The organism is Lederbergia wuyishanensis (genome assembly GCF_022900255.1).
Lineage (GTDB): Bacteria > Bacillota > Bacilli > Bacillales > Bacillaceae_C > Lederbergia > Lederbergia wuyishanensis.
This window is the reverse complement of the sequence record NZ_JALIRM010000003.1, coordinates 57,672-115,342: the sequence shown is the minus strand read 5'-3', so window position 1 is coordinate 115,342 and position 57,671 is coordinate 57,672. Positions and strand designations below refer to the sequence as shown.

The following is a 57,671-nucleotide window of genomic DNA, read 5'->3' as shown; positions in this document are numbered from 1 at the left end:
ATTTTGTAAAAATAAATACGGTTCTTTTAAAATCCCAATTTGAATCAAATAGTGATTAAACAACCCTTTTCGGTCACCAGCAAATAGATATAGCCACACGACAGACATAGCAACCGCACTTGTGATGGACGGTGTATAAAAGCAAAGTGTGTAAAAAAAGCGATATTTTTGAGGGATTTGACTAATTAGCCAAGCTAGTAAAAACGCTAAAACATAACCAAGCGGTCCTGTAACAAAGGCAAATTTAAGCGTAATCCCTACAGCTTTTAAGAAAATATCATCATCGACAAATAATAGCTTGTAATTGGAAAGCCCAACGAACCTTGGCGCTTCCACAATGTTGTAATAGGAGAAACTTAAAATAATCGATGTGATGATTGGAATGATCGTAAACATCGTAAATACGATAAGAAACGGAGCTAATAATAAATAGGAAATACGGTTTCTTTTCATATCCAACCAAAGTTTTTTCCATTTCCCCATAGGAAGGGGAGGACCCGATGTCGTAGCAATCGGAGCCTCATTTTTTACAGTTGTTGTTGATTCCATAGCCATTCCTGTGCGCCCCCTTATTCATCAAGGCGATCGGTGTCAGATGTTTCCAAACCGAATTCCTCACGTTTTTTCCGGAGTTCCTTGTTGATTTCTCGCACTCCTTCTTCGACCGCTTCACGGGTCACCTTTCCATTTAAGACAATTTCATTCCACATATTTGCAATATGACGGGTTGTATAGTAGCCGCCGATCACGACTTCCCGCTCCCTAAACCATTCCCATTGTTCTAATATGGCCTCTAAATCTTTTTGTTCCCAAGGAAGTCTATTCAATGCTTCAACATTCGCAGTGTTCCAACGAGCTTCAACGCCAAGGAGAGCTTCTAGTTCCGAACCGAACCTTTCCTGTGCATCAGCGCCTGTCCACCATTTTAAAAACTGCCAGGCTTCCTCTTTCATTTTTGAATCTTTAAAAATGATCCCTGTCTGACCAAGTCCACCAGTTGAACGATTGATCCTTCCATCTTCCTGTTTAAGACCAGGCATAGGCTTCATACCCCACCACCCAGTTAATTCAGGTGCAGCGGTAGATAACAATATATACGTTGAATAGTCTGCAACTCCGATAGGCATTTCACCTGAACGGAAACGGTTATAGAAATCTGCTTGCTTTTCAATCTTGTAATTCGTGAAAAGCTCCGTCCACATTTCCATCGCTTTTAATGCTTCTGGAGAATCAAGCTTCGAGACCATCCCTTTTTCATCATATAGATCTCCGCCATGCTGGAATAAAAACGGCGCAAATTCATTGATGGCAAGCTTCGTATCATTCGGAGCATGCGGATAGAAAAAGTCCATTCCGTTTTGTTGCAAGGTCGGAATTAGCTGCATAACCTCTTCCCAGGTATCTGGTATTTCATCTTCTGTAATCCCAAGCTCTTCCATAATATCTTTCCGGTAAAAGAGCATATAGAAGTTTTGGTTTTCAGGAAGGGCATAATCACCATCATTGTATTTATATGGAATGAGGGCACCTGGTCTGAAACGACTCGCAACTTCTTCATAGTCAGGATAATCATTTAAATTTACCAGCGCATTACGAACAGCGAAGTCAATAGGCGTTTCTCCTTCAACACCAAGCGCAACATCCGGTGCAAGACCTGCAGTGTTCGCTAGAAGCAATACTTGCATTTGTCCAGCCGGAACGACGTTAACATTAACCTTAATTCCAGTCTCAGTCGTGAAATCCTCATCAATCATTTGTTTAATGATCTGCACCCAATCGCGCCCGCGTGCAATCCATACGTCAAGAGTTTCTTCATCTTCATAAAGATTACCGATCCCACTATAATCTTTCGTAAAGGAATAGCCTAAATCTCTAACACTTGTTCCTGCTCGTACGTACCATGGAGCAGCTGGTTTCAGCCACTTTTGATCAGGAGACTGAACTAAAATATAATCGAGCAGCAAACTCTGCTGGCTCATGCTATTTACCCATGTACCAAGAGAAGCTTGAAGATTGTTTATTGACTCTAATCTTGCCGGGATAGTATCTGTATTTTCAGCCATACTGATCAACGTATCGCGAACTTCTAATAGAGTACTAATATCTGAGCTTCCTTTTTGAACACCTAAGTCGTATAACGACTCAACGACATCGTTTACATTCGTTGCTAATAAGTGTAATCGCGGCACTAGGTTCGTAATATTGTTTTCTAAATTCCAATCAGCATTTGGGTCCGGACTTGTACCTGTAACACGAATAACCTCTCGATATAGAAGTGACAGTTTATTCGTTGTCACCCTGACGGCTTCCATCATTTCTCCAAGACTACCAACCTGCACTTCCATCCGAATCGTATGTTTACCTTTTTCTAAATAATATAAAAATTCTTCATCTTTATTGCCTAATTTCATTATTTGGAACTCTTGCTTGTAAGGAAAAAGAACTCCATTCATTTCCTGAAACGGCACCTTGTCATCAATGGTGATTTTTCTTTGAGTTGGAATTCCATTTAAATACCATTGGCCATATCGCATCCCAATATTGTACAAACCACTTTCAGGCACTTCGAACTCCCATTCAGCCCACTGTTCCCCATTTCTCCATCCATCACCACCGAATGTATTTAAAGCAATCGCTTTTGGATTAAAAGGTTCAGTAATTGGCTCCCGATCTTCAATCCGTTTCAAAGTAGGGTCAGATCGAAGTATTGCATGCTCCGCCTGGATTTTAACTTGTACACCTTTTGTTTCTTTGTATCCCTTCTCTTTATATGTCTGCACCACTTCATCATATGTAGGATAATGAATTGGCGAAAAGATGCGGATCTCACCAATGGCAGCCGGTTCACGTACAGCTTCTATTCGAAGGGTATGCTCACCCTTCGTTAAATAAAAACGAAGAGGTTCTGTAATCTTCGCTTCAGAATCTCGAATCTCCTTATATTGCCAACCATGCACTTCTTCACGGCTAGGATTAAATTCGTTTCCTTGATTATCAAACCATGTCTCATCTTTTTCTTTCCACATTCTTTGGAATGTAAGTTTTTTAGCTTGGAAAAACGGATACTTTCCATCAATTTGCATACTCCTGACAACCGCTGCTCTTTTACCAGGAAGTGCATAATAACTCATGCCCATTTGGTAATAGCCATCTTCAGGAACGGTAAAGGTATACTCTGCCCAAGCGTTTTGGTCTATAAGTGCAACAGCCTTGTCAAATGGTTCTCCTAGGCCCGTTTTGATTTCAACATTATCTTGACTAATTGCGGAATAATCACTTGAAGCAATCGCTACTTCAAAACCATTGGAGTCAGACGCTCCTGTTTGATTATGATTATCATAATATTCAAAAAAGGACGGTTCTAACTTACTTTGTATATCTTCATCGGCTAAAATAGATCTTTCCTCTACATCATCATATTCTGGAATCATTGCCATCGCAGCGTCATTATAACCCCGGGATTGATTCCATATAAAAATCGATGCAATAAGTACAACAACAACTGTTATGCTAACTGCATATTTTCGAAGCAATCGTTTCACGGAAGCCTCCCCCAGTTTCGTTTAATCGGAAAAACGAAAGTGCCTTGCATATCGATATACATCCCTTTAGAATGTGGGTCTATCGACGTCGCCACATGACTTGCGGCTTATAGTCGACGTTTCTTCTTCGACCTTTGACTTGCAATAAAGAAAACACGACAAGGAATTAAGTCGATGTTGATTACGCAAGTGAAAAGTTCAAGAAGTTTGCTAGTCGACAACTGCTTGAGCTAGACACTAATAAGAAATCTCTTTACTTTTAAAAATTGAAACTTAGTTTAGTATTCAATTAATACTTTCTGATAAAGTCTTTTTAAACCAAGGGCTGTCCCTACTCATCTATTAAACTCGTGAGGACAGCCCAAAATTATTAGTTACCGAGATCCGCCTTCAATTTTTCAACTTCAGGACCAAGCTCCTTCTCAGCAGCTTCTTCAATTTGTTGGAGAGTAGTTTTAGAATCGATATTTTCATCAAGTGCTTTCGCTACTCTTTCAATGTAAATCGGCCATGCTTGGCCATCTAAAGGTGTAAGTCTGCGCACTGGAATTTGTTCAGCGATCGTATCATATAAAGCATAATCTTGTTGTCCGCCTAGGTACTCATTCGTATGCTCTTGATACCAAGGTAAAGCAGTGATATGTTTCCAACCTGGCTCTACAGAATGTTCAACAAATACTTTCCATGATTCTTCCGCAGTGTTCATCCATTCAACAAAAGCCCATGCTGCCTCTTTATTTTCACTTTGGGAAGGAATAACAAACGTAGATCCACCAAGACCAACATTTAAACCAAGCGGCATAGTTGTAGCTCTCCATTTTCCTGATTGTTCAGGGAAAATATTTTTCAATTCACGCGCTCCCCAGCTTCCTACAGGGAAAGATGCTACCTTTCCTTGGTTGACTAACTGTTTACCTTCATCACTAAATAGAACTGACATTTGCGGCGCCCAGCCAAGCTGATTTCCTTCTTTTACAAAATCAAGCAGTTCAGCCATTTTTGCATCATTTCGAAGCCAATTATAATCACTGTCATAGTATCCAATTGCATCACCATACTGAACGGCTGGTGAATCGCGCCACTCAAACATATAAATCCCATTCGCTGCAAATGTTCTTGCTGCTGCTAGTACGTTGTTTGGATCTTTTAAGAATTCACCAAGTTCTTCTGGTTCACTAGGCAGTCCCATTTGCTCATACAAATCTTGACGATAGTAGAATACACCTGGAGTTACATCCCAAGGCATACCAAGAAGTTTGACTCCATCAACGGACTTCCAACGCTCCCAGTTGTATTCTGATGTCAATTCCTTGTACCGTCCTGCATCATATGGAGGTTGCAGCAAATCTTCAAGCAAGTCTCCTACTACATAACGGGCGAATTGTCCTTGCTCAACTTGTGCTACGTCTGGTGCTCCACTTCCAGCTGCTAATGTTGTTTGCAGCTTGTCATGCATATCACCAAAATCCAATCCTACTACTTCTACCTTTACATTTGGATATTCTTTATTGAATCCTTTTACAATCTCTACATAGATATCTGGAGTAAATGTCCAGAATGTTACATTTCCTTCCAAGGTAGAATCGTAAACTAGTTTCATATCCTCTTCTTCTTCTACAACCTCTTCTGTGCCTTCATTTTTTCCATTGTTGTTTGTATTGTCATCTGAAGGATTATTCGCTAAATTTGATCCGCTTTTACAACCTGCTAAAACAAGCATCAACGTTAGTAGAAAAATAAATACGCTTACACTTTTTCTCAATACTTTCTCCCCCTTAATAGAAAATTTAAAAATATAAATCTACTATACTCACCCTTTTCCATCTCCCCCTTTCAATGTCCAAATGGTTTATATAATAATATTCTGGAAACGCCGATACATACGTACATGTTTTAATAGATCGGCCAGTAAAAGTGGCGATTGTGAAACTTTTCGTTTGTTAAAACGCTTACTTTAGGAGTAAATAGAAAAATTTAGTAAGTATGCCTATATTTTACGCTCCCATGTTCGTACATGTCAACCGAATTTTCGATAAATTTTGTTCCATTTTTTGTATAACCTATAATTTGTACGGACAATAAACTGTTTTTATCGACATAAAAGGGGGCAAAAGGACTAGCCCCCTTTTAATGATTAACTTTCTACAATTGACCTATGCCATACATGATTGATTTCTCTTATTCTTTTTAGATCACATTTCGGCTCACGATGATAAGTCAGTAATCCATTGATTTCCTGCTCAACATCCGTTAATTGAGTGTAGCAGTAGCCATGTAGTATTTTAGAAGCGTAGACAGCTTCCATAACACGCTTATAATCTTCTACAAACTCCTCTTCTGTTTTCACAGAAGTATACCCCCAACCAGCATCTTCCCCAACTTTGAATCCAATACCGCCGAATTCAGTCAGTAATATTGGTTCGCCTTCATGCTTAAATCCGTCTGCATAAATGTTGCGGTGGGCTGGCTGCGATTTCAATATACTTTCTTTTGTTGCTAGCGTATCTTTATAATAATTATACTTAGCCACTTCTTCTTTATTTCCATGATTATAATTGTGGATCGCACAAATATCTGTTTTCGTTAGCTCCCATCCATCATTTGAAATAACAAGTCTTGTCGTATCAAGTGAATGAATTAAATGATACATGGCAAGGGAATGATTTTGCTGCTGCTTATCATGATTTATGAATGGGACTCCCCAACTTTCATTGATCGGTACCCAAGCAACTAGTGAAGGATGATTGTAATCACGCTCAATAATTTCAATCCATTCTTTCGTGAGTCGGCTAGCCGCAGTATCGCTAAAGTATGGAGCCGCCGCACATTCTCCCCACACGAGGAATCCGAGCTTGTCTGCCCAATACATGAAACGAGGATCTTCAACTTTTTGATGTTTTCTGCAGCCATTGAAGCCCATTTCTTTTGTGAGCTCAATGTCTTTTTTCAAATCTTCGTCAGTTGGAGCCGTTAAAAGACCGTCTGGCCAATACCCTTGATCTAGTACTAATTTTTGATAATAAGGACGATTATTTAAATACACCATTCCGTTTTCGGTATGTATTTTTCTCATACCAAAATACGATTCTATTTTATCCAGTTCAAGACCATTCTCATCTAATAATCTAATTTTTATATCAAACAACTTAGGATTTTCAGGCGTCCAGTTCCATCCATGATGATGAAAGCCTGTACGGAAAATTTGTTGCTGATACAAATGAATTAAATGTTTATTGTAGGGAGCAGTAACGAGATGGGTATTGCTCGCAATTGGCTCCTCGTCCAGTGTAATTTCAAACTCCGCTCTCGTATTTTTGTAGTCTCCTGCAACATCGAATTCAATAAGGATATCTCCGTGATCTATATCTGGAGTAAAACGCAGCTTGGAAATACGCGTTTCGTTCACAGGCTCTAGCCAAACTGTTTGCCAAATTCCCGTTGTACGCGTGTACCAGATCGCCTCGGATTTTTCTTTCCAAAATTGCTTACCCCTTGGAATTGTTTCATCTGTAGATGGGTCCTCTACACGAACAACAATTTCTTCCGTTTCATGTGTTAGACATTCTGTAATATCAAAGGAAAAAGATGTATGTCCTCCTTCATGAAAACCAACAAGCTTTCCATTCACATAAACCCATGCACGATAGTCAACCGCACCAAAATGAATGATGACCGATTTGTCCCCCCATTCTTTCGGAATCGAAAAACTTCTTCTATACCATACATGGTCACAAAAGTATGGGTCATGGATTCCACTTAGTTTCGTTTGATAAGCAAAAGGAACATTAATTTTTTGATCAAACGCATCTGCCTTTTGAATCCATTTCTCTTTCACACCTACATTGTCGCGATCAAAAGCAAAATCCCACTCACCATTTAAATTTAACCAATCTTTCCGGACCAACTGCGGTCTCGGATATTCCTGCCTATAAATCATCGATGCATGCTCCTTTAACAAATAATCTTTTTTTGATGTGGGGACAGGTTCAAAGGGGACAGTCCCCATTGAACCTGTCCCCTTTGAACCCGTCCCCACTTTTTAAATCACTTCTAAATCATCTTTTCCCGGTAGGGATGGGTGCGGGATATGGGGTTCTGTTTGGTACCAAAATGCGACGGATGAAATATCATCTTTAAGAGGTAAGTACCTGCCTTCAGATCGCCATCCGAGCGCTTGGATTGTTACTTTTAAATCTTCTTCAAAGCGGATTGGATCCATTACATGCCATCTGTACATACCAAAACGCTGTTGACTTCTATATAAACCATCTGGTTTTATCACCTGATGCATTCCTAAATAAGGTGTGGAATACGTACCATATTCACCTTTCGGCTGCTCCCAATTCCAAGCACCGCCAAAATAATCTTCCGTCCCTGTTCCACAAATCGTCGGAAATTCCTCGTCGCCATCCATATAAAACTTAATTTCCCCTTCGCCCCACCAACCAGTATTATTCACTTGCCAAGCCAAATACGTACCAACATAATGTCCATGTCCTTTTATATGGTCTACTATTGTATGGACTTCCTTATACTCTAGGGGATTGCTTCTATTCCAATGAGCATGAAAATAAGCCGTATCCTCTGGAACTTCTGTCAATGTATAGTCGACTTGATAATATAAAACGGCATCCTCATTCCCGATATTTTCAACCGTGATTTTAGCTGACTTTCTGAACGGCATTTCCCAATAGCAATTCATTCCTCCCGCTGGGTTTACAGCGACAGGTAATGAATTGAGATTGGCACGCTCACACCAACCACTACAGAAAAAATCTCCAATTGGCACTTGCACAGAAGGATGTTCCTCGCCATCCCAATACATACGAATAATCAGTGTCCGCCAATGAGTAGGAAAACAAGTGAGCCAAATATGCTGTATTGCGCCTGAGTCTAGAATATCGGCCATCGTTAAAACGGTATTTTTCGGAATAATAACCGATGGTGAGACCTTCCAGCTTTGCCCTAAATCACGAGCTGCATGGGCTCCAGTTCCTTCTGTCGCCATACCGCCCTTTCCTTTTTCGCCTGTGAAATTTTCCGCACTAATCGATCTCGTTTTAGCTTTTGATAGTCTCGATAAATTACCTAAGTTCATCCCTAACCCATTGAACATATTCATTACTCCCTTACTTTACTATGATTTTCTGCTCCGTGGACGTTGGACCATCTACTTTAAGCTTTCCATTTTCAAAATAAAGGCGGTCAATATTCATTTGACGGTTCCCGCTCGGTGCGTCTGGAATTGTATGCGTATGGTAAACAATATAGAGCGTTTCATCATCAGGTCCAATCGTGACACTATTATGTCCTGGTCCTGATATGCCTTGCGAAAGATCTTTCGTTAAGATAGGATTTTCTATAGCTTTTTCAAACGGACCAAAAGGATTAGAGGCAGTTGCATATCCAACACTATAATCATGACTTGCGAAATAATTAGATGAATACATCAAATAATAGATTCCCTCGTGTTTTAACACAAAAGGTCCCTCATTCCATTGGTATTCATCATATGGTTTTTCCCAATTCGCATCCGGTTCAGTGAGAAATTGCGGCTCCCCTAATAACTCCGTAAGCTCATCATTCATTTCTTGAACGAATATTTGACTGACATGCTTTCCATTAATGATGTTTTCAGAACAATCCTTTACGTAATACAGGAAAGGCTTTCCATCATCATCTATAAAAATATGACCATCAATATATGAGCCTTCTTGTTTAATAATCTGTGTACTAATATCCGTAAAAGGACCGAGCGGCTCAGTGCTTACTGCGATGGAAATTTGCAAATGCCCGTCCAAATTACGTGCACTGTACGTCATATAAAATTTCCCATTATGCTCAACTACTTCAGGCGCCCAAAAGTCCCCTGTTGCCCATTTTTGAGGTTGATCAAAATGAACATATGCCATCCCCTTTTCTTCCCAGTCCACTAGATTAGAAGACTGCCACACTTTATAACCAAAATTAGGCTCAGAAGTGGCATACATATAATAGGTACCGTTTGTTTTTATTACAAACGGATCGCCAATACGAGTCATTCCTCCGACCGGATTCGTATAGAAAAGTGTTCTTTCCTTTTTCTCATTTAGAAAAACCAACATCATCCCCCCTATCAAAAGCAATGAACCTACGAGAATTACAATCTTTTTCATTTTTTTATCTGGGGGACAGGTTCAATGGGGACTGTCCCCATTGAACCTGTCCCCCCCTCTCCTATTCGATAGCAGCTTTACGGGAGTTAATATTGCGGATGATTTCAGGGTCAAATTTCGGTTTTCGATCATATGTGTAAAGACCATTTACTTCCTGTTCTATGTCGTATAATTGTGTGTAGCAAAATCCAAACATATAAGGGTTATCAAGTAGGACAGAAACTAACCCTTCATATCGACTTAAAAATTCTTCCTCGGATTTTGGCCGATCACCATATCCCCAGCCCTTATCATCTTTCTGGTCCGGATTCCACCAAATCCCACCGTACTCACTAACAAAATATGGCTGACCTCCATACTGTTGTCGATCTGAGAATGTCGTAAATACTTCTCCTCCCTGCTTCATCGGCTCATATCTTGCCGCAAATGTTTCAGGATTTTGATCATAATCATGTACATCATAAATATCTGTTTGAACGTGAAAGTTTCCGCTCGTATCAATGACAGGGCGAGTCGGGTCTACTTGTTTCGTCACTGTATAAACAATTCGCAGCACTTCATTATTTTGCTTTTTGCCATCCAAATCCCATGTCTCGTTGAATGGACACCAGCCAATTAATGCAGGATGATTGAAATCTCGTTCGACAACCTCAAGCCACTCTGGTAAAAATCTCTCAAGTCCCGTTGCGGTTGTAATATCTAATCCCCAATTGGCATGCTCTCCCCAAACGAGATATCCAAGTTTATCGGCCCAATAAAGGAAGCGTGGTTCAAATACTTTTTCATGCAGTCTCGCCCCGTTAAAGCCCATCTCCATGGAAAGCTCTATATCTTTCCGAAGTGCGTCATCTGAGGGAGCCGTATATATTCCATCTGGATAAAACCCTTGATCAAGGACAAGACGCTGAAAAACGGATTTATCGTTTATTTTAAAAGCCATGCCATCTAACTTTATGCTGCGAAGACCGAAATAACTTTCAACACTATCAAGCTTCTGACTATCTTTTAAAATACTAATTTCTAAATCATAAAGGTTTGGATTCCCCGGTTCCCACAAATGAATTTCAGAAAGTTCGACGGAAAGTCTTGCTTTTTGTCCAGAAACAGCTGCTTGATTATGACCAACAACTTTCCCATCGAATGAAGAAGAAACCTCTAATACAAGCTGATCATCATAATCTCCATTTAATTCCGCTTCAATATGTACTGAACGATTATCAAGATCTGGATAATATTTCAACTTAGATACATACGTTTTAGGCACGGATTCTAACCAAACCGTCTGCCAAATTCCAGTCGTTCTCGTATAATCACACCCATGAGAATAATATAAACCACTCTGTTTCCCTCTCGGTTGTAAACCAGACCTAACATCGTCCTCAGCACAAACTGTCACAATATTTTCTCCGGCTGAAATGTAGTCAGTAATATCGAATGAAAAGGAAGAGTAACCACCGCGATGCTTTCCAACCGACTTGCCATTTACCCACACTTCCGCATCGTAATCTACGGCTCCAAAATGAATCAAAACACGATTCTCTTGCCAATCTTCAGGGACCGTAAACTCCCTCTTGTACCAAACAGCAGCCATAAAATCGGTATAGCCAATTCCAGATAACTCACTCTCCGGGCAAAATGGAACGACAATTTTTTGAGAAAAATGATGTCCAGCATCAAACCATTTTCTCTGCTTCCCACTTTTTCCGTTATCCATTTCAAATTCCCAATTTCCATTTAAATTCAACCAATCAGCTCTCACCATTTGCGGCCTTGGATATTCCTGTCTAGGAATTAAAGGACTATTCACGATTGATTCACTCCATTTCATTACTGTTTTTATAGTAATATATGATAATAAACCACAAAATATATCGCTTACATTTCAGATATTACAAGATTAGTTGTAATGTTTCAAGTATTTTTGTAATGAATTTCAAAAAAAACAGTATCAAATAAATGTAAAAAGCCACAGTAGGTCACCGTGGCAAAATACTTTTATTTTATACCAGTAAAACTAATGCCTCTTACAATTTGCTTCTCAAAAATCAGGAAAGCAATAATAACTGGAATAGATGCAACTGCATTTACCGTCATTGGCAGTACGTAGTCGACCGAATAAACTGAATTAAACTGAGGAATTCCTACAGGCAATGTAAATAACTCCTCTGACATAATTGCTAAAAATGGCCATAAAAAATTATTCCACGAACCAATAAAAGTAAAAATACCAATCGCCGCTAATGCTGGCTTTGCAAGTGGAAGAACAATATTTAAATAAATTCTGACAAGTGAACAACCATCCATTTTTGCACTTTCTATTAACTCTTGTGGAACCCCATCAAAAAAACTTTTTAAAATGATAACACCTAATGGCGACGCAATACCCGGAATGATAAGACCTGTATATGTGTCTAGCAAGTCCATATCCTTAACAATTTGATACAAAGGAATAATGGTAGCCTCTCCTGGTACCATTAAGCCAGCCAAGAAGAATACATAAATGAATGTCTTATAACGAAATTGCATTTTTGATATTGCAAAGGCAGCTAGTGTCGTTACAAATAATGTTAAAGCAGTTGTAATAAGAGCCACGATCAAGCTATTCCATAACCACCTTAATACAGGGGTATCAATCAATACGTGACTATAATTTTCAAATGTATAAGGCGGGGTAAACCAACCAATCACATTTGAAACTCCGATCCCTTCCGGCTTAACAGACACAAATAACATCCAGATGATAGGAATGATGAATAAAAAGGCTGTAATTATCGATATTCCAGATAACGTATAGTGAGAAGCTGATTTCTTTTTTTTCATCTAGATGCCCCTCCTTGAATCATATTCCCTTTCAACTGAATCAAAGAAAGAATAAGTAAAATAACGAACAAAGCGTAAGATAGGGCAGCCGCATAACCTAGATTATTTTGCCTAAAGCCAACCTCGTATATATACTGAATCAATGGACGGGTAGCAGTACCTGGTCCTCCACTTGTTATCAATAAAATTTGTGCAAATACTTTATATGAAGCAAGAATTTGTAGCAGCAACACAACTCGACCAATTGGAATTAATAACGGGAGTGTAATATGTCTTAAAAGTTGTGTGCTTTTTCCTCCATCAATTCTTGCAGCTTCATACAATTCTTCGGGAATATCTTGAAGTGCCGCAAGAAACAACACCATATTAAAACCTACTGTCCACCATAGCGTAACAACAACGATGGACAACCACGCCAAATTCGAATCCCGCAACCAAAACGGTTCACTTTCAATCCCAATTAAATGTAAGGTCGTATTAATAAAACCTTGATATGGCTGCAACATGAAAATAGCAATATAGGAAATAACAGAAACAGAAAGTATGGAAGGAAGAAAAAACGTACTTCTGTAAAAGGTTTTAAATTTGGAATTCCGATTCGCCATTAGCGCTAATATTAAAGCAAGAATAACCATGGATGGCGTTGATAAAATTACGAACAACGTTGTATTCCATAAAGACTTCCAAAAGTTCTTATCCGCAATTAATTCCTTATAATGATCTAGGGCAATAAAATCCATCTTCCGAATAATGGTCCAATCGTAAAAACTCATTTCTAAACCCTTTAAAATAGGAAAAACAGTAAACACAACATAAACAAGAAAAAACGGTAGTAGAAACGGAATCGCTTTTAAGTCGTTAATTATTTTTCCTTTCACCTTTATTCCTCCAAATGTACCAACAAGCTTGAAGAGAGTCTTCAAGCTTGTCAGTGAAGTAAAAATATTATTTACTCAGCAATTCTGCAATTTCAGTCTCCATCTTATTAAACGCATCTTCTGGAGTTTCCTTTTCTGCCCAAATCGTATCAAGATTACGAATAATGATATCTTTGATTGGCCAAACCTTGTTTGATTGTTTCGGAAATACTACTTGTTGAGCAGCCTTTTCATAGTCACTTCGATATGGTAAATTTTTAAATTCCTCCGATTCCACTACTGTCGTTTTACTTGGTATGTGTCCGGCCCGTGTCCAAATTTGACCATGGTCGGCAATAAAGTTAGCAAATTGAAGAGCTGCTTGCGCCTTTTCTGTATCCTCTTTCTTTTGGACTGGAAGGAATATTGTATGGGAATCTCCCCATGTAGCCGAAGTATTATAAAGAGTTGGTAGAGGGATAACACCAAAATCTAATCCCTCTGTTTTTTCAAAAGTTCCTGTCGCCCATACTCCAGTAATTATCGTTGCAGCATTCCCAGTTTGGAATGGTTGATAAAAATCTTCCATATTCAGGGGAATGACCTTATCCTTGTAATAAAGATCCTTCATAAAGTTTGCGGCTTCAATCGCTTTAGGTTTATCGATTTGAGGTGAAGTCAAATCGTCGGACACTACATCATAGCCTCCAAGTTGATGGTAAAGTGCCCACCAAAGCCTGAAAGGATCGTCACCAGCAGTTGGGAAAGCAAAAGTTGTTAGTTTAGAATCGTTTGCTTTTAGTGTATTCATAAAATCACTAAAACCCTTGGCACCACTTTCGATTTTCGGCATCCCATTCTCGTCTAACAAACCTGCAGCATCCAAATGTTTTTTATTATAGTAAAAGACGATCGGATGTGTATCGATTGGAACAGCATAATGCTTACCATCAAAAACGGTAGCATCCAAAATATTTTTGTTATATGAATCCCAATCGAGCTTAATAGAATCCGCCAGTGGATCTAATTCAGTAGCCAAACCTTGGTCAACGATCTCCGGCAACTTTGAAGTATGGGAAATCCCGATATCCGGCCCTTTTCCAGCAGCAACAGCCGTAACTAATTTCGTATAATACTCAGCCCATTCCAGCGTAACCGTTTCTACCTCAATGTCTGATTGGGATTTATTGAATTCATTAATCATTTCTTTCATGAAGTCTCCATCCCCACCAGAAAATAAATCCCACATAACTAACTTAATCTTCCCATTAGATTTACTGCCGGAGCTGCCACTTTGGCATCCGACTAATAAAGCCAAAATCATAAGGCTAGAGAGAAATATTGACCATACCCTTTTTTTCATGTTTGCCACCTCTCTTTTTGAATAAAAGCCTTGTACTGCTTTTAACATATCTATTACAACATTACTTGTAATATTTCAGTTTTTCTGTAATAAAAAGTGACAAAAAAAGACCAATTCCTTTTGACTAGGAATTGATCTTTCTTAACAAAATGTTTATAGAGTTCTTAAAAAGGTTTGTCTTTCATAGTCCGAAGCTTTCTCTGGAGCATAGTTACTAAAAATCACTGCAAGATAGCAAGCTAAGTAAAAAGCGAACGTTTATCACAGTCTAGAAATTATTTAATTTGAGAATAATTGATTTTCATAATAATCCCTTGCTCGTAATTTCCGAATTTCGATCCGAATAGGTTAATGCCTCCTAGATTATTGGCGTCTTGTTTTACACCCAATTTCAAGGAGATAAATGGTTTTTCTTGTAGTCTTAATTCATCGATGGTAGTAGTAGAAATTTTCACACCATCAATAAAACTGCCTTCTTTATTGATTTTCCAATATTTCAATACACCAAATTGAGTATTATGCGTTTCCCACCAACTAGGCGTTAGGAAGCCTCTTTCTCCACCTAAGTCACCTGGGCTTGTCCAAAAACCTAGTTCCGTATCATTGATCCAACATGTAATGTCAGAAGGCCAATCATCATTGTGATAAGGAGCCTCCGAACACAACTCAACGGAAAAACTAAGCTCATCAACATTTGTCCCATAAGGAATTCTGTTCGGAAAATGGTATTCAATAAACCCAGACCTAAACCAAACTAGCTGCGCTTTCTTTCGATCGGGTTCAAAAAACGAACGTGGATCATCAATAATATGAATGATGCCATCTTCACTCAAAAGACCACATGTCGGTTCAATCTCACAGTTTACATACTCACCTACCTCAAGTTCATATGTAATAATATCATCCAGTAAAGGCTTTTGCTCCTCCAAATCGATAATAATTCGATCATATCTTTTGGAACTAACCTTTTGATTTCCTCTACCCGGAACAATTTCAGTAGTAATTAAGCCAGCATTTTCTAAAATTTTGATATTAGCAGCTGCGGTGGAAAAAGGTATTTTTAATAATTCGGATATATCATTTACATTTTTAGGACCACTCGTCAGTTGGCGAATGATCTCCATTCTATTTTCATTTGCTAACGCTTTTGAAACCTCAAGGGCTTCTAGCAAAGTTAATTGTAATGTTCTCAAGTGTTATTCCTCTCATTCACTCTAATGACTATTCTATTATTATTACAATTAAACTTATTTTTTTCAATCTATCCTTATTTAGAATCTACTTCAGGAACTCCAAAATTTGGTGTCCCATCTTCGCTCCAAGCAAAAACCTTCGCACGCGCATGACGATTCGGATCCCACAGCGGGTCACCTTCAATCTCTTTATAACTGCGCGCATGATATACTAGCACATCATGTTTTCCATCCTCTGAAACTGTAAAACTATTATGTCCAGGTCCATATTGACTTGTTTCTTCATTCGTTTTAAAAACAGGCTCTTTTGCCTTAGACCAAGATGCCGGATCTAATAAATCACTATCCTCATCTGCCCACAAGAGACCCATACAATAATTATAGTCCGTTGCACTTGCAGAATAAGAGATAAAGATTTTTCCATTTCTTTTTAAAACAGCAGCACCTTCATTGACTAAAAAACCAATAACTTCCCACTCAAATTCCGGTTTTGAAATCATTACTTGAGGTGAGCTTAATGTCCATTGATTTTCCATTTTAGCAATGTACAAATTGGAATTGCCTTCAATATTTGGATCTTTCTGCGCCCACACATAGTATTGCTCGCCCCTATGTTCAAATGTAGTCGCATCCAATGAAAAAGATTCCCAATCTGTTCTTACCTGTCCTTTTTCGATCCATTCCCCTTCAAGAGGATTTGCTGATTCATTTTCAAGGACATACATTCTGTGATCAAATATTTGATCCGCTCTTGCTGCAGCAAAGTGAATATACCATTTCCCATCAACAAAATGGATTTCCGGCGCCCAAATATTTGCACTCATCGGGCCACTCTCATACTTTTTCCAAACTGTAACAGGTTCTGCCTCACTTAAACCATCAAGTGTTTTCGCTCTTCTAACTTCGATTCGGTCATAAGCTGGAACGGATCCAGTGAAATAATAAAACCCGTCCGTATGCTTATATACCCAAGGGTCTGCCCGCTGTTCTACCAGAGGTTTTTTATATTTAATCAAAGTTTCCATCGTTATCACTCCACTAATCCAAATTTAAAAGTGGTGACTGAAGTGAATGCTTTGTCTTTTTCAAGTACCCAAGAAGGGAAATTTCCGTGATGAACTGCATCAGGCAATCCTTGTGTTTCTAAGCAAATACCAAGATGCTTTCGCGGCTGCACACCATATATAGGATCATCTCCTGCCAGCTGGTTAGATGTATATATGACAACGCCAACTTCATCTGTTTCAACTATCATTTGGCGACCACTATCAGAGTCTCTTAAAACAATTTCCTCGTTCCGGTTCTCGCTCAACACAAACGGATGATCATATCCACCGCCTGCAAGCTGGTTTTGTGGATGCTCTGATTCTGCACCGCTTCTAATTAAACGGCCTTGGCGGAAATCAAACGGCGTCCCGTCAACTTCGGCAAATTCTCCTGTCGGCAATAAATTTTCTTGAAGTTCAAGGTATTGGTTACTTTTTAATGTAAGCTCATGATCAAGAATATCCCGTTTTATATCACCGCTTAAATTAAAATAAGAATGATTCGTCACATTTAAAACGGTTGTTTCATCGGATATCCCATCGTATTGAATCGTGAATTCATTATCATTATTTAAGGTGTATGTAACATTCATTTTTAAATTTCCAGGATAGCCTTCCTCGCCGTCAGGGCTCATATATGAAAATTTCACACTTACTTTATCCGTATTTTCTTTCATTTCGGCATCCCAAATCACTTTGTCAAAACCTTTTAAACCACCATGAAGATGGTTATCATTTTCGTTTTTAGCTAGAGAATATGTTTTTCCGTTAAGCGTAAATTCCGCTCCGCCAATTCTTCCGGCCACTCTTCCGACAACACATCCAAAAAAGGCAGTATTATTTAAATATCCTACTAACTGATCATAGCCTAAAACAATATTTTCAGGTTCTCCATTTCGGTCTGGAGTTATGATTTTTGTAATCGTGCATCCATAATCAAGGAATGTAACTGTTACTCCATGATCATTCTCTAAAGTAAATGCATACACTGCGGTATTTTCAAATTTTCCAAATTCTTCTTTTTTTATCTTCATTGATTCTCCACCTTTCATTCTTCTATTGTCATCATAGTCTCGATGTACGTACATGTCAATTTCAAGATTCCTTTTATATTAGGGAATTTAAAAACATACAATTTCGTTTCTAAATCGTGTATAATGGGAATAATTGTACGAATAACTATTTTAAAAACGAACAACTTGAAAGCAGGGATTTTATGGGTAAGCCCGCAAAATATATGATGGTCATTGATACGATAAAGGAATGGATCGCAAACGGCGATGTAAAACCTGGTGAAAAAATATACTCTGAAAACGAACTTGCAAAGATGTTTAATGTCTCAAGGCATACGATACGTCAAGCTGTAGGTGAACTCGTCCACGAAGGACTTTTATATAGGGAACAAGGTGCTGGAACTTTTTGCACTAGCCCATCAGAATCAACAAATGTTTCTAGTCAACCCGCAGCCATTTCCGGCAAAAATATCGGAATAATCACAACCTATATTTCAGATTACATTTTCCCAGCCATCATTAGAGGAATGGAATCATATCTCACATCAAAAGGCTATTCTCTTATTATATCCAGTACAGATAATGATATCGATAAAGAAAAACAATGTCTTGAAGCGATGCTAAGCCGAAACGTTGATGGCCTCATTATTGAACCTTCCAAAAGTAGCGGCTACAATCCGAACATTCATTATTATCTTGAACTCGAACAGAAAAACATTCCTTATTTAATGATTAACCAATACTATTCACAGTTAAATCCTCCTTTTATGATTTTGGATGATGAAAAAGGTGGTTTTATCGCAACCGAACATCTAATCGAACAAGGTCACGATAAAATTATTGGGATTTTTAAAACGGACGACATGCAAGGCGTCTATCGGATGAAAGGCTTTATCCGTGCTTTCCGTGAGCATAAAATTTCATTTTTAAATGATACAATTATTTCCTATACGACGGAAGATTTGACGAATGGTCTAGAAGATAGGGTAAGAGAAGTAATTACCGATCCAAAAAGAATACCAACTGGAATTGTTTGCTATAACGACGAGATTGCCTTACGTGTAATAAACGTATTGAGGGAAGAAGGCCTAAGTGTTCCAGACGACATTTCCATTGTAGGATACGATAATTCATCATTGGCAGAAGCATCGGAAATAAAGCTAACCTCTGTCAATCATCCCAAAACCCGAATGGGACTTGACGCAGCAAAATGGATCGTTGACGCAGTAGAAAACAATGGAAAATCTGACAAAAACCATATTACGTACGAACCTGAACTCATTGTGCGTAGTTCCACAAAAGCAGTTGGAAAAAAAGAAGCATTAGGTTCGGTAAAATAGGAGCTCCTAGATCAGGAGCTCTTTTAAATTAGGCTTTTTTCTTAAACATTGTTGGTATTTGAAACTCAGCACTTAGTTATTCATTCTGCTGAGAAAAAAGCAGCGTCCTTCATAAAAACCGCTAAACTCATTTTTTAGGGGCAAAAGACGGCTTTTGGGCCTTATATAAACAATAAACATTACGGAAACAGCATAAATTGAAAAAGATCCCTTACTTTATTAAGGGACCTCCAAAAGGTTTACTTTAATTGTTTTTCGGCTAATTCACCGAGGATAGGGAGCTTATAATATTTTCCTTGGTACGCTTGATACATTAAGACAATCCACAGTATCAGCATTACTGGGGCTAATATAAGGTTCAGTATCCAGCCTATAAATGGAATAACCGTGAGCACAATATTGAGTACAAAGAATACGATCGATAACGCAATGGATTGCATCGCATGGAAACGAATGAATCTATTTTCTTTTTCAATTAATAAAAATACGATTCCACCAACAAACCAGAATAAGTAACATAATAAGCCCGCGACATTTTCTGATAATCCTGTTGAACCAGCCTTTTCATCATGTTCAGGCTCTTCCTGCCCATTTGGTTCCTCTACAATGTCTTTAAAAATCGGTTCAATATTACTTAATGTCTTTTTCTCTTCGCTCTTATCTGACATCCGCCATCCTCCTTCCGCTCGTAATCACCAATTCACTGTTATTTTATTCACGAAAAACGAGAATAGATTATATTTTCAAAAATAAAACTTACTCGAGTTTCGCGATTGGATATTAGAAATGTCATCATTCGAAAAAAGGTGCTAATTAACATATGAAATAGATTTACTAAAAATGTTTGAGCTGGAATGGGGGTCACTTGAACGGGAATAGGAGATGATTGAAAGAGAATTGTAGTACCTCAAAAGGGAATAAGGGGCATCTGAACGGGAATTGAGAGTATTATGTGAGAAAAGTCTGTTCAAAAAAACAATTGTATTCAATAGTTAGCCTCATAGGGGAATTTTCTCATCTGACATCCATTGAAATCATTTGAACGGCAATAACTGATGCTCGAAAAAGAATAAAAGGACGGGAATTATAGGTCTTATTCGAAAATAGGAACCTACTTTACCATCTAAAATCTATAGAAAAAGCCACTCCCTATCAAAATAGAGAATGGCTTTTAACTTAATTTTTCACTAAACGATCGACAAGTGCCATTACGTCGTTTTCAAGTCCTGCTATTTTTTTTGCGCTATCTTCCATCGATTCACCTTTTACAGCAAAGTAGAATTTAGCTTTTGGTTCTGTTCCGGAAGGTCTGACGCAGAACCAAGAACCGTCCGCAAGCTTAAATTTCAATACGTTTGATTTCGGCAACTCAATCGTAGTTTTCTCACCACTAACCACATCTAAACTTTCACTTGCTTCATAGTCTTCGATAGTGGCAACGGCAATTCCGTTTACTTCTATTGGTGGATCGTTTCTGAACGTTTCTAAAATCCCTGCAATTTGCTCTGCGCCATCTTTTCCTTTTAACGTGAGTGAGCGCAGTGATTCTTTATAATATCCGTATTTTTCAAATATCTCTATTAAACCATCATATAGGGATTTTCCTTGCATTTTATAATAAGCTGCCACTTCTGCAGCAAAAACTGCCGTCTGAACTGCATCTTTATCACGGACAAAATCACCGATTAAATACCCATAGCTTTCTTCATATCCAAATAAAAAGGTATGCTCTCCTGTTTCTTCAAACTCTTTAATTTTTTCACCAATGAATTTAAAGCCGGTCAATACATCCATTGTTTCAATTCCGAAACTTTCAGCGATGGCACGCCCAATTTCTGAGGTCACGATTGTTTTTATTACAACTCCATTTTGCGGTAGAGTTCCGTTAGCGCGTTTCTGCTCAAGAATATAATGCGTCATTAATGCACCAACTTGGTTACCTGTCAACACAACGTATTCGCCGCTTTGATTTTTCACAGCAACTCCTAAACGGTCCGCGTCTGGGTCCGTTCCTAACAACACATCTGCGTTTACTTCTTTACCATAACGAATTGCTAATTCAAAGGCAGCATGCTCTTCAGGATTTGGCGATGCTACAGTTGAAAAATTAGGATCCGGAAGTTCCTGCTCTTTAACTACTGTTACATTTTCGAATCCGAATGCGCTTAGTCCATCTCGTACTGGATGATTAGCCGTCCCATGCAATGGAGTAAATACGATGGCTAAATCCTTACCAATACGCTCTACTGCTTCGTCATTTAGATGGATGGATTTCATTGCTTCGATATATGCTCGATCCACCTTTTCACCAATATATGTAAGCAACCCTTTTTGTAAAAGATCTTTTTCATCTGCAACTTCAATGTTCAATTCACTTCCAGCATTTTGCACATATCGAATAATGATATCAGCTTCAAAAGGCGGAAGTTGTCCTCCATCCTCACCATACATTTTTAATCCATTGTACTCAGGAGGATTATGACTTGCCGTAATGACGACTCCAGCATATGCGTGTAAATAACGAACCGCAAAGGAAAGAACCGGAGTTGGACGCAATTGTTCGAAAACATATGCCTTAACCCCATGTTTCCCAACTGTTTTTGCTACTTCAAGTGCGAACTCTGGGGACATATGACGTGAATCATACGCAATTACAACTCCACGCGCCATTTTTTCCTCGCCTTGTTCTACCATAAAACGTGCCAAGCCTTCAGCAGCTTTTCTAACCGTATATATATTCATCCGATTGGTACCGGGACCTATTTCCCCGCGCATACCACCCGTCCCAAACTCTAATTCCTTATAAAAACTATCCTCAAGTAGCTTCTCATTCCCCTGATTAGCTACCAGTGTTTCTTTCAAATTTGTATCAAGTGCCTCAAATTCAAGCCACTCATTCATCTTTGCTTTCCAAGACATCTTGCTCGTCACTCCTTAAATTGTAAGTTCAAATCTTTTTTCTTCTATTATATCTTTTACAATATCAGCTGTTTTTTTGTTCGTCGTATCATATAAAAATTGCTCATTTGACGGTGTATCATTTTCCAACTGATTCAGTAAAAAAAGCGAACGGTCAATCATATATGTATCACCGCGATTTGTAATGCGTTCTATCAGTGTATTCTCATCCGCTCGAAGAACAACATATTTAAACGTTATTTCTAAATGGGAAAAATATGTGCAAAACCACTCTAATTCATCCTCAACCACAAAGTCAATTACGACGTTAAGCTTATGTTGTAAAAGATTTTTCGTTACGTCCACAAGATTTTTCCATGCAATCCACAACCGCTCCTCCCACGGAAGCATTGAATGATCATGGTAAAAATGCAGAAGATGATCTCCTTCTACAAGCGCACAATTCGGTACTAGCTTCGCAATTTCTCGAGAAACTGTGGACTTCCCTACTCCGCACGGCCCGGATATGATGTATATGTATTGCACTTTTTTATCTCCTTCAATGTTTACTAGACATCATTAAAAACACAATTTCTATTATACCATTAAAAATATTAGAGAAATGTCGTTTCTTGCTCTGTTTTTATTGATTGTTCGACTTTAAGAAACCTATAAATATAAAAACTCAAATTCAATTTACTGATATTTATATCTCCGGAATCATAATCTCCACTTCTTTACTAAGCTCTGAAGATATGAAAATACAATCGATTACATAACATATATAAAACAATTATTTTGAAGATGGTTATCAAAATGTATAGGATTGATTCTTCAATTAACGAAATCCCCTGAAAGTTTTGTTACATGCTGATTTAGAAAGGGTTCAACTTGAGTTAAAGAAAATCTTTATCCATGTGTATAAATTAATGGTAGATTATCCTAAAAACTTGTAGATATGATTTTCCTATAAATTGAATAGGTATTTAATAGAGTCGTTACAAAAATTGAGGAGGTAATTGATTTGATATCAGCAAGAGATGTGGAATTTTACAAAGAAAATGGGTATCTGCTCGTAAAAAATGTTTTTAATTCTCAAGAAGTAGAGAAAATGAAAAAAGCAATCGAGAACATTCTCCTAAGAGCTGCAGAGGCTAATAAAGATGCAAACCACACATGGCAAGGAGATTATATTCCTGAAGAAGAATTGAAAAAACTCGTTTTAAAAGGTTTCCATGATGTTCATTATCATGATGCTGCTTTTACAAAAGCCGTTGCACATCCTAACATGGTCTCCATCCTTTCACAGTTGATTGGTTCAAATGTGCAATTGCACCATTCCAAAATGCTTGTCAAACCTCCAGAAAAAGGCGCTGCGTTTCCAATGCATCAAGACCATCCTTATTTTCCGCATGAAAAACATACCGTTCTTGCCGCTAGTGTACATTTAGATAATGCAGATGAGCAGAACGGCTGCATCCATGTAATACCTGGCTCCCACAAAGCGGGACCAATAAAGCATATTGGCAGCTATTATTTAGATCCTAAAGAATATCCAATAGAATCAGGAGTTTCCTGCCCTGCTGAAGCGGGCGATGTGCTATTCTTCAACTATTTAACAATCCACGGTTCTAAACCAAATTCAAGTGAACGCACGCGTAGAAATGTATTATTCGAATATCGGGATCCTGCTGATTTGCCAACAAAAGACGTACATGTGAATTGGGGACAAGGATTAATGGTCTGTGGCGAAAATCCACGTTTTCGTGAATATCGTCCTGAATATCAACTCGTAAATAATTAATGGTACGAAAAAGATGCATTCCCATTAGGAGTGCATCTTTTTTCTTAGTGTTGCATCCTATTTTTTCGGCAATCCATTCGCCTCACGAACGAGTTTAAAATACTGATCTCCACGAACAACTTCAAATTCAGGTCCCAGTGATTTTACTATTTCTTCAATATCAGCTGGATTTATGGACCATGCTAACATTCCCATTGCTATAAATAGTGGTGACTCACCATTCCATTTAGAAGTTGCCTTTGCGATTTCCTCCTTCGCCTGCCCTACACTGCTTGAGGAAAGTAGGATGGATTGTGGCAATTTCCCATTTAAAATGGTGGTTTCCGTATAATTATCCCAACCAATAAACAAGCCTTTCGGATTGACATAATCGATATAATTTTGTGCCTTGAAGTCTGATAATAAAACGTCCTTACCATCAACCCGGTTTAGAGCATAAATGATGTCCATTCCAGTTTTCTTCATGTATTTCCCTGTTTGCTTTGCATACAAATGGAAAGTATCATCTGGCCAAGGTGTAGGATAAATATAACCAGCACCTGAAGGACCCGCAATCAATAAATCGTTTTCCGTAGCCGTCTGTTGATAGTAACCTAGAATGGAAGGGGCAACATCGTAGAGAAGGGGGCTTGTTGTCCAGTTAATTGGAACACTTCCTCTACGCTCATTGTCCCATAAAAATCTCATATGATGCTGGTTGTATTGCAAATTATCACCTTCACCAAGTGTAAAAGTGATATAAATTTTATTATCCAGCTTTGGAGCTTTCAACGGTTTTTGTTTCACGATTTTCCCTTTTGCACTCGAAAAAACAGTCATATTATTAAACCAATCGGCTGCAAGTACATATACTCCGTGCTTAGACGCTATTTCAGTTCCACTGAATTCACCTGCAACGTCATTTCCAAACCAGCCTAAATAAGGAGTGTTTGGTTTAACATCAGATAAAATCTTCTCAAATAACTCCTTTTCTTCCGGAATATTGGATTCAAGCCAGAATACCATCGCACGGTTAGCAATCGCATAATCTCTTAAAAAGCCATATGGCTCTTTTTGTCCTGACGCTAACGGCTTTTCATTCGAAACTGAAACCTTGAACTGATTCCACATATCAAGAGAAACAACAAGTTCTTGAGTATTCTCCGGCGCTTTAAATTCATATACAAAATAACTGCCACCGTCAGCCCATCTATGACCATCAAATCGTTCGTCTGAATTCGATCCGTCCCGATCATAAAGGTAAGGTTCTTCCCCTTCCGTTCCCGGGATAAATTGAGCAATTATTTGTCCATCCGCTTTTACTGTTACTTCATGTAAAGCCGGTCCCCATCCATCTGCCGGAAAAGCATCTTGAAAACGAAGATAAACCGCTTCTTTTCCTAAATACTCTGACAAGTTAAGGTTATACACATCACGATTAGAGCTATCTCTCAACTCTTTTGTTTCTTCAAGGATCGTTTTAAAAGATTTAAAATTATCCCCTGGAAGAGGTATATTTTTCGTTGGATCCAACCCAATTAACATACGATGTGTCGTTTTTGACCAAAGGTTATCGTACTGCCATTGATAGGCATCTAGTCCATCTTTAAACTTCCCGCGAAAATCTTCAATCACCTTCAATTTGTAAGGTTTTGCAGAAAGCTTTTCAGCTAGTTCAGGACTTGCCACAAGAGCACTTTCCAATCCTGCCAACGTAGTAGCAACATTAATTGAATCTGGAACGAGTGGATCGTATACGACTATACCTGACACTTCATTCTTATACTTCATTATGAGATCCCAAGGTTTTTCAACTATTGTATAAGGAACTTTAAAATCATTTAACCAAGTGAATTTTCCTTCACCAAATTTATCCTCATATAAATAAATCCGAGGACGTTCACGATTCACATTCCCTTGTAATGAAGCAAAAAGTATTTTCTCTTCACCAGAAGATTTTTGTATGTCAATAACATCTAGATGTTTTGGTTTTGAAAATGTAGGTAGTGCCTGATCGGCTGGCCATTTGACTTTACCTTCTGAATTTAGACTCTGTGCGTAAATAGTACTTCCTGAAAACACTAAAAACAACGTTAAACTTATCAAAAATATTTTACGGATCATTTTATCCTCCTTCATTCTGACTAGTTTAGTAACTGGAAGACTTTATAACGCTGTCTTTTTCTTATTGATAAAAATGTAAGTAGCACCTCCCCTTAAAAACTGCCTAATTATATATCAAGGAATTATAAAATCCCTTTGATACAGAAAATTATTCTATTATTTTTACTATTATGGACTAACAAATGAAGGCGCTTTAATTTTTGGTAAATTTAATTTATGTAGGAAAATTAGTTGAGGATTTTAAATGCATTATATAATATATCATTATATCATTAAGGTAATATATGTCAATAAAAAAAGCCCCTTCATTAAGATGGGCTAGATTAAAAATTCTTATTAACAGGGCCAGTTGTTTCCTTTACGACAAGCTTAGGAGAGATACTTTTCTTCTCAAAGGAAGGAACATTACTTTTTCTTCGTTCCTCAAGTATTTGTACGAGTATGTTCGCAGCTTCTTTCCCTATAGTTTGTTCGGATTGAAATATATGAGTATACGTACCAAAATCATCATCGAATGAAGGATTGTCAAAGGTTACGATAGAAATATCTTCAGGAATATTTAAAGAGAAGTTTTTTGCAAATTTCGCAATATGAACGCCCAACTTGGCATTCAAAGCAATGTAGGCAGTTGCTTTTCGATTACGAATAAACTGATTCAATAGGTTTTGATCATTCGATTCTCCCTGCTTGATAGCTAGATCCGTCAGAATAAAACTTGGATTAATCATCGCATCCCGTTCTTTGAGTGCATCCATATATCCCTTTATTCTATCTTCCACAGTAATTGTTGGAAGGATGGAATCAGAACAAATGGCAATATTTCGATGACCCATATCCCATAAATGTTCTACAGCTAACTTTGCCCCATCAATATTATTTGATATCACATAATTCGTTTCTACCCCAGGTAAATAACGATCCATTAATACAAAAGGAAAGTTTCTAACTTTTAATTCCAATATATCTTCATTATATATTTCAGCGTCCACTGGAAAAATTAACAATCCTACTGCGTTCAATTTCAATAACTCTCTAATTGCCTCACGTTCTTTTTCTCTAGAATTATGACTAAGAATAATTGTAAGAATATATTCTGTTTCATTTAAGACTTCGTTTATTCCAGCTAATAAACGAATAGCAAAGTAATCTTCAATAGACGGCATAATTAAACCAATTATTTTGCGCTCACTATGCACCTGATTATGGGAAGTTATTTCCTCAAAAGGAACTGAGGTTTTGTCGGCCAAAATTTCTACTTTTTCTTTATAGTTTTTTACACCTTCCTGAACAAAACTTCCTTTTCCGGGAATTCGATAAATCAAACCCTCATTTACTAACTCGGCTAGCGCATTAGTAACTGTTATTCGGCTTACATTAAATTTTTCCATGATCTCTTTCTCAGTTGGAATCTGTTCATGAGGAGCCAACTGATTCGAGGAAATTTGATTTTTAAAGTAATCCTGTATCTGCAAGTAAAGTGGTTCTCTTGTACCAGATGACATCATCAAAACTCCCATTTTTTATTACATTATATCAAATATGTCATTCGGCAAACAAGAAATATCGAATATCCATAAGTCAAAAGTAACATTTCTAAAATAATAATACCTTAATATACCCGCCAAATTTACTAATTGAATTAAGATATTTCTAAAAGTAAGGCATTTTTGAAGCAATATTATTCTCTTAAAAAATATTACTTCTAATATGATTCCAAATTAAGCAAAAAACCCGAATTCAATTAGAATTCGGGCTTTCCTCATTCGATTATACCTCCGGAATCTCAATCTCCACTTCTCTACCAAGCTCAGAAGATCTTAAAATACCATCAATGATTGCTTGGTTGATTAAAATTTCTTCACCCGGGATTGGAGCTGATTTTCCTTCCTTAATCGCTACGACAAAGTCACGGACTTTTTCATAGAAAATATTTAAGTTATGTTGTTGTACTGGGATTGGACTTTCTGTGTGATGCCCTTGGATGTCGTGGAATAAAGTAATAGAGCCAATTCCACCATCCCAGACGCCACTCCACGGACCGCTTCCGGCTGGTGTTAGTTTCAACCCGGCATCCGTTCCTAGGAATAGAGTTGGCCCCAAGGAATCCATGTGCATCGCCCATGAAATTTTAAAGTTAAGAACCTTTCCGCCCTCTAGTCGTACAAGTGCAACTCCGAAGTCTTCTACTTCAAATCTTTCAGCTTGTGGATGGTATGTAGGGCTTGTTCCGAAATGGTTTGACGTAAACGCCGATACGCTTAATGGTTTTGGATAACCTAAAGCATTCAAAGCTAAATCCAGTGAGTAGCAACCAATATCCGCCATCGCACCAGCACCAGCTAGTTCCTTATTAATGAACGTTCCGCCCGGCATTCCTCGTCTGCGTCCGCCACCTGTTTGTACATAATATACGTTTCCAAGCTGACCTGATTGAACAATTTGTTTTACAGCTTGCATATTAGGATCATACCTTGGTTGGAATCCGACAGTTAATATTTTGTCTGCCTTTTTCCCTGCTTGTACCATTTCAACACCTTGCTCTAACGTTACAGCAAGCGGTTTTTCCACTAATACGTGTTTTCCGGCGTTCAATGCATCAACACTCGTCCGATGATGCGCCACGTTCGGAGTACATACACTTACACCATCAAGATCTAATTCCAATAACTCTAAATGACTATCAAATGCCTTTGCATCTGTAAGGCCAAGCCTTTCGATAAACTCAGCCGCTTTTCCTTGGATGACATCTGCCACTGCAATAATTTCGACTTCTGGCATTTGCATATAGGACCTAGCATGAGCTTGAGCAATTCCACCGCTACCGATAATTCCGATTCTTACTTTATTAGTAGTAATTATATTAATCAACCACCCTTTTACTAAAATTTAAACTTATAAATCATACTATATTACCTTTTAATGCTATTACTTCAGAAATACCCTAAACAACTTAATTTGTAGTTTCAACTGCCATCGGGTTATACCCGGATGCCTCATATATCATTTCCGTAAGGGTAACAACTTGTTTGGCAAAATGTCCTGGAACTTTAACCTCATGCTTTCCAAGAATAGCATCGAAAAAGCTTTTATCCTGGTTTGTTGTCTTTTCTGGAAGTTTCGGCGTGATTGGTTCCTCTCTTAATCTATGAAGAGTAATCTTTCCATTATCATAGAAGATTCCACCCTTATCACCACAGAATGCATACGTCTCATGCCAAATTGGAGCATAACCAACAATGTTCAACGCAGCAATTACATTGTTTTCAAAACGTATTGCCGTAAAAGAGTCTAACTCAACAGTTGAATTATGTTTTTCTAGTTGAGCTTTTACGTCCAACGGTTTTAGTCCAGTTGTCCATAAAAGTACATCGCAAATATGACTGCCCGAATCCATTAACATCCCACCACCTGATAAAGCAGGATTTTTACGCCATACATTATTCGGTCCATGTCCCCATTGTTGATACAAGGATGCAGTCACAGAAGTTAATTTTCCAATTTCTCCATTTGCTATCGCATCACGTATATAAATAAATTCAGGGTCAAAATGTCGTTGATACGATACCTGTAAAACCCTTCCTAACTTTTCCGCTGTTTCAATTAATTCCTCGGCTTCTTTCTTACTGCATGCCATTGGTTTTTCTATCAATACATGGCAGCCGTGATTCATAACATCCATCGCTTGCTCAAAATGCAGGGTATGAGGGGAACAAATGATGACTGCATCTAGTTGGACATTATTAAGCATGTCATTATGATTAATAAATTCTTTTGCTCCATCCAATTGATACTTTGAGATAAATTTTCCTCTGCTCTCAGCATTTGGATCTGTAACTGCAACAATATCTACATAATCAAGCTCTGCAATATGATCTCCATGCAAATTTGAGATTCCACCGGTACCAATCATACCAACACGAATATTATCCATATTCTCCCCCACTCCTCATTCCAGTTTATTTTCCTACCTTAAAAATACATATTATCTTAATCAACTATTAATGAATGTTATCTAGTAAAATCCATTGAAGTTTTATTTAAAATATAAAGCCAAGTGGTCTTTCGCCTTAATGATTCCCCTTTGTTCAGCTTCCAAAGACCCCCAAAAACGATGATCTTCCAGTTCAATGCTGATAGGCCCTTTGTATCCTAATTTATCTAAACGAACAGCTACTTTATCCCATTTTACTTCTCCATGTCCTGGGATCGTGTAGCGCCATGCACCTTCTGAAAAATCATATGTAACCCCAAATGTAGCAGGTAAAGTACCGTATTCATATAGTTCATCTTCTAAGATTTCAGTATCTTTTCCATGGCAATAATTAACTCTATCACCAAACTCAGCTAAAACCCGCAGATGGTCAATACCTAGACGCACCAAATGAGAAGGATCATAATTCATACCAAAGTGTTTCGAAGGTATATGATTAAACATGGCCCTTAGTGTTTCCGGTGTACATCCAAGTGCGGGATATTGCGGACCTGGTCCTGGCCATCCTTCCAATGCCATATAAAGTCCATTTTTTTCAGCTTGGCTGACCACTTCAGGGAATGTCTCTTTCCATATTGAAAAACTTTTCTCACGAGATTGATTAATGTCCTCAGGGAGAAGAACCATAAATAAAACTTTTCCACCCAGTTCCGCTACTTCTGACATCTGAGCACTTATTGAATTGATTGCATCCGCACGACGGGATTCATCTTCGCTTAGTAAAGCAGATGTATTTTTCAAATCCACTGAACCAACTTCTAATCCCGCATTATTTAAGGCTGTTTTTATTTCCTTGTTATAAAAAGGTACATCAATTACATTTAATCCTACGCTAGCAGCCCAATCGGCTATTTTTTCCATACCAAGTTTCCCAATATGAGGCGGGATACGCATTCCTATAGGAGATACCATTTAACAATTCCTCCAAACTTATAAAATAATTTTCTAGATTAGTATTCTATAAAACTATTTGTTACTTTATTCCGCTAAATGTAATACCTTGAATAAATGTTCTCTGCATAAAGAAGAACATAACAATAATTGGTAGTGTCATCATCGTAGAAACTGCCATCATTAAGCCCCATTCAGTACCTTTTTGGTTTTGGAATTGTTGAAGACCTAATGACATCGTGTATTGATGTTCATCAGTTAAATAGAGCAACGGTCCAAGGAAATCTGTCCAGGCTCCCATAAATTGAAATAATCCGATAGCTAGTATTGCTGGCCTTGCTAGTGGCACCATGATTTGCCAATAGATTCTAAATTCTCCTGCTCCATCAATTTTAGCTGCATCTCTTAATGTATCAGGCAATCCCATGAAAAATTGTCTCATTAAGAAAATAGAAAATGGAACGCCAAAAAATGCCGGAACAATGAGTGGTAGTGGTGTTCCTACCCATCCCATTTTATTGAATATTAAAAATAGCGGAATCATTGTTACTTGACCAGGGATCATCATGACTGCGATCGTGACAACAAACAAGACATTTCGACCTTTCCAGCGCAGCTTGGCAAAACTATATGCCACAAGTGGGCAAGTAAGCACTACGCCCAGTGTACTGATTACCGTTATGACAACCGTATTTTTCAAGTACGTAAAGAATGGAATATATTCCGTCGCCCTTACATAGTTATCCCACTGAAAAGGTCTCGGAATCCATTCGGGCGGAAAAGTAAATATTTGCGTTAACGGTTTTAAAGAAGTTGAAACCAACCATACAAATGGAATGACAAAGAAAATCGATGCCACAATTAACACAAGATGTGCAATGGTTATTTGGAATTTCTTTTTAACACCTGCTTGCATATATATACCCCTTTCTATTTTCCTTGATAGTGGACCCAGCGCTTAGATGTTAAGAATATAACAGCCGTAAGAGCCATGATGATGACAAAAAGGATCCAAGCCATTGCTGAGGCATACCCCATTTTAAAGAATTTGAATCCGTTATCATATAAATACATTACATAGAACGTTAACGAGTTCGCCGGAGTACCTTGTCCATTTGTCATTGTATATGGCAACGTAAACTGTTGGAAAGCGCCAATCGTACCCATTACTAAATTAAAGAAAATAACAGGGGTCAAAAGGGGTAATGTCACGTAAAACGTTTTTTGGAACCAATTGGCACCATCAACTTCAGCGGCTTCATAAAATTCTTCTGGGATGTCACCAAATCCTGCAAGATAGATGATAACAGCTTGTCCAATTCCCCATAGTGACATTAGAATTAAAGATGGCTTCGACCATGTTTCGCTACCTAGCCATGCGGGCCCTTGTATACCTATCATGTCTAACATGCCATTGACTAAGCCAAATCCTGGATTTAAAAGCCACATCCATAAAACGGCTAATGCAACATGGGGTACAAGTGTCGGCAGGAAAAATATTGTTCTATATAACGCCATTCCCTTCACTTTCATGTTAAGCAGCATAGCTAAAGAAACACCAAAAATAATACTTAATGGGACAAAGAAAACAGCAAAATAGACTGTATTATAAATAGATATCCAAAAAATCTTATCGTGGAAGAGTTCCTTATAATTATCTAACCCTACAAATTCACCTGGCTGTAAAATACTATATGTAGTGAAGCTAAAATAAATCGATGATCCTAGAGGAAAAACATAAAATATGATTAGACCAATTATCCAAGGAGCCGCAAATAACCAGCCGGTTATGTTCGATTTGTTAAAAAAAGTGTTTTTCTTAGTTAATGCTAATGGCTGTGTACCTGTTGAAGATTTAGTTAACTGCGCCACTCTCATCACCCTTTCTTATTTTAAACAGAAGCAGGGAGAATAGGCTCTCCCTGACAAGTGAAATGCTATTGTTTCTTTTCAAGCGCCTTGTTAACTTTATCTGTAGCCTCATCTAGTATTTCTTGCGGAGTACCTTTGCCGCGAGTTGCCTTCTCCACAGCAGCGGTTTGCTCATTCCACAATAAATTTCCTTCTGGAATTACAGGGCGGTAATGTGAAACTGGTAAAATTGCGGTAAATTCTTTTAAGATAGGATCCTCTGTGAAACCAAGATCTGCGTTAACAGACTCTATAACTGAGAAATCCCTTACAATTCCACTAAATATCTTCTGACCTTCTGGGCTTCCAAAGAATTCCATGAACTTCCAAGCTTCATCTTTGTTTTTTGCACCTTTAGGCATTACAATAGACCATCCACCTGACCACGTTTGGAAGTCAGTTCCTGTAGGAGTCGGAATCGGTGTTACACCATAATTTAAATCAGGTTTATATTTTTGAATAGATGAAACAGTCCATGGACCGCTAATCTGCATTGCAAGTTGTCCCGTAAGAAATGGATCCATATCGCCTGAACCTTGAGAATCAGTGAAGCTAGCGATATTTTCAATATTATATTTATTGGCATAGTCAGTCAGCCATTGCAAAGCCTCAACGATTTTAGGGTCGTTAAGCGTTACTTTATCGGTGGATTTATCGTAGAATTCTCCTCCGAATACCCATCCCCAGGTATAAAGCTGGCCTTGACCGTACCAAGGAATGAATCCGATTCGTTTAAAACGATTTCCATCCTTAATCGTTAGTTTTTCAGCAGCCGCAGTTAATTCATCAATAGTTTTAGGCGGGTTTTCCGGATCTAAACCAACCTCAGTAAATAAATCCTTGTTATAGAATAGTAGTCTAGAGTCTGTTGTAGTAGGAATACCATAAAGCTTTCCTTTATAACTTGCTTCTTCCCAAGCAAAAGGATAATAACTATCTTGTGTAATACCGGAATTTGCCGCATATTCACTTATATCCTCAAGTGAACCTTGAGAAGCCCAAGAACCAATATTAAAACGGTCGAAATAAGTAATATCCGGCGGATTTCCTCCTGCAATAGCCGTTAGTAATTTTTCATCAGTATCAGTACCACCGGCAGAGTATACTGCCTTAACCTTGATATCAGGATTTTTTGCCTCAAACTCTTTTATTACTTCTTCAAGTCCATTCAATGTAATATCCGTCATTCCATGCCAAAATGTAACTTCTGTCTTTCCGTCTTTTCCGCCTTCTCCACCTTTATTTCCGCCAGACGCTTGATCTTTTGAACAACCAGCGAGAAATAATGATAAGGCTAGAATACTAATAACCATCAATTGACCGAACTTCTTTGCGCTTTTACTCACTTTTACACCCCCGGTTTTTTTGAAAATAGTAAACTAGCAAATACTAAATTACCACGCCTCCTTAAACCGCTTACATTTTCAATATATGTAATTTTCTAAGGTGTCTATATATTCAATGTACTTCACATACTATATTATCTCATATCAATATGTCAATTAGTTTTTTTATAAAAAAAAAGAAGAATCTTTTCAATTCTTCACTGGGGCCTTTATTGAAGCAGTTGATAAACCTTCTATCAAATCAAAATTCATTAATTCTGTTTTGATATTTTCTTCACCATTTATTTGAGAAATTAAACGTTTAACAGTTATTGCCCCCATTTCATCTTCCAATTGTTTGATATGAGTAAAAGGATGCTTGCCAATAATCGAATGCATTCCATCAAAGCAAACTATGGAATAGTCTTCCGGCACCTTTTTGTCGAGTGACTCGATTACATGCAAGAGTATTGTGGCAAAAGCATTCCTACATGCGACAAAAGCTGTAATCTCAGGGTGATTTAAAATAAAGTTCCGCATATTCTCTATCTCTATTTCATATTCTCGTTTCTTATTATTGATGAAAGCCAAGTCAGATCCGTCGTTGGTAAAAATGTAATCAGGATTTAATGGTTTATGTTGCTCTGTGTGTGCAAGTTGATACCCTTTCATACGATCCTCCAAAACGGTAGTGCCATCATATGGTGGTGTAATATAAGCAATATACTGATGTCCAAGTGACATTAAGTACTCCGTCGCTTTTTTAGAAGCATTAATATTATCTGTAAAAACGGCATTGGCCTGAATACCTCTTAAATATCGGTCAACAAGTATAATCGGGAATTTTTTCAAAACAAGCTCCAAAATTTTATGATTATAATGTTCACCATGTATCGGCATTATGATAATCCCCTTAACCCCAGCCTCTACAAGCTCCTCAATCGCTTTTTCCTCATCTTCAATTTTATCCCGAGTAAGCTTTATTAAAAGATTCGCACCATATTTCGATGTATTGTTTTCAATTGATTGCACTAATTTCGCCCCGTAGCTATCGGAGAACCCTGGAAGAACTAATCCGATTGTCAATTCTTTTTTTACACCCAGAGTTTGAATACTATTGAGCATATTTTCCGTTTCTTCGACCAAATAATTAACAAAAGAACCTTTTCCCTGAACTCTTTCTATAATTTGTTCTTGGGCAAGTAGGTCTAAAGCTTTCTTAGAGGTAATTCTACTTACTTGAAACCCATCAGCTAATTCTTTTTCAGAAGGAATTTTGTCCCCATGCTTTAATTCGCCAGTTTGGATTTTTTGCAAAATATTCTCATAAATCTGCTTGTATAATGGTACCTTCATTTTCGCATCACCTTATAAGTTGTTATAATCACTATATCAACTCTTTTTAAAATAGCAAATAAAATTTTATTTTTTTATTTTTTCAAAGTCGATTTTTGTCAACAGGTTTCCAACACTTTTCGTCATCCTACGACTATTATACTATTTCCACAACAAAAAAACCCCCGAAAATAATCGGAGGCTTTTTCCATATATATGCTTATGCAAATACTTCTTCTAGATAAACAGCTTTACCTGTTTTAGCAGATTCATAGATCGCTTCAAGGATTTGGGTAACAACAAATGCTTCTTCTGGTTTTACTAATGGCTCAGTATCGTTGATGATACTTTCGATCCATTGACGTGCTTCGATATCAGCATCTGATTCCGCACTTCCAGAATAGAACGCAACTCCACCTGTTCCTAAGTCAACTTTTGTTGTATAAAGTCTGCTATTGTCTTCTCCGTTAATACGAAGGCCGTCTTTCATGTCAGCCCCTGCTTCAGTTCCGCTTAGGGAAACTTTTGCTTCATCAACGTCTAAAGTATTAAGAGCCCAACTTGATTCTAGTACGATTGTTGCACCGTTTTCCATTGTGATGAATCCGAATGCAGAATCTTCTACAGTGAATTTCTCTGGATCCCATGATCCAAATGCGTTAGCAGCGTTTTCTTTTTGACCTAATTTATGGTATGTCGTTCCAAGAACAGCTTTTGGCTTGTAGTTGTTCATCATCCATAATGTCAAGTCTAGTGCGTGTGTACCGATATCGATTAGCGGACCTCCACCTTGCTTTTCTTCATCAAGGAATACTCCCCAAGTAGGAACTGCACGACGGCGAATCGCATGAGCTTTCGCATAGTAAACTTCACCTAGGTCACCGCGCTCACATAATTTATGTAAGTGTAGGCTATCAGGACGGAAACGGTTGTTATAACCGATTGTTAATTTTTTACCTGTACGCTTGGAAGCTTCAACCATTTGACGAGCTTCTTCAGTTGTTTTAGCCATTGGCTTTTCACACATAACATGTTTTCCAGCTTCCATAGCAGCGATGGAAATTTCAGCATGAGAGCTGTTTGGAGTACAAACGTGAACAACATCAAAAGAACCGTCTGCTAGTAGCTCTTTATAATCTGAATATACTTTCGCACCTTCAACTCCAAATTGAGCTGCAGCTTTTTCTGCTTTTTCCACTTCGATATCGCAAAATGCTACCATTTCTGCTTGCTTAACTTTAGATAAGCTTGGCATATGCTTACCATTCGCAATACCACCGCAGCCTACGATTGCTACTCTTACTTTCTCTGTCATTTCAGCATCCCCTTTTTCTAGAACTTCGCTTCTAATTTAAACGTTTTCAGACAAATAGTCAATAAAAATATACGTACAATTTGAAATGTAATAGTTTTATAGATTTCGGAGTGTAACCATTTCATATCCTTCATCATCTAAAAATTTTAACACAAGTTCAACAGCTTCAACCGTTGTAGAATGTATATCATGCATTAAAATGACTGCTTTGTCCTGCACTTCTTCTTGTACTATTTTTAAAATAGCTTGAGGATCACGAGATTTCCAATCATGTGTATCAACTGTCCATAGAACTTCCGTTTCCCCATGTTCTCTAGCTATCTCTCTTATAGAATCATTCGTGTTGCCATAAGGAGGACGAAAGTGAGTAGGAAGTTCCCCAATCACTGTTTTTATCACATTTTGAGTTGTTAAAATTTCCTCTTGCACTTGATTATCATTCAAAGTAATAAGATCTGGATGATTCCACGTATGTGAAGCTATTTCATGACCTTTTGTAAAAACCTCTAATGTGATCCCAGGATTTGCGTCAACCATTTTACCTATCTGAAAAAATGTTGCTTTTGCTTCATATTTGTCAAGTAGTTCCAAAATCTTCTGTGTGTTTTCAGGATGCGGACCATCATCAAATGTTAAAGCTACCCTTTTCTTTACATTTTCCAAAGTTTCACCCCATTTTAAGTTCACTCATTTTATAATACAAAAGATTTAGAAAATTAACCATCATCTTATTGATTTTGTCGAATGAAACTCACCTCATAAAGAGGGATTTTTTGTCATACAAGGCGCGTAGCCGTGTGAAGACGCGAATAGAAGTTGTACTCATAAGTCAGACGAGCAAGGCAAGCAACGAAGTATGCGAGCGTTTGTCAACAGTCTGGAACCTCTCCTACTTTGGAAGAGGTTCATTTTTCAGACAAGAACTTGCTTAATTCTATCAATTTTCGTACGCTCAATCGACTTCATAAAGCTATTCTCTTCCCTAACTCCAGATCCGAAATGAATTTCTTTTGGACGAACCTCATCATAAAATTCTTTAAACGTTTCAGCACGAAGACCGTATCCAGGCATGATGGTAAGATGTGTGTTTTCCGCAAGTTCCTTCAGCTTTTTGATCATCGGAATTGATTCGGTAGCTGGATTTCTTCCACCAGCCGTCAGAATTCTTTTCACTTGCTTGAACTGAATTAAAGCTTCCAACGTCTCCTCAAGATTTCTCGAGAAATCTATTGCCCTATGAAACGTAACATCAAGTCCTTCCGCCTCTTCAAGAAGTCTCTGCATCACCTCAACATCAACTCTTCCATCTTCCGTAAGAGCTCCTATTACAATTCCATTCGCTCCTAACTTTCGAACCATGCGAATATCTCTAACCATCGTATCCACTTCAGAAGACTCATAGAAAAAAGATTGTGGGTGAGAACGAATAATAACATTGATTGGAATTTTAGAAATCTCTACTGCCGATTCAATTAGCCCATAACTTGGAGTAATACCATCTTCTTTCATACCAACACACAATTCAATTCGATCCGCACCATATTCACTTGCAGCTTTTACATCCCGAATATTACTGGCAATTACTTCTAATATCATGAAAAAATCCCCCTTTATAAATACCGAAAGCTATATACATACATTGTACGATAAATTTGTTTGCGATTCATTTTTATGGTAAGTGTATTTATTGAATTATTGAACCTTCTGTACTTAGCGCAAAGATTTGAACATCTGGATAATTAGATAGCTTTAAAAGTCTACTGGGGTCTTCTTGATAGAAATACATTGAACGTAAGTAATATTAAGGTATAAGCCAATAGACAACAGTTATACTGGAATTGAGAACCCTATGACAATTAAAATTGTTCATTCTATGCAAATAGAAACTCCAATAGACGTAAGATTGTAATAGGACCATGTAACCTGCATCACATAGAAAAAATTTTGTTACTTATCGGTTTGCAACATTTTTTAAATTTAATACTTGCATTTTAAAAATACTAGGCTTATAATCAATTTCAATCACATATGCTTTACTTTTTTCAAAGACGATGAAGAGAAAAAGTAGGATTATTGGTTTTATACAGAGAGCTTCGGTAGCTGAAAAGAAGCAAAAATCACGATCTGAACAATGGCCTCTGAGTTGCGAGCTGAACGTTCGATTCCGAATTAGTAGGTACCGCCGAGATTTGGTACTCGTTACAAATACCACAGTATTACGAGCAGAGATGTATTTGTGCTCCAGTACTTGTTGAGACTGTTTTGCGTGAGCAAACAGTGAAATAAGGTGGTACCACGTGAATCCAACCACGTCCTTATCTTTTTATATAAAGATACGGGCGTGGTTTTTTTGTTTTTCTAAAATTTTTTACACAGATGGAGGAATTGACAATGACAAACAGTTTAGTGATCCAAACAGATTTCGGTTTAAGTGATGGTGCTGTGAGCGCTATGTATGGTGTGGCAATTTCAGTCGAACCAACACTTAGAATTTTTGACCTAACTCACGACATTCCGCAATATAATATATGGGAGGGCTCTTATCGCCTCTATCAAACCATTTCTTATTGGCCAGAAGGAACCGTTTTTATATCAGTCGTCGATCCAGGAGTTGGCTCCGATCGCCGTAGTATTGTTGCAAAAACTGCAGAAAATCAATACATCGTTACACCTGATAATGGCACTTTAACTCATATTAAAGATTCAATCGGAATCGTAGAAGTTAGAATTATCGACGAAACCGTCAATCGTCTTCCTAAATCAGGAGAATCATATACATTCCATGGCCGCGATGTATATGTATATACTGGTGCAAGACTCGCATCTGGAATCATTACTTTTGAAGAAGTAGGTCCTGAAGTTCCAGTTGATTCCGTCATTGAGCTGGCAAAATTTGATCCAAGCATCGATGAACCATCCGTAACAGGAAATATTGACATTCTTGACATTCGCTTCGGAAACCTATGGACAAATATCAGCAGAACTCTTTTCCTACAATTAGGGGTTGAATATGGAGATAATTTTGAAGTGACCATTCAAAACGATACTCGTCAAGTTTATAAAAACATCATGACATATGGTCGTTCCTTTGCCGATAGCCATCTTGGCGAGCCATTAATTTACGTAAATTCACTCGACAATCTCGGAATAGCCCTTAATCAAGGATCGTTTGCGAACGCTTATCATATCGAAACAGGTGCAAATTGGAAAATATCACTCCGCAAAGTGCCAAAAGTCATATATAATTAAGATTACAATTAAAAAATAGAAAATTATAAAAAGGGAGAAGGATCAGTATGGGGAAGAACTTAGCTATTAAAACAATCGTTGCGATTGGGATAGGAGCCGCAGTATTTGTCATATTAGGAAGATTTGCTTCAATTCCTACGGTCGTCGTACCAAATACAAATTTTAATACAAATTATGCATTTTTAGCTTTAATGGCGGTAGTATTTGGTCCAATTGCAGGAGGACTTATTGGGTTGATTGGTCACGCACTGCTAGATTCCATTATGTGGGGAAGTATTTGGTGGAGCTGGGTAGTCGTTTCAGCACTGGTAGGATTTTTTATCGGATTTGCAGCAAAACGCATCAATATTGAATCAGGAGAATTTGGCAAAAAACAAATTATTTCATTTAATATTACCCAAGCCATTGTTCAAATTATCGGATGGGGACTTATTGCTCCGACTCTTGATATTCTGATTTACGCTGAACCCGCCAACAAAGTGTGGACCCAAGGGATCGTGGCTGGTCTTCTAAATATCGTAACAGTTGCAATTCTTGGTACAATCTTACTCGCTGCTTATGCTAAAACTAGAGTAAAGAGCGGAAGCCTGAAAGCAGAATAATTAATTTTAATATAAAATATTAGTTGAATGATTTGAGGAAATCGTTATCGGTTTCCTCGTTTTAACTTAAGTTATCCTATTCCCTAACTTTAAGAAGTAGTGGGGAAAAATAGGAATCACCAATAAATGAATTTTTATAACATGGGGATAGAAAGTAAAGCCCAGTAAAAACGCCTAAATGCATAACATCTTGTAGGGCTAAACCTTTACGAGATGTACATTATCTTGAATATTAATTTGGATGCAATTTCACCAAAGCTTCATTGATATGTAACTGAGGAGATTAAAATGAAAAAGCCCGTTATCCAATTTGAACATTTTAATTTTAAATATCGTACTCAAGTTGATCCTACTCTTCACGATATTAATTTAACCATTTATGAAGGGGAAAAAGTACTGATCGTCGGACCTTCTGGTTCAGGAAAAAGTACAATTGGTCATTGCCTTAACGGATTAATTCCCTTTTCTTACAAAGGTGAGATTACGGGAAGCTTGAAAATTATGGGGCAAGAAACAAAAGACCTCGATATCTTTTCACTTTCCAAAATGGCTGGAACTGTTTTGCAAGATCCTGATGGTCAATTCATCGGACTAACAGTTGCCGAGGATATTGCATTTGCACTTGAAAATGATGTGAAGAATCAAGATGAAATGTTCTCGATTGTAAAAGAAGTTTCCACGATGGTTGATATAGATGGACACTTACAATCCTCACTCCATCAATTGTCAGGCGGGCAAAAGCAACGCGTGTCTTTAGCCGGTGTAATGGTCGACGATGTGGATATTTTGCTCTTCGATGAACCTCTTGCCAACCTTGATCCAGCAACTGGAAAACATGCGATTCACCTTATTGACCGCATTCAAAAAGAAACAAATACAACGGTTGTTATTATCGAGCATCGCCTCGAAGATGTACTGGAATGCCAAGTCGATCGAATTGTCGTAGTAGATAAAGGCCGTATCGTAGCAGATCTGACTCCTAATGAATTGCTCGCATCTTCAATTTTAGAAGAATGTAATATTCGTGAACCACTCTATGTAAAAGCGGCAAAATACGCAGGTTCGGATGTAACAGCCGAGTCGAAACCATCCCACATCGATACATTTACCATTGATCGGGACAAGCTGCACACTTGGTTCGAAGCAACTAATCCTCCCGAACGAAAAAAGAAGGCTGAACCCATATTAGAGCTAGAAAGTATTCATTTTAGTTATTTACCAGGACGCGAAATCATTCACAATGTATCATTTTCTATTGAAAAAGGTGAAATGGTTAGTATTGCAGGTAAAAATGGAGCTGGAAAATCAACACTTGCTAGTCTTATTTGTGGTTTTGTAAAACCAAATTCTGGCCGAATTCTTTTTAACAGTAAAGATATTACTAATGACACAATCAAGGAACGTGCCGAGCGCATTGGACTCGTTATGCAAAATCCAAACCAAATGATTTCAAAGCATATGATTTTTGACGAGGTAGCTCTAGGATTGGTTTTGCGCGGCGTATCTGAAACAGAAATAAAAGAGCGAGTGGAAAAAACATTGAGAATCTGTGGTCTTTTTCCATTTCGAAACTGGCCGATTTCAGCGCTTAGCTTTGGACAGAAAAAACGTGTCACCATCGCTTCGATACTAGTATTGGAGCCGGATCTCATTATTTTAGATGAACCAACTGCAGGACAGGATTTCAAACACTATACAGAAATCATGGAATTCTTGACTGAACTAAATGAACAAGGAATAACGATTCTAATGATCACTCATGACATGCACTTAATGCTCGAATACACACCTCGAGCAATCGTCATAGCCGGTGGAAAAAAAATTGCCGATGATACTTCGGCGAACATTCTTACGGATAGCGTCGTAATCGAAAAAGCGAATTTGAAGGAAACGTCTTTATTTGACCTAGCAGTGAAGGCTGGAATTAAAGAGCCGAGAGAATTTGTTGGAAGATTTATCGCCTTCGATAAGGAGGTTAGAACATCATGGCAGTAGAAATGCTCGCATATATTGACCGTCCTTCACCTATTCATCGATTAACCGGTGCAACTAAACTTATTTGCTTTATTTTATGGTCGACTGCAGCCATGCTTACGTACGACACACGTGTATTACTATTTTTATTTGCCGCCGGTATAGCAATTTTTATTGCATCGAAGGTGAAAATTCAAGAAATCGCATTTGTTTTAATATTTATTTTGGCATTTTTACTGCTAAATAATATTGCCATCTATCTTTTTTCACCACAAGAAGGAGTAAAAATTTACGGCACAAGTCACGTCCTGTTTGAAATTTTTGGCAGATATAATGTAACGTCAGAACAATTATTTTATCAATTTAATATTACGATTAAATATTTCACGATTATTCCGGCAGCCCTTTTATTTATCGTGACGACGAACCCAAGCGAATTTGCCGCATCACTCAATCGGATAGGAGTTAACTATCGTATTTCGTATGCTGTTGCACTAGCTTTACGTTATATTCCCGACATCCAACGTGATTACCGAAACATCGCCATCACTCAACAAGCTCGTGGAATCGACATGTCTAGCAAAGAAAAAATAGGAAAGAGAATCAAAAACATGGCATCCATCATTATTCCTTTAATTCTATCAAGCCTAGATCGAATTGAAGTTATCAGCAATGCAATGGAGCTACGCGGTTTTGGAAAAAATAAAAAACGTTCCTGGTACAGCGCCCGTCCGTTTAAACGCATTGATTATATTGCTCTTATTTTATTCGGAATAGTGTTCATTCTCTCGTTGATTATAACTTATTATGATGGAAGTCGATTTTATAACCCATTCGGGGCGTGATCAGTACGCCCCGAATTTTTTATTCGATTATATTCTTTCATACTCTATCTCTTGAAATTTCTTGGAGTTCACAAAAAAAACGCCAAGACCATAAAAGTCCCGACGCTTTCCTTATTATTTCAATTCCAAATGCTCTTTTAACTTATCCTGTATTTTAGCTCTTTCCTCATCAGACACGAAGTAATACCAAACCTTACCAATGAAACCTCCACTACCCTCAACTTGGATTTGCTCGATATTATGACGAGCATCCGCGTAATTTTTTTGAATGGATTTCATTTCGTCGAAAGAAATGTTTGTTTCAACATTTTTACTTAATGCTTTTAAAACATCATCATATTTCCAAAGAGCAGAAATATTAGCCCCTTTGTTCATGACTCCTTGTATAACTTGACGTTGACGCATTTGACGACCGAAGTCCCCACGAGCATCATTTTTACGCATACGAGCATAATTTAAAGCTTCCTTACCATTTAGGTTCAATTCCCCAACAGCAAAATGGTGTCCACCTTGTGTAAAGTCAAGATCATTATTTACCGTTACACCACCAACTGCATCTACAATATCCTGGAAGCCTTCCATATTCATTTTCACATAATAATCAATTGGAATATCGAGATATTTTTCAACAGTATTCATTGACATCTCGACTCCGCCAAACGCATACGCGTGATTTATTTTATCTTGAGTGCCTCTTCCAACTATTTCAACATAAGTATCACGTGGAATACTTAACATTTCCATTGATTTCAACTTAGGGTTTACAGTGATCACAATCATCGTATCAGAACGCCCTTTATCACCAGCACGCTCGTCCACTCCAAGCATTAATACTGAAAATGGTTCTCTCTTACTTAGTTCCAAATCCGAAGATCTTTTAACTTCAGGTGTACGATCAACTGGGCTATGAACCGCATTAGCTGCTTTAGACAGATTATGATAAATCGAGTACCCATAAGCACCAATTCCAGCTACAAGCACAAGTAATACGACAAGGAAAATTTTCAATCCTCTTCTTTTCTTTTTCGGTTTATGTCGACCCATGTTTTATTCCCTCTCCCATAATTCGCTTTCTATAAATAGACGTAATGTATATACAAAAGTTACAACAATCTATATTATACTCATTGACTATAGCCTATTACAATAGCCTAATTATAGAAAGTTTAAATAAAAAATGGAAAAGAATTAAAAATTTCTTGTTAAAATAGACCCATTATTTTCTTTTTCTTAGTTCTTTTAGGGATATCTCGATATATATGATTACCTTTCGCCATAATTTCTGAATTATTTTGAAAATAATATATGTGATCAGTTCCATATTTCTTCTCTATCAAATCAAAAGCCTCAAGCATTCGAAATGAACGTTTTTTGGCATTATGTGCATTCGAAGCGACAAAATGCGCTAAATTGGCGTCTATCAAATCAAATGCAAATTTTTGAATCTTTTTTCCGAATTGACCAGATAGACTTCCAGTACTAATTTGTGTAGCCGCGCCATTTTTTACTAGGCTATAAAGCAAATCTGGTTGATCTATAATTTCATGATTTCGCTCAGGATTCGAAATTACAGGAGTAAGCCCTTTCATTTGAATATCGAAAAATAGCTGATTTGTATACGCTGGAACGTGGCTCGATGGGAGTTCAATTAATACATATGAAGAATGATTTGCTAATGTCATGATTTCTCCATTTTCATAATCATTAAGAAATTTCTCATAAATTCGAATCTCTTGCCCAGGTAAAATTCGCACTTTACTATTTTCAACCTGCAAATAGTTGTTTAATTCTTCTATTCTAGATAATATATCTTCTTTATCATTGATATATGTACCATTTTGATGATGTGGTGTTGCAATAATTGTATGTATTCCTTCTGCCTCCGCCTGTTTGGCCATTAATAGACTATTAGCGTAATTTGGAGCGCCATCATCTAATCCAGGCAAGATATGGCAATGAATATCTAGCATTTCTCTTCCTCCAATGAAAATTTTCCAGACAACTAGATATATTATACTAGGAAATTATACCTAAATAAAGGTGATTCATTCGTCAAAAAACTACATTGTCATACTTTAAATTCCTAAATAGCATCTTTTTTTCTCTTAAAAAGGAAAAAACGAAGGCTAAGTGTGCCCTCGTTTTTGTACTTTTTATTATTAGTGACATTTATAAGGAATAACGAATAATTGTTCAAGATGTAAAATTGCTTCTTCATGATACTTCTTCTTCAATTCTAATCTCTCTTTGTAGCAAGCATCTAAGCAATCAGGTATTAGCATAGCCAATTCTTTAAGTCTCACAAAATGCCAATAATATCTAATCCGATAATACAATTTCTTCATTTTATGCCTCCGATAAATCATAAATCGTCGGAGTTCGTGTTCGGTAACTGGCAGGCGTAATCAAAGGACATTAGCCCCTAAAGTTTTGCGTCATCACTTTTCAGTAATTTTGCCGATTCGTACGATTTATGGGTATTTTCAATTATATCATCGTATTTTTTTACCTAATATTGAATAGGTCGAAACGCTTATTTTTTAGACAATTAAGGAAAAAGGAACTATAAAAATCATTTTGGATGAAAACTTTTTTATTTCCTTTTAGAAACTCTTCGATTTAAATAGTTTCTTTTTTAACTGTTAATAATGCAGCAAAAAAATATTTTTCTGCTATATTCGTCATAGTATAATAGAATCATTAGATGTTAAATATAAGGAGAGAAGCCCTATGTCCACCATTGCTTGGAAAACTCAACAAACAAAATCAGCTCTCCATTGGGGTGCAGTATCCCTTTACGGAACAATCATTTTTCTTTCATATCATAATCGATGGTTCCTTGCCTTTGGATTCATCATATTTTTACTGGCTACATCATTACATATGGTTTGGAAAATGTTAATTTTTATGGCTCTTGTCGGTATTGTTCTAGCAGTGTTCCCTTTTCTAGCACCTTTTGCGATTATCTTAATGATTGTTCTGTTTATAATGCGAATAAATTATGTAAAAGAAAATTGGCGTCCTATATTAATTGGTCTACTTGTCTATGGATCGATCTTTCCACTTTTCTTTATGACTCAAATGTACTACGGCGGAATCGAATCACTTGTCGTTGCTGTTATAGGTGCTGCTCTATTACATTTTTCATTGAATTGGCTTTATACATATGGGTATTCTACGAAAACCGCGCTAGGAATTATGGGAAGTGTTCCTCTCGTAATTCTTGCGTTTATCTTACCTTTTTTAAAAATGCATATTCCGGCACCTGACGTATTTGTTGAACCTGCAGCCGATCCAGTTATTTTTCATCCACAAGATGCAAAAGTATTGCCATCAACGGAACATGTTGCAGTACACAATTCCAGTGAACCATTAATTACAAGACCATTAGTTACAAGTCAAATAGAAAGCCATCCGCAAATAATAAATCATTATGTGGAAACTCCGCAATCGAATCCGGTTATACCATTTGACATTCAGCCACAAAGTTCAAATGAAATAGGCACTTTAAAACTTCATCCTAATATTTTTGGTGGTTATGATGTGGTGGGAGCAGACGGAATGAAAACAATTTCTACACATTCAAATATTTTCAATGGTCAGGATGTATACGATCCTTCTGGACACAAATTAGCATCCTCACAACCGAATGTATTTGAAGGGAATAATGTTTACGACCCGAACAATCAGATGCTATTCAAAACACAAGAGAATGTTTTTGGTGGACACGATATTTTAAATCCTGACAACACGAAGGTAGGATACACTTCACCAAGAGCAGATGGAGTTCTAGAGCTATACAATCAACACGGCCAAAAAATTGGTACAATTGAAAACGATATGCTGCATATGGAGTTTAAAAATGGTTAGCATTTCTAAAAGAAGGCACCACCGCCTTCTTTTTTTTGAAAGAAAAGCCCCATCATATCAACATAAAGCAGATACATCAGAGGCTTAGTTTATAACTTAATATGGATACATTTGATACACAGTAATTGCTACAATAACGGCTATCATTGCAACAATAATAGAATATAAAAAATTTGCGCGTGCAAAGTTTTTCTTGGGGTTCTCCGAACCAAACGCCCAAATAAGAAGCATGATCAAATTTACTAGAGGTATTGCAAGTAAAATCAACGTCCCGAACCACTCTAATACTGATAAATCGTTCCGTCCTCCACTTGATTCAACTGTGTTTTCTGTTTCCAAGCTGGCTACCAAATTAAGTCTTCTCGGTTTTACCAAAAACAAACCTATTAATATTAGCGTAATCCCAAAATGAATTCCCCAGCCCATTCTTCCAAAAACTACTCCCAGCAAATATGTGAAAAACGAGCTGTAAACAGAGTCAAGGTAATATTTACTAATGCCAATTGTCGTTACAATTGAGCTAATTAAAATGATGACTCCAATAATAGCAATGATTATTGCAAAAGCTTTCGTCTTGTTGTTTCTAGGTTGTACCACAATCATTCATCTCCGCTTTCCAAATTAAAATAACATAGATTATTTTAACAGGAAAATTCCTCTTATAAAGAGGAATTTTTTAGGAGTAAAGTTCCCACATAAAAAATTTCAATCTACTTTAACTATTTTCTTTCTTATACGTATTTATTTTATCTTGAAGAACATGTTCAAAATGTTTTCCCGGCGTTAATTTGTAAACAACTAACCCTTTTTCTTCTGGGGATAATAAATAGATTTGATTTGCATCAGCTCTTATAAAATTCCTTGGTGCTTCTTGCATGTTTTCTATTGGAATTCTAACAGCCCCTATTACATTCCCATTTTTTCTATCCATAACATACACATGAGTTTCCGTAATGATTTTCTCCGTATGGGCTGCTACTTCTGTTTTAGCAAATATGATTTGTTTAGGATTTGTCTCTAATATTGTAAGTCCACCAAACGATTCTTCAAACCCCACGTTAAATTCAAGAGGATCTCCTGTTTCATAAACGATGATTTTTCCTAGTGTATCGTTTACCCTTTTTACTAGAGTTTCGTTTTCTATTTTACGATTTGGGCTTGCTTTCTTGCCTGTTTCCAGGTACATAAAATAGTCTTGTGATTTTTCGGCAATCACACGTTTTTGATGATCAGCTCTTAATCTTAATGGGATATTTAGATCAACTTCATATGTCTTAGCAAGTTGACCATTTTCCGAATACTTGTTTACGATATTTCTTCCATTATCAAGCACATAAATGTTTTTTTGTTCATCAACATAAATATCCATCATAGAGGATTCATTTACCTTGAAGGACGATTTATTTCCATCCATATCGACAATTAGGATTTTTTGATTCACGTTATCAATTATATAAGTCGTGTTATCTCTAACAAAAAAGCTCGATATGCCGGATTCTTGACCCCCAGTACGATCTTGTCGAAAACCAATTTGAGATTCGCCAGATCCATATTCAACTTGAAATAGAGGATTTATTTCTGATTCCTCTCCCACTTGCATCTCTGCCACCGTTTCATTTGGACGATCTCCCTGCTTAAGTAGATATTCATTACTTAAAAAATAACTAACTAAAATCGCGATCGTAATCATTCCAAAAGAACTCGCCATATACAGCACGAAATTCGGCTTCCACTTTTTAGGAGGATGCGGCTTTTTGGTAAGTTTTACTCGAAGACTTTTTGTAAAATGTTCATCTGGCTCAAGATCTGGTCTTTCCTTTAAAGCTCTAAGTAACTCGGATTCATGAGAAGGGATATCTTCTTTTTTCATCATACTCCCACCCTTCTTGTAAACTAATTTCTTTTTTCAATTGATTAATGGCTCGACTTAAATCCACTCTCACTTTTGTTTCCTTGCAGTCCAATATCTCAGCTGTTTCCTTTACACTTAATTCATGAAGCGCACGTAAAATAATTACACTTCTGTAATGAGGTTTAAGTTTTAATAAGGCTAACTGTAATTCCTTCCAATTCTCTTTGTTTATAATATTTTTATGATTGCTGTCAGCTAGCACTTGAGGCTGATGCAGTAACATCATTTGATGAAGAATGCTAATCCTCTTTTTCTTTCTTATAAAATCGATTGCTGTGTTTCTAGCAATGGAGAGAATCCAGGATTTCTTTTTACTAAATTCCCTCATTTGATTCATATTTTTTAATACTTTAATAAACGTATCTTGTGTGATATCCTCCGCATCTAGCTTATTGTTTGTAAAAAATAATGCAAATGAATATACATCTCTATGAAACTCATCGTATAACTCACCAATTAATGAAGAATCATCTTCCACTAAAATCCTTTCCTCCTTTCACCTTCACTATATAAGTCGTTTGAGAAAAGATTTTGTATCAAATGATTAAAAATATTTTAGGGTCAGTCCCCGATACATCAATGGACTGACCCTATATTCGTACTTTATGCTTTTTACGCCCCAGCTATCCTTGGCATCACAATTGGCTCTTTTCCTAATTCTGCCCAGGCGTATTTCAGTAATAGATCTTTCTTTAACTCCTGATATTCCGGTTTATCCCATAAATTATCGTATTCCTCAGGATCCTCTTGTAAATCAAAAATCTCCCCATATGTTTGGTTAAAGTAGATTGTCATTTTATAACGCTCATCTACATATGTTTTTTGGTGTATCGTAGTTGGTTCATGGCGGAATTCACAAATGATATGGTCTCTTGCTCGTTCCTTTTCCTGAAGCCAAACCTCTTTTTGGTCTACACCTGTCATTTGCATTGGTATTTTAATATTTGCGAAGCTTAAGAAAGTAGGTGCTAAATCTACTAGAGACTGCATCGCATCAGAAGTCACACCTGCTGGTACCTTATTTGGATAGCGAACAATGAATGGCAATTTTATTAAATCTTCATAATGGAATCCACCCTTATATTGCAAACCGTGTTGACCAAAGAAATGTCCGTGATCCGTTGTAAAAACAACAATCGTGTCGTCAGCAATTCCAAGCTCGTCCAACTTATCTAGAATCTTACCAATATATTTATCCATCATACTGACCATCGCATAGTACGTTGCGGTAATTTTTTTATGCCGTTCCTCGCTAGTTCTGTGGGAATGGTAGCCATGAGCGCCAAAGCCCGTTTCGTTATAAGCTGAAAAATCAGGGTTCTCCTCTTGCGTCAGTTGAAAATGAGGTGGATTATTCAAATGTTCATTTTCTTTCCCTTTTGGAATGGTCAATTTTTCAGGATCATACATTGAATCCCATGGTTCTGGAACAAGATATGGAGGATGAGGATCGAAAAAACTCGCCCATAAAAAGAAGTTCTCATCTTTGTCCACATATGTTTCTAATTGATGATTCGTTCTTTCCGCAATCCAAGTATTGTAGTGATATTCTTCTGGAATTGGCCATTTATGTTCTAGTTCTTTATCCATTGTTCCGGTCGGGGCAACAAAATAATCTCGCCAATTTGTACATCCTTTCTCTTCCATCCACAAGGCATAATGCTGACCAACATGAGCTTCATTCGTATGATTTCTCGCAAGCTCCACATGGTCAAAGCCATAAAACTCCTCTTTAAACTCTTTCCAAAAATCCAAATCCTGCAACAACGGATATGATTCCAGTGATGTATATTCTTCATTAATTCGCAAAGGTTGAAAATGAGCCTTCCCAATCAATGCTGTACGATAACTATTTTCTATAAAATCCTCTCCAACCGTATGTCTGTCCTCAAGTAGCTTTGTGCCCAAAGTCCAAGCTCCATGTTGACTTGGGTATTGCCCAGTAATAATGGAAGCCCTAGTTGGCGTACAAGTAGGGTTTGGACAATAAGCACGAGTAAATGTCGTTCCTTCTTTTACAAGTCGGTCAAGATTTGGCGTCGATATTTCTGGATTAAAGGCACCAATTGTATTGAAATGCTGTTGGTCACTTGTAATCAGTAGAATGTTGGGTTTTTTCAATAAAATCTTCCCCTTTTGTAATATTTTTTACAAATTTCTGCACTTTTATTTTAGTCTAAACAGGAAAGGTCTGACCACTTTAGATGCAGACCCGGCCAAACATTTAATTATTGAAACTCCCGCGGATGGCGTCTCATTAATTCAGGAATCGCATGACCTCTTCCTGTTTCCTCTAAACGCTTTACGTAATTTTTCAAATATCCTTTTGCATGGTACGGGCCGCCTTCTTTCATGATAGTCCAAAGCGGATCCACATCAAAAGGCATCGTACTCATCATTTCATCATGCCATTCATTCAAATAATAGACAGCTTCTTTGCATAAATCTGGTCTTTTCAGCGCCAAGTCATTTAATTCAAAAGAATCATATTTAATATTGAAAAGCATTTCCTTATTAAATAAGTGGTAGCCATCATGGTATGTCCTAATATAGAGCCATTCGCCAAACCTTACGCTTCTCTGACAAACGTGTGCACATTGTGAAATAACGAGAAAATCCCGCCCAGTATCTTCACCTTTTGTTAAAGTACGTGCAAAACTTCGCCCGTCCCAGCTCTTGGCAGGTTCCTTTCCGACCATTTCTGCAATTGTAGGAAGCAAATCAAGGTGATAATGAAGCCCTTCATCAACATGCCCTTGGTGGCATCCCGGCCAACGTATGATCATTGGAATTCGGCAAGTACCTTGATCAGCTGTGCCATGCTCGCCGTAAATGCCCAGCTCTCCCATGTTTTCACCGTGGTCAGCTGTAATAATAATGATTACTTCATCCATGATTCCCTGTCTTTCAAGTTCAGCAAAAACCATGCCAATATTATCGTCCATATGCTTAATTCCGCAATCGTACCCATCAATCATTTTACGCAAATCATCGCGATCTTTAATCTCTCCAGGATATCTCGGATAATCCGGATATGTATGATTATCATACATATTAATTTCATGAACACTATGTGGACCAACCTTCTCTTTTTGTTTCTCAAAAACTTCGTCTGTAATCCACTCAGGCAGAGGTTCCTCCGCAAAAGGATTACCAAATTCCTCAGGAGCACGATAAGGAGTGTGCGGATCCCAATAATTTACATATAAAAACCAATCATCCTTATTTGCATTATTCTCCAACCAATTCATCACAGTTGGAGTAACTTCTTCAGCAGACTCCATTCCACTTTTTCCAGTATTATGTATTTCATTGAATCCTGCATAGAACGTATAAGCAGAATGCCTTTCCCCAAATGGACTAATTAACGTTGTTTTCATATCTAACGAACGAAAAAGCGCAGGGAAACTTTCAAATGCAAGTCGATCTTTAAACTCCCGCGTTGGCCCCTCATGCCTTACATCTGCCGCAGTACCACCATGTCCTACAACGCCATTATGAATCCCAAACTGCCCCGTCATTAACGCTGTCCTTGATGGAAAACAAGGTGCATCTGAAGTGTAATAATTAGTAAACTTCACACCTTCAGACGCAATACGGTCAATATTTGGTGAAGTTTTCCTGTGATAGCCGTAACATCCTAAATGTTTTGGACTAGTTGAATCAAGGTCTAGTAAAAGAACTCGCATATATACAATCTCCTTTTGTAAAGTGAAATCGGTACTTATATAGTTTCGACAAATACATTGAGATTCCTTTTACAAATTCGAACGCATAAATAATACAGGATAACAAAAGATATACGGAAAATATGGTGAGGAGCGAATGAAATGGAAGCAAACAGAGTGAAACAAATCTTATCGTCATCTGCCGAAATCGATGTGAAATATCATGGAGTGCCGATATGGATTGATAGCTTGAACGAAGATGAAACAACAGCCATTGTTCAAGCGATTGATAATCGGAAATTAGGAGAGAAAACAACTGTGGAAATAAGGGAGTTAGAAGAGTAATAATAGTTGCCACTTTTTTCTGAGTGGCTATTTTTTTGAACCTGGATTATTTAATTATTTACTTAGTTGTTTGAGGTTACCATTCCTGTAAGGTCGATATTATGGATTACGTTTATATAAAAAGTTTAGAATAAAAAAGATCAGGTACTCGAGCACCTGATCAGAGCAATTACAAGCCGGAAAGTGTAAGGCTAACCAATATGATAATTTAAAAAATGAGTAATTTACTCCAGTTAGTGAGGAGCGGTTACTTATTTTTTTATTTGATAAAAAACACTTCCCCATACTACCTTAAGAAGTCTTTTCCTTCCTCTGCAACAACACCGCTCCAATAACAATCAATCCTTTAAAAGCTTCCCTCAAAAACGGTGGCACTCCAAACAAATTCAATAAGTTATTCATAACCGCAATGATCAACATTCCATACACAGTTCCGAGAATAAATCCTCTTCCCCCCATCATGCTCGTCCCGCCTACAACGGCTGCAGCGATGGCGTCCATTTCCATTCCACGTCCTGCGTTGGAAAAGTCCATAGAACCTATACGGGAAACTTGAATGATGGCTGCAATCGAAACGAGGACTCCCATTAACGCGTACACGCGAAGTTTTACCTTATTTACGTTTACACCCGAAAGTTTTGCGGCTCTTTCGTTTGACCCAACTGCAATGATATGCCGTCCAAAAGTCGTTCGCTTAGAAACATAGTACAAAATATACGCAATGATTGCCCAATAAATAATTGGCATGATCATATAGTTTCCTAATTTAAAACTAGCAATCTGTAAAAACTCTGTTGGCACCTTAGGGTTATACCCTTGCATGAAGTGCTGTGTCACACTTCGGAAAATCATCATCGCACCCAATGTCGCGATAAATGGCGGGACATTTCCTTTCGTAATCGTGACTCCAATCAATGAACCTAGTAAATAGCCAAAAAGCACGACCAACAAAATCGCCACAACAAATGCAGGAAATCCTGTCAATCCGATCATCCCTAAAATCCCTTTTATACCCGTATCAAGAAGGATCATAGTAAAAGCACCTGTTGCGACCAGCGTGGAACCAACTGCTAAATCGATGCCTCCAGTCATGATGACCAAAGTCATACCTAAAGCAATAATTCCAACTCCAGCATTATTCCTTAAAATATTGATCCAGTTATTGATCCAAGACTGAAACCATTCACCAAATGAATTGTAATCAAATCCTAGAACCAATGTCTGTAAAATAATCATAATGATAAGGGCTATAGCTGTGCTAAACAGTGGTTCGCTCGTCCATTTTTGTTTAAACCACACAAAAAAATTTGTATTATTTTTCACACTGGCATTTTCCATCATTGGCTTCCTTTCTTATGCATAAGTCAGTTGTCCACCTGTCGCAAGACTCATAATATTTTGCTCATTCATTTCCTCTCCAGCCACTTCTCCTTGAATAACCCCGTGGTACATCACGAGCGCACGATCACATACACGGATGATTTCAGATGCTTCGCTGGAGAGGACAACAATAGCAATATCGCTCCCTGCAAGTTGCAAAATAATATCATAAATATCTTCTTTCGCCCCTACATCCACACCTTGTGTCGGGTTGTCTAAAATAAGCAGTTTCGGATCCGATGCTAACCATTTCGCTAACACAACTTTTTGTTGGTTTCCACCGGATAAGCTCGTAATACTATCTGTTAACTTGCCCATTTTTAACCTTAATGATTTTTTCTGTTCTTCAAAAGTTTCCTCATGCTTTTTAGCATTAATAATTCCTCGCTTAGAAAATTTGGACCACGTCGCAATCGATGCGTTCTCAATAATATTCATATCTTTAATAATCGCATTCTCTTTTCGATTACGAGGTAAATAAGCAATCCCTTCTTCAATTGCCTGAGTCGTACTTTTCAATGACACTTCTTTTCCATTTAAAAGTATTTTCCCAGATTCAACTCTGTCAGCCCCAAATATAGCTTGAAAAAGTTCACTTCTCCCATCACCCAGAAGCCCAGTCACACCGACGATTTCGCCAGCCCTAATAGAAAAATTAATATCTCTAAATGTTTGACGGAAAGAAAGTCCCTCTACACGCAAAATCTCTGCACCAATCTTCTTCTCCCGCAACAACGACTCCGTCCTTACATCAAATCCAACCATGAAACGTGCGAGGTCATTCGTTGTTACATCACGAACCTCCCCTTCAGCAACAAGATTTCCATCACGAAGGACGAGGTACCGATTACAAATCTCCACCACTTCATTTAATTTATGTGAGATAAAAATGATTCCGACATTATGATCCTTCAGCGTTCTCATCATTGAAAACACACGCTCAATTTCTTGATCTGTAAGTGATGTCGTAGGCTCATCCATAATGATAATTGACGCTTTCGTCATCATCGCACGACAGATTTCAACGATTTGTTTATAGGAAGCATCAAGGTCGCCAACCATCGTATTCGGATCAAGATTTACATTCATTTGCTGAAACATTCTTTCCGTTTCAGCGTACATCTTTTGTAGATCGAGGCTTCCTCTTTTCGTTTTTAGCTCTCTACCTAAAAACATATTTTCATAGATTGGCAGGTCGTTAATCAAATTTAATTCTTGATGGTTGAACGCGATTCCCGCACTCTGTGACTCTGCTGGAGTACTAAATTCCACTTGTTTCCCGTCTACCAGAATCTTACCAGAATCTGCAGGTAGAACTCCGCCCAATATATTCATAAGCGTTGATTTCCCCGCACCATTTTCACCAAGCAATGCGCAAATCTCCCCGCCTTTAAGGGCAAACGATACACTTTTCAGCACATCGTTACTTCCAAATGATTTCCTGATGTTTTTCATCTCAATGATCATACAATCACTTCCATCTAATAATTCTTACTGAATACGATGAATAATCTTATACTTTTAAAAAGAGAGACTATAGCTAAGCCATAATCTCCCTTTCGTTTTTCGTTTTCTTTTTATGACTTAATATGGTGAATTTTCGTCAAGAAAATCTTTATAATTATCGCGGTCTACAATTGTTGTTGGAATAACCTTAACTTCTTCAACGCTTTCACCATTCAATAGCTTAAGCGCTACATCTACAGCGTCTTTAACCATTGCTGGACTGTAAAGTGCAGACTCAATCCAAATATTTTCATTTTCAGACATCATTTTGAAATATTCCTGCATACCGCCGCCGCCAGTTACGACTTTGATATCAGATCTGCCAGCTTCACTGATCGCCTGCAAGACACCAATAGACGTTTCGTCATCCATAGAGTAAACGGCGTCAATTTTAGAATTGCTTGTTAAAATATCAGCAAAATCTTTCAATCCATCTTCACGCGTAAACTTTGTAGCATAAGTCGTAATTTTCATATCTGGTGCAATTTCTTTCATCGTATCAACGAAACCTTTTTTCCTTAATTCAGAAACAGATCCTGCAGTTGGAACTTCAAGCATAACAACATTACCTTCTTTTCCAATTTTATCCACGATGTATTTCGCACCTTGAATCCCCATATCTTCATTGTCTCCAGACACACGGTACACACCTTCTGCATCAATAACAATATCAAAGTTTACAACTTTAATACCTGCATCAAGTGCTTTCTGAATCGGAACTTCCATTCCTTCCCATTGCGGAAACGCAACTATTGCTTCTGCTCCCCACGTCATCAAGTCATCCAATTGCGATGTCATTTCTTCAGCATTAGAACTTGTTTGAATCTGATACTCAATATCATTAGACAGTTCTTTCGCACGAGCTTCAGCATGGTAAGCAACCGCTGCAACCCAACCATGCGTCACTGCCGGAGCTAAAATACCAATCTTGTGCTTTTTACCACCAGAGTCAGAACTACCCGAATCATTGCCAGGACTATTGTCTGAATCTGTTGTCTTCCCACCACATGCAGTAAGAAGTGGAACCATGATCAATAAAAGTAAAGCGAATACATTAACAACCTTTCTCATCGAAATATCCTCCCCTTTTTATAATTCTTTAAATCTATTATAAAAATAATTGAAACCATTTTATATATGAGCAGTATTACCTACTTGAAATTATGTATGTCAAGTCAATTATATGATATATGGATAAAAGTGTAAAATGAATTGGGACACAATTAAAGATTAATCAAGGATTTAAAAAATGCATAGGAATTAAAGGCTAGAGCTGATTATATTCCCCAATTCCAGGCATTATAGAGAAGTTTTCCTCAATCACATATAAAACTTTAATGTAGTATTTCATCATATCTAGATTTATTTTTACTAATTAAATGGTAATTTTTTTACAATGAAAGTCGTCCAGCAATCAA

At 37.5% G+C, this 57,671-nt stretch carries 47 protein-coding genes, 1 riboswitch and 1 other annotated feature (1 of these 49 only partly in view); of the genes, 8 read left to right on the top strand and 39 right to left on the bottom strand.

What is annotated here, in order from left to right; genetic code table 11:
• From MT489_RS08480 to MT489_RS08420, 13 genes are all read right to left on the bottom strand, one after another.
• Positions 1-555: the 5' portion of a carbohydrate ABC transporter permease gene (locus MT489_RS08480; protein WP_244681100.1), read on the bottom strand. Its footprint begins 420 nt before the window's first position; 555 of the gene's 975 nt are visible here — the first part of the coding sequence; the start codon lies at positions 553-555; its stop codon lies beyond the left edge, outside the window.
• A 14-nt stretch (positions 556-569) separates the two neighbouring features.
• Positions 570-3,542 (bottom strand): extracellular solute-binding protein, encoded by a 2,973-nt coding sequence (locus tag MT489_RS08475; RefSeq protein ID WP_244681099.1) that lies wholly within the window; start codon positions 3,540-3,542, stop codon positions 570-572.
• Positions 3,543-3,912: 370 nt separating this feature from the next.
• Positions 3,913-5,304: an ABC transporter substrate-binding protein gene (locus tag MT489_RS08470; RefSeq protein WP_244681098.1), complete on the bottom strand. Its 1,392-nt coding sequence runs from the start codon at positions 5,302-5,304 to the stop codon at positions 3,913-3,915.
• Positions 5,305-5,676: 372 nt separating this feature from the next.
• Positions 5,677-7,548 carry a glycoside hydrolase family 2 protein gene (locus MT489_RS08465; protein ID WP_307416219.1) on the bottom strand — a complete coding sequence of 624 codons (1,872 nt, stop codon included), beginning with the start codon at positions 7,546-7,548 and terminating at the stop codon, positions 5,677-5,679.
• A gap of 33 nt (positions 7,549-7,581) precedes the next feature.
• The gene (locus MT489_RS08460; protein ID WP_307416220.1) at positions 7,582-8,658 is read right to left on the bottom strand and encodes a glycoside hydrolase family 172 protein; all 1,077 of its coding nucleotides are present in this window, start codon (positions 8,656-8,658) and stop codon (positions 7,582-7,584) included.
• Between the two features lie 13 nt (positions 8,659-8,671).
• Positions 8,672-9,643, bottom strand: a complete 972-nt coding sequence (locus tag MT489_RS08455; RefSeq protein WP_244681096.1) for a glycoside hydrolase family 43 protein — start codon at positions 9,641-9,643, stop codon at positions 8,672-8,674.
• 115 nt (positions 9,644-9,758) lie between these two features.
• Positions 9,759-11,459 (bottom strand): glycoside hydrolase family 2 protein, encoded by a 1,701-nt coding sequence (locus MT489_RS08450; protein ID WP_244681133.1) that lies wholly within the window; start codon positions 11,457-11,459, stop codon positions 9,759-9,761.
• A gap of 233 nt (positions 11,460-11,692) precedes the next feature.
• Positions 11,693-12,517 carry a carbohydrate ABC transporter permease gene (locus MT489_RS08445; RefSeq protein ID WP_244681095.1) on the bottom strand — a complete coding sequence of 275 codons (825 nt, stop codon included), beginning with the start codon at positions 12,515-12,517 and terminating at the stop codon, positions 11,693-11,695.
• Entirely contained in the window at positions 12,514-13,395 is an 882-nt protein-coding gene (locus tag MT489_RS08440) for a carbohydrate ABC transporter permease (protein WP_244681094.1), read from the bottom strand. Before MT489_RS08440 ends, MT489_RS08445 begins: the two co-directional genes overlap by 4 nt.
• A 67-nt stretch (positions 13,396-13,462) precedes the next feature.
• Positions 13,463-14,737 (bottom strand): ABC transporter substrate-binding protein, encoded by a 1,275-nt coding sequence (locus MT489_RS08435; RefSeq protein WP_244681093.1) that lies wholly within the window; start codon positions 14,735-14,737, stop codon positions 13,463-13,465.
• Between the two features lie 275 nt (positions 14,738-15,012).
• Positions 15,013-15,930 (bottom strand): ArsR/SmtB family transcription factor, encoded by a 918-nt coding sequence (locus MT489_RS08430; RefSeq protein ID WP_244681092.1) that lies wholly within the window; start codon positions 15,928-15,930, stop codon positions 15,013-15,015.
• 74 nt (positions 15,931-16,004) lie between these two features.
• Positions 16,005-16,955 carry a glycoside hydrolase family 43 protein gene (locus MT489_RS08425; RefSeq protein ID WP_244681091.1) on the bottom strand — a complete coding sequence of 317 codons (951 nt, stop codon included), beginning with the start codon at positions 16,953-16,955 and terminating at the stop codon, positions 16,005-16,007.
• A 5-nt stretch (positions 16,956-16,960) separates the two neighbouring features.
• On the bottom strand, positions 16,961-18,010 hold the full coding sequence (locus tag MT489_RS08420; RefSeq protein ID WP_244681090.1) for an aldose epimerase family protein: 1,050 nt from the start codon (positions 18,008-18,010) through the stop codon (positions 16,961-16,963).
• A 182-nt stretch (positions 18,011-18,192) separates the two neighbouring features.
• Between MT489_RS08420 and MT489_RS08415 the strand changes: the two genes are divergently transcribed.
• Positions 18,193-19,329: a GntR family transcriptional regulator gene (locus MT489_RS08415; RefSeq protein ID WP_244681089.1), complete on the top strand. Its 1,137-nt coding sequence runs from the start codon at positions 18,193-18,195 to the stop codon at positions 19,327-19,329.
• Between the two features lie 239 nt (positions 19,330-19,568).
• On the opposite strand, the gene MT489_RS08410 is transcribed toward MT489_RS08415, so the two are convergent.
• From MT489_RS08410 to MT489_RS08400, 3 genes are all read right to left on the bottom strand, one after another.
• The gene (locus tag MT489_RS08410; protein WP_280518551.1) at positions 19,569-19,997 is read right to left on the bottom strand and encodes a DUF4870 domain-containing protein; all 429 of its coding nucleotides are present in this window, start codon (positions 19,995-19,997) and stop codon (positions 19,569-19,571) included.
• A gap of 508 nt (positions 19,998-20,505) precedes the next feature.
• Complete coding sequence (locus tag MT489_RS08405; RefSeq protein ID WP_244681088.1) at positions 20,506-22,248, bottom strand: phospho-sugar mutase; 1,743 nt, start codon at positions 22,246-22,248, stop codon at positions 20,506-20,508.
• Between the two features lie 15 nt (positions 22,249-22,263).
• Positions 22,264-22,773, bottom strand: a complete 510-nt coding sequence (locus MT489_RS08400) for a P-loop nucleotide/nucleoside kinase family protein (protein ID WP_244681087.1) — start codon at positions 22,771-22,773, stop codon at positions 22,264-22,266.
• A gap of 478 nt (positions 22,774-23,251) precedes the next feature.
• Between MT489_RS08400 and MT489_RS08395 the strand changes: the two genes are divergently transcribed.
• A complete protein-coding gene (locus MT489_RS08395; protein WP_244681086.1) occupies positions 23,252-24,031 on the top strand; it encodes a phytanoyl-CoA dioxygenase family protein in 780 nt (259 codons plus the stop codon).
• A 57-nt stretch (positions 24,032-24,088) separates the two neighbouring features.
• Here the strand turns inward: MT489_RS08395 and MT489_RS08390 are convergent, their stop codons facing one another.
• From MT489_RS08390 to MT489_RS08335, 12 genes are all read right to left on the bottom strand, one after another.
• Complete coding sequence (locus MT489_RS08390; RefSeq protein ID WP_244681085.1) at positions 24,089-26,134, bottom strand: GxGYxYP domain-containing protein; 2,046 nt, start codon at positions 26,132-26,134, stop codon at positions 24,089-24,091.
• A 323-nt stretch (positions 26,135-26,457) separates the two neighbouring features.
• Positions 26,458-27,636 (bottom strand): GntR family transcriptional regulator, encoded by a 1,179-nt coding sequence (locus MT489_RS08385; RefSeq protein WP_244681084.1) that lies wholly within the window; start codon positions 27,634-27,636, stop codon positions 26,458-26,460.
• A gap of 265 nt (positions 27,637-27,901) precedes the next feature.
• Positions 27,902-29,002, bottom strand: a complete 1,101-nt coding sequence (locus tag MT489_RS08380; protein WP_244681083.1) for a Gfo/Idh/MocA family protein — start codon at positions 29,000-29,002, stop codon at positions 27,902-27,904.
• 82 nt (positions 29,003-29,084) lie between these two features.
• Positions 29,085-30,065 (bottom strand): Gfo/Idh/MocA family protein, encoded by a 981-nt coding sequence (locus tag MT489_RS08375; protein WP_244681082.1) that lies wholly within the window; start codon positions 30,063-30,065, stop codon positions 29,085-29,087.
• A gap of 102 nt (positions 30,066-30,167) precedes the next feature.
• Positions 30,168-31,037, bottom strand: coding sequence for a sugar phosphate isomerase/epimerase family protein (locus tag MT489_RS08370; RefSeq protein WP_244681081.1), 870 nt, complete (start codon positions 31,035-31,037; stop codon positions 30,168-30,170).
• A 61-nt stretch (positions 31,038-31,098) separates the two neighbouring features.
• A complete protein-coding gene (locus tag MT489_RS08365) occupies positions 31,099-31,932 on the bottom strand; it encodes a carbohydrate ABC transporter permease (protein WP_244681080.1) in 834 nt (277 codons plus the stop codon).
• Positions 31,933-31,946: 14 nt separating this feature from the next.
• A complete protein-coding gene (locus tag MT489_RS08360; protein WP_307416227.1) occupies positions 31,947-32,888 on the bottom strand; it encodes a carbohydrate ABC transporter permease in 942 nt (313 codons plus the stop codon).
• A gap of 65 nt (positions 32,889-32,953) precedes the next feature.
• Entirely contained in the window at positions 32,954-34,273 is a 1,320-nt protein-coding gene (locus MT489_RS08355; protein ID WP_244681079.1) for an ABC transporter substrate-binding protein, read from the bottom strand.
• Positions 34,274-34,462: 189 nt separating this feature from the next.
• The gene (locus MT489_RS08350; RefSeq protein ID WP_244681078.1) at positions 34,463-35,608 is read right to left on the bottom strand and encodes a GntR family transcriptional regulator; all 1,146 of its coding nucleotides are present in this window, start codon (positions 35,606-35,608) and stop codon (positions 34,463-34,465) included.
• 199 nt (positions 35,609-35,807) lie between these two features.
• Positions 35,808-36,902: a Gfo/Idh/MocA family protein gene (locus tag MT489_RS08345; RefSeq protein WP_244681077.1), complete on the bottom strand. Its 1,095-nt coding sequence runs from the start codon at positions 36,900-36,902 to the stop codon at positions 35,808-35,810.
• A 96-nt stretch (positions 36,903-36,998) separates the two neighbouring features.
• Entirely contained in the window at positions 36,999-37,565 is a 567-nt protein-coding gene (locus MT489_RS08340; RefSeq protein WP_244681076.1) for a polysaccharide deacetylase family protein, read from the bottom strand.
• A gap of 249 nt (positions 37,566-37,814) precedes the next feature.
• Positions 37,815-38,498 (bottom strand): copper homeostasis protein CutC, encoded by a 684-nt coding sequence (locus MT489_RS08335; RefSeq protein ID WP_244681075.1) that lies wholly within the window; start codon positions 38,496-38,498, stop codon positions 37,815-37,817.
• Positions 38,499-38,944: 446 nt separating this feature from the next.
• Positions 38,945-39,222: a binding site (T-box leader), on the top strand.
• Positions 39,223-39,293: 71 nt separating this feature from the next.
• On the opposite strand from MT489_RS08335, the gene MT489_RS08330 reads away from it, so the two are divergent.
• From MT489_RS08330 to MT489_RS08315, 4 genes are all read left to right on the top strand, one after another.
• Positions 39,294-40,151, top strand: a complete 858-nt coding sequence (locus MT489_RS08330; RefSeq protein ID WP_244681074.1) for an SAM hydrolase/SAM-dependent halogenase family protein — start codon at positions 39,294-39,296, stop codon at positions 40,149-40,151.
• Positions 40,152-40,198: 47 nt separating this feature from the next.
• On the top strand, positions 40,199-40,753 hold the full coding sequence (locus MT489_RS08325; RefSeq protein WP_244681073.1) for an ECF-type riboflavin transporter substrate-binding protein: 555 nt from the start codon (positions 40,199-40,201) through the stop codon (positions 40,751-40,753).
• A gap of 288 nt (positions 40,754-41,041) precedes the next feature.
• On the top strand, positions 41,042-42,748 hold the full coding sequence (locus MT489_RS08320; protein WP_244681072.1) for an ABC transporter ATP-binding protein: 1,707 nt from the start codon (positions 41,042-41,044) through the stop codon (positions 42,746-42,748).
• Positions 42,739-43,572 (top strand): energy-coupling factor transporter transmembrane component T family protein, encoded by an 834-nt coding sequence (locus MT489_RS08315; protein WP_244681071.1) that lies wholly within the window; start codon positions 42,739-42,741, stop codon positions 43,570-43,572. Before MT489_RS08320 ends, MT489_RS08315 begins: the two co-directional genes overlap by 10 nt.
• A 114-nt stretch (positions 43,573-43,686) precedes the next feature.
• Here the strand turns inward: MT489_RS08315 and tagU are convergent, their stop codons facing one another.
• The 3 genes from tagU to MT489_RS08300 all read right to left on the bottom strand — a co-directional run bounded on the left by tagU (position 43,687) and on the right by MT489_RS08300 (position 45,917).
• Positions 43,687-44,616, bottom strand: a complete 930-nt coding sequence (tagU, locus tag MT489_RS08310; protein WP_244681070.1) for a polyisoprenyl-teichoic acid--peptidoglycan teichoic acid transferase TagU — start codon at positions 44,614-44,616, stop codon at positions 43,687-43,689.
• Between the two features lie 158 nt (positions 44,617-44,774).
• A complete protein-coding gene (locus tag MT489_RS08305) occupies positions 44,775-45,542 on the bottom strand; it encodes a tyrosine-protein phosphatase (RefSeq protein ID WP_244681069.1) in 768 nt (255 codons plus the stop codon).
• Between the two features lie 189 nt (positions 45,543-45,731).
• Positions 45,732-45,917: a hypothetical protein gene (locus MT489_RS08300; RefSeq protein ID WP_244681068.1), complete on the bottom strand. Its 186-nt coding sequence runs from the start codon at positions 45,915-45,917 to the stop codon at positions 45,732-45,734.
• Positions 45,918-45,956: 39 nt separating this feature from the next.
• Positions 45,957-46,041, bottom strand: a riboswitch (cyclic di-GMP riboswitch).
• A 261-nt stretch (positions 46,042-46,302) separates the two neighbouring features.
• Here MT489_RS08300 and MT489_RS08295 point away from each other — a divergent pair.
• Positions 46,303-47,442 (top strand): hypothetical protein, encoded by a 1,140-nt coding sequence (locus MT489_RS08295; RefSeq protein WP_244681067.1) that lies wholly within the window; start codon positions 46,303-46,305, stop codon positions 47,440-47,442.
• Positions 47,443-47,538: 96 nt separating this feature from the next.
• Here MT489_RS08295 and MT489_RS08290 read toward each other — a convergent pair whose 3' ends face one another.
• The 5 genes from MT489_RS08290 to MT489_RS08270 all read right to left on the bottom strand — a co-directional run bounded on the left by MT489_RS08290 (position 47,539) and on the right by MT489_RS08270 (position 53,043).
• Positions 47,539-48,045, bottom strand: a complete 507-nt coding sequence (locus tag MT489_RS08290) for a hypothetical protein (RefSeq protein WP_244681066.1) — start codon at positions 48,043-48,045, stop codon at positions 47,539-47,541.
• Between the two features lie 112 nt (positions 48,046-48,157).
• Positions 48,158-49,312 (bottom strand): NHL repeat-containing protein, encoded by a 1,155-nt coding sequence (locus MT489_RS08285; RefSeq protein ID WP_244681065.1) that lies wholly within the window; start codon positions 49,310-49,312, stop codon positions 48,158-48,160.
• Positions 49,284-49,832 carry an RNA polymerase sigma factor gene (locus MT489_RS08280; RefSeq protein ID WP_244681064.1) on the bottom strand — a complete coding sequence of 183 codons (549 nt, stop codon included), beginning with the start codon at positions 49,830-49,832 and terminating at the stop codon, positions 49,284-49,286. Before MT489_RS08280 ends, MT489_RS08285 begins: the two co-directional genes overlap by 29 nt.
• 134 nt (positions 49,833-49,966) lie before the next feature.
• Positions 49,967-51,475, bottom strand: a complete 1,509-nt coding sequence (locus MT489_RS08275; protein WP_244681063.1) for a sulfatase family protein — start codon at positions 51,473-51,475, stop codon at positions 49,967-49,969.
• Between the two features lie 107 nt (positions 51,476-51,582).
• Positions 51,583-53,043: a sulfatase family protein gene (locus MT489_RS08270; RefSeq protein ID WP_244681062.1), complete on the bottom strand. Its 1,461-nt coding sequence runs from the start codon at positions 53,041-53,043 to the stop codon at positions 51,583-51,585.
• 141 nt (positions 53,044-53,184) lie between these two features.
• Here MT489_RS08270 and MT489_RS08265 point away from each other — a divergent pair, with 141 nt between their 5' ends.
• Complete coding sequence (locus MT489_RS08265) at positions 53,185-53,367, top strand: H-type small acid-soluble spore protein (protein WP_244681061.1); 183 nt, start codon at positions 53,185-53,187, stop codon at positions 53,365-53,367.
• Between the two features lie 291 nt (positions 53,368-53,658).
• Here MT489_RS08265 and MT489_RS08260 read toward each other — a convergent pair whose 3' ends face one another.
• From MT489_RS08260 to MT489_RS08250, 3 genes are all read right to left on the bottom strand, one after another.
• Positions 53,659-54,705, bottom strand: a complete 1,047-nt coding sequence (locus tag MT489_RS08260) for an ABC transporter permease (RefSeq protein ID WP_244681060.1) — start codon at positions 54,703-54,705, stop codon at positions 53,659-53,661.
• A 15-nt stretch (positions 54,706-54,720) separates the two neighbouring features.
• Positions 54,721-56,214, bottom strand: a complete 1,494-nt coding sequence (locus MT489_RS08255) for a sugar ABC transporter ATP-binding protein (RefSeq protein ID WP_244681059.1) — start codon at positions 56,212-56,214, stop codon at positions 54,721-54,723.
• Between the two features lie 117 nt (positions 56,215-56,331).
• Positions 56,332-57,324, bottom strand: coding sequence for an ABC transporter substrate-binding protein (locus MT489_RS08250; RefSeq protein ID WP_244681058.1), 993 nt, complete (start codon positions 57,322-57,324; stop codon positions 56,332-56,334).
• Between the last annotated feature and the right edge of the window lie 347 nt (positions 57,325-57,671).

Coding starts and splice junctions, on each gene's coding strand:
- MT489_RS08465 (WP_307416219.1), bottom strand. CDS start 7,548: ATGGGGACTGTCCCCTTTGAACCTGTCCCCACATCAAAAAAAGATTAT.
- MT489_RS08460 (WP_307416220.1), bottom strand. CDS start 8,658: ATGTTCAATGGGTTAGGGATGAACTTAGGTAATTTATCGAGACTATCA.
- MT489_RS08450 (WP_244681133.1), bottom strand. CDS start 11,459: ATGGTGAGAGCTGATTGGTTGAATTTAAATGGAAATTGGGAATTTGAA.
- MT489_RS08445 (WP_244681095.1), bottom strand. CDS start 12,517: ATGAAAAAAAAGAAATCAGCTTCTCACTATACGTTATCTGGAATATCG.
- MT489_RS08435 (WP_244681093.1), bottom strand. CDS start 14,737: ATGAAAAAAAGGGTATGGTCAATATTTCTCTCTAGCCTTATGATTTTG.
- MT489_RS08425 (WP_244681091.1), bottom strand. CDS start 16,955: ATGGAAACTTTGATTAAATATAAAAAACCTCTGGTAGAACAGCGGGCA.
- MT489_RS08420 (WP_244681090.1), bottom strand. CDS start 18,010: ATGAAGATAAAAAAAGAAGAATTTGGAAAATTTGAAAATACCGCAGTG.
- MT489_RS08415 (WP_244681089.1), top strand. CDS start 18,193: ATGGGTAAGCCCGCAAAATATATGATGGTCATTGATACGATAAAGGAA.
- MT489_RS08410 (WP_280518551.1), bottom strand. CDS start 19,997: ATGTCAGATAAGAGCGAAGAGAAAAAGACATTAAGTAATATTGAACCG.
- MT489_RS08405 (WP_244681088.1), bottom strand. CDS start 22,248: ATGTCTTGGAAAGCAAAGATGAATGAGTGGCTTGAATTTGAGGCACTT.
- MT489_RS08390 (WP_244681085.1), bottom strand. CDS start 26,134: ATGATCCGTAAAATATTTTTGATAAGTTTAACGTTGTTTTTAGTGTTT.
- MT489_RS08385 (WP_244681084.1), bottom strand. CDS start 27,636: ATGTCATCTGGTACAAGAGAACCACTTTACTTGCAGATACAGGATTAC.
- MT489_RS08375 (WP_244681082.1), bottom strand. CDS start 30,065: ATGGATAATATTCGTGTTGGTATGATTGGTACCGGTGGAATCTCAAAT.
- MT489_RS08370 (WP_244681081.1), bottom strand. CDS start 31,037: ATGGTATCTCCTATAGGAATGCGTATCCCGCCTCATATTGGGAAACTT.
- MT489_RS08365 (WP_244681080.1), bottom strand. CDS start 31,932: ATGCAAGCAGGTGTTAAAAAGAAATTCCAAATAACCATTGCACATCTT.
- MT489_RS08350 (WP_244681078.1), bottom strand. CDS start 35,608: ATGAAGGTACCATTATACAAGCAGATTTATGAGAATATTTTGCAAAAA.
- MT489_RS08345 (WP_244681077.1), bottom strand. CDS start 36,902: ATGACAGAGAAAGTAAGAGTAGCAATCGTAGGCTGCGGTGGTATTGCG.
- MT489_RS08335 (WP_244681075.1), bottom strand. CDS start 38,498: ATGATATTAGAAGTAATTGCCAGTAATATTCGGGATGTAAAAGCTGCA.
- MT489_RS08330 (WP_244681074.1), top strand. CDS start 39,294: ATGACAAACAGTTTAGTGATCCAAACAGATTTCGGTTTAAGTGATGGT.
- MT489_RS08325 (WP_244681073.1), top strand. CDS start 40,199: ATGGGGAAGAACTTAGCTATTAAAACAATCGTTGCGATTGGGATAGGA.
- MT489_RS08320 (WP_244681072.1), top strand. CDS start 41,042: ATGAAAAAGCCCGTTATCCAATTTGAACATTTTAATTTTAAATATCGT.
- MT489_RS08315 (WP_244681071.1), top strand. CDS start 42,739: ATGGCAGTAGAAATGCTCGCATATATTGACCGTCCTTCACCTATTCAT.
- tagU (WP_244681070.1), bottom strand. CDS start 44,616: ATGGGTCGACATAAACCGAAAAAGAAAAGAAGAGGATTGAAAATTTTC.
- MT489_RS08305 (WP_244681069.1), bottom strand. CDS start 45,542: ATGCTAGATATTCATTGCCATATCTTGCCTGGATTAGATGATGGCGCT.
- MT489_RS08300 (WP_244681068.1), bottom strand. CDS start 45,917: ATGAAGAAATTGTATTATCGGATTAGATATTATTGGCATTTTGTGAGA.
- MT489_RS08295 (WP_244681067.1), top strand. CDS start 46,303: ATGTCCACCATTGCTTGGAAAACTCAACAAACAAAATCAGCTCTCCAT.
- MT489_RS08290 (WP_244681066.1), bottom strand. CDS start 48,045: ATGATTGTGGTACAACCTAGAAACAACAAGACGAAAGCTTTTGCAATA.
- MT489_RS08285 (WP_244681065.1), bottom strand. CDS start 49,312: ATGAAAAAAGAAGATATCCCTTCTCATGAATCCGAGTTACTTAGAGCT.
- MT489_RS08270 (WP_244681062.1), bottom strand. CDS start 53,043: ATGCGAGTTCTTTTACTAGACCTTGATTCAACTAGTCCAAAACATTTA.
- MT489_RS08265 (WP_244681061.1), top strand. CDS start 53,185: ATGGAAGCAAACAGAGTGAAACAAATCTTATCGTCATCTGCCGAAATC.
- MT489_RS08260 (WP_244681060.1), bottom strand. CDS start 54,705: ATGGAAAATGCCAGTGTGAAAAATAATACAAATTTTTTTGTGTGGTTT.
- MT489_RS08255 (WP_244681059.1), bottom strand. CDS start 56,214: ATGATCATTGAGATGAAAAACATCAGGAAATCATTTGGAAGTAACGAT.
- MT489_RS08250 (WP_244681058.1), bottom strand. CDS start 57,324: ATGAGAAAGGTTGTTAATGTATTCGCTTTACTTTTATTGATCATGGTT.